Source organism: Streptomyces sp. NPDC093221 (genome assembly GCF_044753885.1).
In the GTDB taxonomy this organism is placed as follows: Bacteria; Actinomycetota; Actinomycetes; order Streptomycetales; family Streptomycetaceae; genus Actinacidiphila.
The window spans coordinates 1-56,980 of record NZ_JBIVOA010000014.1 but is presented as its reverse complement, the minus strand read 5'-3'; the positions used below and the strand labels follow the sequence as shown (position 1 = coordinate 56,980).

General features: G+C 70.9%; 54 protein-coding genes (1 of these 54 cut by a window edge). 38 read left to right on the top strand and 16 right to left on the bottom strand.

From position 1 onward, the window contains the following. A protein-coding gene (hrpB, locus tag ACIQCJ_RS34305; protein WP_402713780.1) for an ATP-dependent helicase HrpB crosses the window boundary here: on the bottom strand, nt 1–114 show its start. 2,463 nt of this gene lie to the left of the window's left edge; 114 of the gene's 2,577 nt are visible here — the first part of the coding sequence; it begins with the start codon at nt 112–114; its stop codon lies off the left edge, out of view. A 53-nt stretch (nt 115–167) separates the two neighbouring features. Beyond that, nucleotides 168–1,040, bottom strand: a complete 873-nt coding sequence (locus ACIQCJ_RS34300) for a class I SAM-dependent methyltransferase (RefSeq protein ID WP_355333945.1) — start codon at nt 1,038–1,040, stop codon at nt 168–170. Between the two features lie 283 nt (nt 1,041–1,323). Here ACIQCJ_RS34300 and rpsA point away from each other — a divergent pair, with 283 nt between their 5' ends. Continuing rightward, the gene (rpsA, locus tag ACIQCJ_RS34295) at nt 1,324–2,829 is read left to right on the top strand and encodes a 30S ribosomal protein S1 (RefSeq protein WP_188283396.1); all 1,506 of its coding nucleotides are present in this window, start codon (nt 1,324–1,326) and stop codon (nt 2,827–2,829) included. A 108-nt stretch (nt 2,830–2,937) separates the two neighbouring features. Here rpsA and ACIQCJ_RS34290 read toward each other — a convergent pair whose 3' ends face one another. Further along, nucleotides 2,938–3,918, bottom strand: a complete 981-nt coding sequence (locus ACIQCJ_RS34290; protein WP_391159708.1) for a right-handed parallel beta-helix repeat-containing protein — start codon at nt 3,916–3,918, stop codon at nt 2,938–2,940. Nucleotides 3,919–4,100: 182 nt separating this feature from the next. On the opposite strand from ACIQCJ_RS34290, the gene ACIQCJ_RS34285 reads away from it, so the two are divergent. The 4 genes from ACIQCJ_RS34285 (at nt 4,101) to ACIQCJ_RS34270 (ending at nt 7,390) form a co-directional block, all read left to right on the top strand. Next, the gene (locus ACIQCJ_RS34285; protein WP_401313385.1) at nt 4,101–5,030 is read left to right on the top strand and encodes a PAC2 family protein; all 930 of its coding nucleotides are present in this window, start codon (nt 4,101–4,103) and stop codon (nt 5,028–5,030) included. 326 nt (nt 5,031–5,356) lie between these two features. Beyond that, the gene (gene coaE, locus ACIQCJ_RS34280) at nt 5,357–5,965 is read left to right on the top strand and encodes a dephospho-CoA kinase (RefSeq protein WP_355333939.1); all 609 of its coding nucleotides are present in this window, start codon (nt 5,357–5,359) and stop codon (nt 5,963–5,965) included. A 91-nt stretch (nt 5,966–6,056) separates the two neighbouring features. Beyond that, on the top strand, nt 6,057–6,425 hold the full coding sequence (locus tag ACIQCJ_RS34275) for a tetratricopeptide repeat protein (RefSeq protein WP_188283400.1): 369 nt from the start codon (nt 6,057–6,059) through the stop codon (nt 6,423–6,425). A 5-nt stretch (nt 6,426–6,430) separates the two neighbouring features. After that, nucleotides 6,431–7,390 carry a slipin family protein gene (locus ACIQCJ_RS34270; protein ID WP_401856620.1) on the top strand — a complete coding sequence of 320 codons (960 nt, stop codon included), beginning with the start codon at nt 6,431–6,433 and terminating at the stop codon, nt 7,388–7,390. A 91-nt stretch (nt 7,391–7,481) separates the two neighbouring features. On the opposite strand, the gene ACIQCJ_RS34265 is transcribed toward ACIQCJ_RS34270, so the two are convergent. Beyond that, a complete protein-coding gene (locus tag ACIQCJ_RS34265; RefSeq protein WP_401856619.1) occupies nt 7,482–7,613 on the bottom strand; it encodes a hypothetical protein in 132 nt (43 codons plus the stop codon). Nucleotides 7,614–7,710: 97 nt separating this feature from the next. Continuing rightward, nucleotides 7,711–8,214 carry a methylated-DNA--[protein]-cysteine S-methyltransferase gene (locus ACIQCJ_RS34260; RefSeq protein ID WP_355334689.1) on the bottom strand — a complete coding sequence of 168 codons (504 nt, stop codon included), beginning with the start codon at nt 8,212–8,214 and terminating at the stop codon, nt 7,711–7,713. Nucleotides 8,215–8,425: 211 nt separating this feature from the next. Here ACIQCJ_RS34260 and uvrB point away from each other — a divergent pair, with 211 nt between their 5' ends. The 6 genes from uvrB (at nt 8,426) to ACIQCJ_RS34230 (ending at nt 16,416) form a co-directional block, all read left to right on the top strand. Then, nucleotides 8,426–10,522, top strand: coding sequence for an excinuclease ABC subunit UvrB (gene uvrB / locus ACIQCJ_RS34255; protein ID WP_401313377.1), 2,097 nt, complete (start codon nt 8,426–8,428; stop codon nt 10,520–10,522). Between the two features lie 121 nt (nt 10,523–10,643). Then, nucleotides 10,644–11,222: a TerD family protein gene (locus ACIQCJ_RS34250; protein WP_355333929.1), complete on the top strand. Its 579-nt coding sequence runs from the start codon at nt 10,644–10,646 to the stop codon at nt 11,220–11,222. An 81-nt stretch (nt 11,223–11,303) separates the two neighbouring features. Next, nucleotides 11,304–13,226: a TerD family protein gene (locus ACIQCJ_RS34245; protein WP_402713729.1), complete on the top strand. Its 1,923-nt coding sequence runs from the start codon at nt 11,304–11,306 to the stop codon at nt 13,224–13,226. A gap of 202 nt (nt 13,227–13,428) precedes the next feature. Beyond that, nucleotides 13,429–14,427 carry a TerC family protein gene (locus ACIQCJ_RS34240; RefSeq protein WP_355333925.1) on the top strand — a complete coding sequence of 333 codons (999 nt, stop codon included), beginning with the start codon at nt 13,429–13,431 and terminating at the stop codon, nt 14,425–14,427. A gap of 154 nt (nt 14,428–14,581) precedes the next feature. Then, entirely contained in the window at nt 14,582–15,628 is a 1,047-nt protein-coding gene (locus tag ACIQCJ_RS34235) for a cytochrome c oxidase assembly protein (RefSeq protein ID WP_402713727.1), read from the top strand. A 101-nt stretch (nt 15,629–15,729) separates the two neighbouring features. Continuing rightward, entirely contained in the window at nt 15,730–16,416 is a 687-nt protein-coding gene (locus ACIQCJ_RS34230; RefSeq protein WP_355333922.1) for a DUF3761 domain-containing protein, read from the top strand. A 111-nt stretch (nt 16,417–16,527) separates the two neighbouring features. Here ACIQCJ_RS34230 and ACIQCJ_RS34225 read toward each other — a convergent pair whose 3' ends face one another. Further along, nucleotides 16,528–17,184: an MBL fold metallo-hydrolase gene (locus tag ACIQCJ_RS34225; RefSeq protein WP_391044077.1), complete on the bottom strand. Its 657-nt coding sequence runs from the start codon at nt 17,182–17,184 to the stop codon at nt 16,528–16,530. A 26-nt stretch (nt 17,185–17,210) separates the two neighbouring features. Then, nucleotides 17,211–17,939, bottom strand: a complete 729-nt coding sequence (locus ACIQCJ_RS34220) for a maleylpyruvate isomerase family mycothiol-dependent enzyme (RefSeq protein ID WP_402713724.1) — start codon at nt 17,937–17,939, stop codon at nt 17,211–17,213. Between the two features lie 214 nt (nt 17,940–18,153). Between ACIQCJ_RS34220 and uvrA the strand changes: the two genes are divergently transcribed. From uvrA to ACIQCJ_RS34165, 11 genes are all read left to right on the top strand, one after another. Further along, the gene (uvrA, locus tag ACIQCJ_RS34215) at nt 18,154–21,144 is read left to right on the top strand and encodes an excinuclease ABC subunit UvrA (RefSeq protein ID WP_391044083.1); all 2,991 of its coding nucleotides are present in this window, start codon (nt 18,154–18,156) and stop codon (nt 21,142–21,144) included. Nucleotides 21,145–21,321: 177 nt separating this feature from the next. Then, entirely contained in the window at nt 21,322–21,744 is a 423-nt protein-coding gene (locus tag ACIQCJ_RS34210) for a Rieske (2Fe-2S) protein (RefSeq protein ID WP_402713722.1), read from the top strand. Between the two features lie 113 nt (nt 21,745–21,857). Then, entirely contained in the window at nt 21,858–23,948 is a 2,091-nt protein-coding gene (gene uvrC, locus ACIQCJ_RS34205; protein WP_391044085.1) for an excinuclease ABC subunit UvrC, read from the top strand. Further along, nucleotides 23,945–24,871, top strand: coding sequence for an RNase adapter RapZ (gene rapZ, locus ACIQCJ_RS34200; protein ID WP_355333906.1), 927 nt, complete (start codon nt 23,945–23,947; stop codon nt 24,869–24,871). The genes uvrC and rapZ overlap by 4 nt, the downstream gene beginning before the upstream one ends. Nucleotides 24,872–24,873: 2 nt before the next feature. Beyond that, nucleotides 24,874–25,878 carry a uridine diphosphate-N-acetylglucosamine-binding protein YvcK gene (gene yvcK / locus ACIQCJ_RS34195; RefSeq protein WP_355333903.1) on the top strand — a complete coding sequence of 335 codons (1,005 nt, stop codon included), beginning with the start codon at nt 24,874–24,876 and terminating at the stop codon, nt 25,876–25,878. Further along, entirely contained in the window at nt 25,869–26,846 is a 978-nt protein-coding gene (gene whiA / locus ACIQCJ_RS34190) for a DNA-binding protein WhiA (protein WP_188284204.1), read from the top strand. Before yvcK ends, whiA begins: the two co-directional genes overlap by 10 nt. Nucleotides 26,847–27,026: 180 nt before the next feature. After that, nucleotides 27,027–28,031: a type I glyceraldehyde-3-phosphate dehydrogenase gene (gene gap, locus ACIQCJ_RS34185; protein ID WP_355333900.1), complete on the top strand. Its 1,005-nt coding sequence runs from the start codon at nt 27,027–27,029 to the stop codon at nt 28,029–28,031. 143 nt (nt 28,032–28,174) lie between these two features. Beyond that, the gene (locus tag ACIQCJ_RS34180; RefSeq protein WP_402713718.1) at nt 28,175–29,398 is read left to right on the top strand and encodes a phosphoglycerate kinase; all 1,224 of its coding nucleotides are present in this window, start codon (nt 28,175–28,177) and stop codon (nt 29,396–29,398) included. 4 nt (nt 29,399–29,402) lie between these two features. Further along, the gene (gene tpiA, locus ACIQCJ_RS34175) at nt 29,403–30,188 is read left to right on the top strand and encodes a triose-phosphate isomerase (RefSeq protein WP_391044090.1); all 786 of its coding nucleotides are present in this window, start codon (nt 29,403–29,405) and stop codon (nt 30,186–30,188) included. A 153-nt stretch (nt 30,189–30,341) separates the two neighbouring features. Next, nucleotides 30,342–30,578: a preprotein translocase subunit SecG gene (gene secG / locus ACIQCJ_RS34170; RefSeq protein ID WP_355333892.1), complete on the top strand. Its 237-nt coding sequence runs from the start codon at nt 30,342–30,344 to the stop codon at nt 30,576–30,578. 170 nt (nt 30,579–30,748) lie between these two features. Continuing rightward, nucleotides 30,749–31,084, top strand: coding sequence for an RNA polymerase-binding protein RbpA (locus ACIQCJ_RS34165; RefSeq protein ID WP_073497103.1), 336 nt, complete (start codon nt 30,749–30,751; stop codon nt 31,082–31,084). Between the two features lie 108 nt (nt 31,085–31,192). On the opposite strand, the gene ACIQCJ_RS34160 is transcribed toward ACIQCJ_RS34165, so the two are convergent. Then, a complete protein-coding gene (locus tag ACIQCJ_RS34160) occupies nt 31,193–32,059 on the bottom strand; it encodes a MurR/RpiR family transcriptional regulator (protein WP_188284199.1) in 867 nt (288 codons plus the stop codon). A 70-nt stretch (nt 32,060–32,129) separates the two neighbouring features. On the opposite strand from ACIQCJ_RS34160, the gene ACIQCJ_RS34155 reads away from it, so the two are divergent. The 4 genes from ACIQCJ_RS34155 to pgi all read left to right on the top strand — a co-directional run bounded on the left by ACIQCJ_RS34155 (nt 32,130) and on the right by pgi (nt 36,113). After that, a complete protein-coding gene (locus ACIQCJ_RS34155) occupies nt 32,130–33,167 on the top strand; it encodes an N-acetylglucosamine kinase (protein ID WP_402713714.1) in 1,038 nt (345 codons plus the stop codon). Between the two features lie 230 nt (nt 33,168–33,397). Continuing rightward, nucleotides 33,398–34,162 carry a sugar isomerase domain-containing protein gene (locus tag ACIQCJ_RS34150; protein WP_401856613.1) on the top strand — a complete coding sequence of 255 codons (765 nt, stop codon included), beginning with the start codon at nt 33,398–33,400 and terminating at the stop codon, nt 34,160–34,162. Nucleotides 34,163–34,256: 94 nt separating this feature from the next. After that, nucleotides 34,257–34,379: a hypothetical protein gene (locus ACIQCJ_RS34145; RefSeq protein ID WP_402713712.1), complete on the top strand. Its 123-nt coding sequence runs from the start codon at nt 34,257–34,259 to the stop codon at nt 34,377–34,379. 75 nt (nt 34,380–34,454) lie between these two features. Next, nucleotides 34,455–36,113, top strand: a complete 1,659-nt coding sequence (gene pgi, locus ACIQCJ_RS34140; RefSeq protein WP_355333880.1) for a glucose-6-phosphate isomerase — start codon at nt 34,455–34,457, stop codon at nt 36,111–36,113. Between the two features lie 84 nt (nt 36,114–36,197). Here pgi and pgl read toward each other — a convergent pair whose 3' ends face one another. The 5 genes from pgl to tkt are packed head-to-tail and all read right to left on the bottom strand — an operon-like array spanning nt 36,198 to nt 42,803. Next, on the bottom strand, nt 36,198–36,977 hold the full coding sequence (gene pgl, locus ACIQCJ_RS34135) for a 6-phosphogluconolactonase (protein WP_402713709.1): 780 nt from the start codon (nt 36,975–36,977) through the stop codon (nt 36,198–36,200). Continuing rightward, the gene (opcA, locus tag ACIQCJ_RS34130; RefSeq protein ID WP_355333876.1) at nt 36,974–38,011 is read right to left on the bottom strand and encodes a glucose-6-phosphate dehydrogenase assembly protein OpcA; all 1,038 of its coding nucleotides are present in this window, start codon (nt 38,009–38,011) and stop codon (nt 36,974–36,976) included. Before opcA ends, pgl begins: the two co-directional genes overlap by 4 nt. Continuing rightward, complete coding sequence (gene zwf, locus ACIQCJ_RS34125; protein ID WP_355334683.1) at nt 38,008–39,537, bottom strand: glucose-6-phosphate dehydrogenase; 1,530 nt, start codon at nt 39,535–39,537, stop codon at nt 38,008–38,010. Before zwf ends, opcA begins: the two co-directional genes overlap by 4 nt. A gap of 10 nt (nt 39,538–39,547) precedes the next feature. Next, a complete protein-coding gene (gene tal / locus ACIQCJ_RS34120; protein WP_355333874.1) occupies nt 39,548–40,666 on the bottom strand; it encodes a transaldolase in 1,119 nt (372 codons plus the stop codon). 34 nt (nt 40,667–40,700) lie between these two features. After that, nucleotides 40,701–42,803 (bottom strand): transketolase, encoded by a 2,103-nt coding sequence (gene tkt / locus ACIQCJ_RS34115; RefSeq protein WP_355333871.1) that lies wholly within the window; start codon nt 42,801–42,803, stop codon nt 40,701–40,703. A gap of 312 nt (nt 42,804–43,115) precedes the next feature. On the opposite strand from tkt, the gene ACIQCJ_RS34110 reads away from it, so the two are divergent. The 3 genes from ACIQCJ_RS34110 (at nt 43,116) to ACIQCJ_RS34100 (ending at nt 45,668) form a co-directional block, all read left to right on the top strand. Further along, the gene (locus ACIQCJ_RS34110; RefSeq protein ID WP_355334680.1) at nt 43,116–44,063 is read left to right on the top strand and encodes a heme o synthase; all 948 of its coding nucleotides are present in this window, start codon (nt 43,116–43,118) and stop codon (nt 44,061–44,063) included. 52 nt (nt 44,064–44,115) lie between these two features. Beyond that, nucleotides 44,116–44,454 (top strand): hypothetical protein, encoded by a 339-nt coding sequence (locus ACIQCJ_RS34105; RefSeq protein WP_355333869.1) that lies wholly within the window; start codon nt 44,116–44,118, stop codon nt 44,452–44,454. A gap of 86 nt (nt 44,455–44,540) precedes the next feature. Next, nucleotides 44,541–45,668 carry an amidohydrolase gene (locus ACIQCJ_RS34100; RefSeq protein WP_402713706.1) on the top strand — a complete coding sequence of 376 codons (1,128 nt, stop codon included), beginning with the start codon at nt 44,541–44,543 and terminating at the stop codon, nt 45,666–45,668. On the opposite strand, the gene ACIQCJ_RS34095 is transcribed toward ACIQCJ_RS34100, so the two are convergent. After that, the gene (locus tag ACIQCJ_RS34095) at nt 45,645–46,640 is read right to left on the bottom strand and encodes a COX15/CtaA family protein (RefSeq protein WP_355333865.1); all 996 of its coding nucleotides are present in this window, start codon (nt 46,638–46,640) and stop codon (nt 45,645–45,647) included. The two genes, ACIQCJ_RS34100 and ACIQCJ_RS34095, sit on opposite strands and share 24 nt — an antisense overlap. A 145-nt stretch (nt 46,641–46,785) precedes the next feature. Between ACIQCJ_RS34095 and ACIQCJ_RS34090 the strand changes: the two genes are divergently transcribed. Continuing rightward, nucleotides 46,786–48,096 carry a glycosyl hydrolase family 28-related protein gene (locus ACIQCJ_RS34090; RefSeq protein ID WP_401313333.1) on the top strand — a complete coding sequence of 437 codons (1,311 nt, stop codon included), beginning with the start codon at nt 46,786–46,788 and terminating at the stop codon, nt 48,094–48,096. 6 nt (nt 48,097–48,102) lie between these two features. On the opposite strand, the gene ACIQCJ_RS34085 is transcribed toward ACIQCJ_RS34090, so the two are convergent. Together ACIQCJ_RS34085 and ACIQCJ_RS34080 are read right to left on the bottom strand one after the other, a co-directional pair. Further along, nucleotides 48,103–48,894 (bottom strand): ABC transporter permease, encoded by a 792-nt coding sequence (locus ACIQCJ_RS34085; RefSeq protein ID WP_355333860.1) that lies wholly within the window; start codon nt 48,892–48,894, stop codon nt 48,103–48,105. A 66-nt stretch (nt 48,895–48,960) separates the two neighbouring features. Further along, entirely contained in the window at nt 48,961–49,887 is a 927-nt protein-coding gene (locus tag ACIQCJ_RS34080; RefSeq protein ID WP_355333858.1) for an ABC transporter ATP-binding protein, read from the bottom strand. Nucleotides 49,888–50,087: 200 nt separating this feature from the next. Here ACIQCJ_RS34080 and ACIQCJ_RS34075 point away from each other — a divergent pair, with 200 nt between their 5' ends. From ACIQCJ_RS34075 to ACIQCJ_RS34040, 8 genes are all read left to right on the top strand, one after another. Then, the gene (locus ACIQCJ_RS34075) at nt 50,088–50,912 is read left to right on the top strand and encodes an ArsR family transcriptional regulator (RefSeq protein WP_391044106.1); all 825 of its coding nucleotides are present in this window, start codon (nt 50,088–50,090) and stop codon (nt 50,910–50,912) included. Then, the gene (sufB, locus tag ACIQCJ_RS34070; RefSeq protein WP_355333852.1) at nt 50,909–52,330 is read left to right on the top strand and encodes a Fe-S cluster assembly protein SufB; all 1,422 of its coding nucleotides are present in this window, start codon (nt 50,909–50,911) and stop codon (nt 52,328–52,330) included. Before ACIQCJ_RS34075 ends, sufB begins: the two co-directional genes overlap by 4 nt. A 71-nt stretch (nt 52,331–52,401) precedes the next feature. Next, nucleotides 52,402–53,568 carry a Fe-S cluster assembly protein SufD gene (sufD, locus tag ACIQCJ_RS34065; RefSeq protein WP_355333849.1) on the top strand — a complete coding sequence of 389 codons (1,167 nt, stop codon included), beginning with the start codon at nt 52,402–52,404 and terminating at the stop codon, nt 53,566–53,568. Next, nucleotides 53,568–53,906, top strand: a complete 339-nt coding sequence (locus ACIQCJ_RS34060; protein WP_355333847.1) for a non-heme iron oxygenase ferredoxin subunit — start codon at nt 53,568–53,570, stop codon at nt 53,904–53,906. The genes sufD and ACIQCJ_RS34060 overlap by 1 nt, the downstream gene beginning before the upstream one ends. Before the next feature lie 7 nt (nt 53,907–53,913). After that, nucleotides 53,914–54,708 carry a Fe-S cluster assembly ATPase SufC gene (sufC, locus tag ACIQCJ_RS34055; protein WP_355333844.1) on the top strand — a complete coding sequence of 265 codons (795 nt, stop codon included), beginning with the start codon at nt 53,914–53,916 and terminating at the stop codon, nt 54,706–54,708. Between the two features lie 26 nt (nt 54,709–54,734). Continuing rightward, nucleotides 54,735–55,982 carry a cysteine desulfurase gene (locus ACIQCJ_RS34050; RefSeq protein ID WP_355334677.1) on the top strand — a complete coding sequence of 416 codons (1,248 nt, stop codon included), beginning with the start codon at nt 54,735–54,737 and terminating at the stop codon, nt 55,980–55,982. Nucleotides 55,983–55,992: 10 nt separating this feature from the next. After that, nucleotides 55,993–56,475, top strand: coding sequence for a Fe-S cluster assembly sulfur transfer protein SufU (sufU, locus tag ACIQCJ_RS34045; RefSeq protein WP_188284431.1), 483 nt, complete (start codon nt 55,993–55,995; stop codon nt 56,473–56,475). Beyond that, nucleotides 56,472–56,813 carry a metal-sulfur cluster assembly factor gene (locus ACIQCJ_RS34040; protein ID WP_188284432.1) on the top strand — a complete coding sequence of 114 codons (342 nt, stop codon included), beginning with the start codon at nt 56,472–56,474 and terminating at the stop codon, nt 56,811–56,813. The genes sufU and ACIQCJ_RS34040 overlap by 4 nt, the downstream gene beginning before the upstream one ends. Nucleotides 56,814–56,980 lie beyond the last annotated feature (167 nt).

Here is a 56,980-nt window from a genome sequence, read left to right as displayed (position 1 = left end):
GGTCTTGCCGGTGCCGGGCGGCGCGGCCAGGACGGCGCAGCCCGGCGACCGCAGCGCGGCCAGCAGCTCCGGTACGACGGAGGCCACCGGCAGCGCGCGCCCCTCGGCCCGGATCGCGTACGTACCGGCGCTCCCGCCGGCCGCCCGACCGTCCTGTCCGCCGGCCTTCACTCCGCCGCGCACACGAAGATCGCCGTGCCCGGCAACAGCCGCCCGCGCAGCGGGGACCAGCCGCCCCACTCCTGGTCGTTCCACTCCGGCCACTCGGGCTCGACGAGGTCGACCAGCCGCAGGCCCGCCGCCGCGATCTCGCGGACGCGGTCGCCCAGGGTGCGGTGGTGCTCGACGTACACGGCGATGCCCCGGTCGTCCTCCTCCACGTACGGCGTGCGGTCGAAGTAGGAGGCGACGGCCGTCAGGCCCTCGGGCCCCGGCTCGTCGGGGAAGGCCCAGCGCACCGGGTGGGTGACCGAGAAGACCCAGCGCCCGCCGGGCCGCAGCACCCGCCGCACCTCCCGCTGGACGCGCGCGGTGTCGGCGATGAAGGGGAGCGCGCCGTACGCGGAGACCGCCAGGTCGAACGAGCCGTCGGCGAAGGGCAGGGCGCCCGCGTCGGCCTGGACCAGGGGCACCAGCGGCGCGCCGTCGGCCGAGGACTCGTCGTCGATCCGCCGCGCGTGCTGGAGCTGCCGGAAGGAGAGGTCGAGGGCGACCGGCCGGGCGCCCTGGGCGGCCAGCCAGCGCGAGCACTGGGCGGCGCCCGCGCCGATCTCCAGCACGTCCTTGTCCTTCAGGGCCGCCGTCGGGCCGAGCAGCCCCGCGTCCGCCTCGTCCAGACCCTCAGGGCCCCAGACGAAGCGGGCGTCGCCCAGGAAGTCGCCGTGCTCCACCTGGTAGTCGTCCGCGTTGCGGTCCCACCACCGGCGGTTGGCCCGGCTGCTCTCCGTGACCCCCGCGCTGCGGCGGGTGGCCTCCGGTTCCTCGTGTGCCTCTCGGGGCGCTTCCCGGCGTACGTCCCGGGGATCGGGTCCTTGGATCATCGCGGCAGTCGTCGTACTCTCTGAGAAGACCTGGCACTGGGTGACTTGTGCCGGTTCGGTCCGTTACGCGCCCGGTGGGCTCTTCGTGCGTTGACCGTGCCCGGCTGCCCCCGTATGCTACAAGTTGCGCTGCGAGCCTGCGCGCCTCAGACAGAGCAGGCTGCGCTCGGAATCTGTTGCATACCCCTCGGCCCCACGGCTGTCCGGAATTCGGCAGGAGCGAAAAGGGCTTACGGCGTAGCAGTACCTACGACTTACTGTCCGTACCGGAGTCCTTTCCCTAATGACGAGCAGCACCGAGGCCCCTCGCACCACCCCGCAGGTGGCGGTCAACGACATCGGCAACGAGGAAGCCTTCCTCGCCGCGATCGACGAGACGATCAAGTACTTCAACGACGGCGACATCGTCGACGGCGTCATCGTGAAGGTCGACCGGGACGAGGTCCTGCTCGACATCGGTTACAAGACCGAAGGTGTCATCCCCTCCCGCGAACTCTCCATCAAGCACGACGTCGACCCCAACGAGGTCGTCGCCGTGGGCGATGAGATCGAGGCCCTTGTTCTCCAGAAGGAGGACAAGGAAGGCCGCCTGATCCTCTCGAAGAAGCGCGCTCAGTACGAGCGTGCCTGGGGCACCATCGAGAAGATCAAGGAAGAGGACGGCATCGTCACCGGCACCGTCATCGAGGTCGTCAAGGGTGGTCTCATCCTCGACATCGGCCTCCGTGGCTTCCTGCCGGCGTCGCTCGTCGAGATGCGCCGCGTGCGCGACCTCCAGCCCTACGTGGGCAAGGAGCTCGAGGCCAAGATCATCGAGCTGGACAAGAACCGCAACAACGTGGTCCTGTCCCGCCGTGCCTGGCTTGAGCAGACGCAGAGCGAGGTCCGCCAGACCTTCCTCACCACCCTCCAGAAGGGTCAGGTGCGGTCCGGCGTCGTTTCCTCGATCGTCAACTTCGGTGCGTTCGTGGACCTCGGCGGCGTCGACGGTCTCGTGCACGTCTCCGAGTTGTCCTGGAAGCACATCGACCACCCGTCCGAGGTCGTCGAGGTCGGTCAGGAAGTCACCGTCGAGGTTCTCGACGTGGACATGGACCGCGAGCGTGTCTCCCTGTCGCTGAAGGCGACGCAGGAAGACCCGTGGCAGCAGTTCGCCCGGACCCACCAGATCGGGCAGGTCGTCCCCGGCAAGGTCACCAAGCTCGTCCCGTTCGGCGCGTTCGTCCGCGTCGACGAGGGCATCGAGGGCCTGGTGCACATCTCCGAGTTGGCCGAGCGCCACGTGGAGATCCCGGAGCAGGTCGTCCAGGTCAACGACGAGATCTTCGTCAAGGTCATCGACATCGACCTCGAGCGTCGCCGCATCTCGCTGTCGCTCAAGCAGGCCAACGAGTCCTTCGGCGCCGACCCGGCCTCGGTCGAGTTCGACCCGACGCTCTACGGCATGGCCGCGTCGTACGACGACCAGGGCAACTACATCTACCCCGAGGGCTTCGACCCCGAGACCAACGACTGGCTCGAGGGGTACGACAAGCAGCGCGAGGAGTGGGAGGGCCAGTACGCCACGGCCCAGACCCGCTTCGAGCAGCACCAGGCGCAGGTCATCAAGTCCCGCGAGGCCGACGAGCAGGCCGCGGCCGAGGCCGGTTCCGCCGCCCCCGCCGCGACCGGTGGCCCGGGCGTCTCCGGTGGCTCGTACTCCTCGGAGTCCGACGACACCTCCGGTGCCCTCGCCTCCGACGAGGCCCTCGCCGCCCTCCGCGAGAAGCTCGCGGGCGGCCAGAGCTGACGGCTCTCCGCTAGGCCCAGTCACAACACCGCGGTCCCGCACCCCTCAGGGGGTGCGGGACCGCGGTGCTTTCCCGGTGACCGTGGGGCCCTGGGCGGCCCGGGGGGGCTACGGGGTCACGGGGATGTTGGTCAGGGCCTTGCCGCCGGTGCGCTTGTTGGAGGCGTAGACGGTGGTGGGGCAGTCGGCGGAGTAGTTGGTGACGTAGATCGCCGTCTGCGTGGCGCCCGTGGCGCCGGTGAGGTCGGAGGTGTTGTCGCGGAAGACGGTGCCGCAGCCCCAGCCGGGCTGCTGGGTGTGGGTCTGGTAGCCGTCGTTGAGGGTGCGGGTGCCGGTGTTGCCGGTGATGGTGTAGCCGTTGCCTTTGACGTCGACCCAGGAGTCGTCGTAGTTGGTCATGCTGAGGCCGCTGCCGTCGAAGGTGTTGCCGGAGACCAGGCCGCCGGTGGTGCCTTCCTTGAGGTCGATGTTCTCGGCGCCGATGTTGGGGCCGATGACGTTGTTGAGGATCTGCACCCGGTCGCTCTTGTCGGTCAGGGTGTTGGCGGTGCCGACGTAGACGCCCTCGCCGTATCCCGGCCGCTGGAGCCCGGTGTCGTAGATCCGCGAGTTCTTGATCACGCCGTCCGTGCTGGAGGTGCGGAAGTGCACGCCCTCCATCTGGAGTCCGTGCACGGTCACCGAGTCGATGACGACATGCGCGGCGGCGTCGGTGACGATGCCCTTCTGGCCGCCGGTGACGCTGACCCCCTTGACGGTCCAGTAGCTCGCGCCGTTCAGATAGAGGCCGTAGCCGCCGGAGGAGGTGAGCACGGCGTTCGAGGAGCCGGTGAGCGTGATCCGGTCGGCGGCCGTGCCGGACACGGTGACCTTGAAGTTGCCGGTGTACGTGCCGTCGGCGAGATGGATCGTCTGGCCGGGGGCGGCGGCGGTCAGCGCCGCCTTCAGCTCCTTGGCCGTGGTCACCTCGACGGTGCTCGCCGCGGCGGCCGTCGCCGCACCGGCCGGCGTCGCGTACGAGAGCAGCCCGGCGAGCAGTGCCGCGACGGGCAGGGCCACCGGCAGGGTCAGAAGCGTGTGGGGTCGCATCCGCGTCCTTCCATCGTTCCAAGTATGTGAATCTTGGTCGTCCATGTGAACACATGGACGTAACGAGAGAAGGTAGGGCCCACCCGACGGACCGTCAAGACGTCCGGGTTCCGGGGGGACGCGTGGGAATGGCCGGGCGGGTACGTTCGTTAAGGGGGGAGAGAGCGAGGAGGACGATCATCGTGCTGGATCCGCAAGGGCTGTACGAATACGTGCCGGGCGGGGCCGAGGCCGTCGACGCAGCGGTCGGAGACGCAGGTCCCGTACTGCTGTACCACTTCGAGGGGTACATGGACGCCGGGGACACCGGCGAGCAGATCAGCGAGCAGTTGCTGGACCGCCTGGACAACCAGCTCGTCGCGCGCTTCGACGCCGACCGGCTGGTCGACTACCGCGCCCGCCGCCCGCTGATGACCTTCGAGCGCGACCACTGGACCTCCTACGAGGCACCGGAGATCGACCTCTATCTGGTGCGGGACACCACCGGCACCCCCTTCCTGCTGCTCACCGGCTCCGAGCCGGACGTGGAGTGGGAACGGTTCGCGACCGCCGTGCTCCAGGTCATCGAACGCCTGGGCGTACGCCTCGCCATCAACTTCCACGGCATCCCGATGGGCGTGCCGCACACCCGGCCCGTCGGCCTCACCCCGCACGGCAACCGGGTCGACCTCATGCCCGGCCACCGCGCCTGGTTCGAGGAGGCCCAGGTCCCCGGCAGCGCCGCCTCCCTCATCGAGCTGCGGCTCGCCGAGGCCGGCCGTGACGTGCTCGGCGTCGCCGCCCACGTCCCGCACTACCTGGCGCGTTCGCCCTACCCGGACGCCGCCCTCGCCGTCCTGGAGACGATCACCGCCGCCACCGGCCTCGTCCTCCCCGAGATCGCCCACGCCTTGCGCAATGAGGCGCACACCGTCCGCGTCGAGATCGACCGCCAGGTCGCCGAAGGCGACGGCGAACTCGTCTCCGTCGTCCGCGGCCTCGAGTCCCAGTACGACGCCGTCGCCGGGTCCCAGTCCCGCGAGAGTCTCATCGCCGAGGCCGTCGAGCTTCCTTCCGCCGAGGATCTCGCCGCCGAGTTCGAACGCTTCCTCGCCGACCGCGAGGACGACTAGCGCCTGCGGCGCGCTCACGAAAGAGGGTTCGCGTCCCCAGGGCGCGGGCCCTCTTCCGCTTCCCCTCCGCAAGGTGCGCCGCGCTCGCGCAGGGCCTGGTTTTTACGGGCGCGGCCCCTGGACGGTTCCTTGCGAAGGGCCTGGTTTTCAGGGGCGCGGGGAACTGCGCGGCCCGCCCCCACCGGGCTGCCAGCCCGAAAACTCACAGCATCTGCCCCGCTGGGGCCGGTTTTCGACGGCCGCGCCACCGTTGGTGGCTGAGCGCGCAGTACCCCGCGCCCCTGGGAGGCACCCGCGGAGGCCCGGAGGGCCCGTAAGCTGGCGGCATGCTGAACGTCGGGCTGACCGGTGGAATCGGGTCAGGAAAAAGCTCCGTGGCGAAACTGCTGGTGGCACACGGCGCGATCCTGGTGGACGCGGACCGCATCGCCCGCGAAGTGGTGGAACCCGGCACGGAGGGCCTGGCGGCGGTGACGGCCGAGTTCGGCCCGGACGTGCTGGCGGCGGACGGGACACTGGACCGCCCGAAACTCGGCGCGATCGTCTTCGCGGACGAGGCCCGGCGCCAGGCGCTGAACGCGATCGTGCACCCGCTGGTCGGCCGCAGGTCGCAGGAGCTGCGGGCGGCGGCGGCCCCGGACGACATCGTCGTCAACGACGTACCGCTGCTGGCGGAGAACGACCTGGCCCCGTTCTACGACTTCGTGATCGTCGTGGACGCGGCCCCGGCCACGCAGATCGAGCGCCTGGTGCGGACACGCGGGATGACCGAGGACGAGGCGCGGGCGCGGATGGCGGCGCAGGCCGGCCGCGAGGAGCGCATCGCCGTCGCGGATCTGGTGATCGATAACGACGGCCCGCTGGAGGAGCTGGAGCCCCAGGTCCGCGCGGCGTGGCAGCGGCTGCGGGAGCTGGCGGCGGCCGGGACGGCGTAGTCGCCCGGGGAATGCGGTTGCCGACGACGACGTTGGGTATGTCAGACCAGACGATCAGTCGTCACCCGTGCCCGAATTCAGGGAGGCGGCCTTGCACGAGCGGACCCCAGAGACGCACGTCATCGACTTCCGCGCCGCGGAGCAACTGCTGGAGGCGCGTGACCCGCGCGGCGCCGTACAACTCCTCGACCCGGTGATCTCGGCCCATCCGGAGAACACCGCGGCCCGCCTGCTGCGCGCCCGCGCGTTCTTCGCCGCGGCCCAACTGCGTCCGGCGGAGCTGGAGTTCCAGATAGTGCTGGAGCGCGAGCCGGACAACGCCTTCGCCCACTTCGCGCTAGCCCGTACGCTGCAACGCGCGAACCGCGCCGACGAGGCCCAGCGCCACTTCCGGCTCGCCGCCGCACTCGACCCCCGGCCGGACTATCTGGCCGCAGCCCGTTTCGACGACGCCGGCTGACGGCCGTGGAAGTCGTCGTGGTGCTGCTGATCATCATCGCGGTGGTCGCCCTGATCGGCGTGTCCAGCAGTCTGAGGGTGGTCAAGCAGTACGAGCGCGGGGTGATCTACCGCTTCGGCCGGGTCAACCGGCTCCCCAAGGAGCCGGGCCCGCGCATGCTGGTGCCGTTCGTGGACAAGATGACCAAGGTCAACATGCAGGTCGTCACCATGCCGGTGCCGTCCCAGGACGGCATCACCCGCGACAACGTGTCGGTACGGGTCGACGCGGTGCTCTACTTCCGGGTCATCGACCCGATCCGGGCCACCGTGGACGTGCAGAACTACCAGTTCGCGATGTTGCAGGTGGCACAGACCTCGCTGCGCTCCATCATCGGCAAGAGCGAACTCGACGATCTGCTGTCCGGCCGCGAACGCCTGCACGAGGGGCTGGAGTTGATGCTGTCCACGCCCGCCACCGGCTGGGGCGTCCACATCGACCGCGTCGAGATCAAGGACGTGGCGCTGCCGGAGTCCATGAAGCGGTCGATGGCCCGGCAGGCGGAGGCGGACCGGGAGCGGCGGGCCCGGATCATCACCGCCGACGGTGAGTTGCAGGCGTCCCAGAAGCTCTCCGAGGCGGCCAGGACCATGGACGCGAACCCGTCCGCCCTCCAACTGCGCCTCCTCCAGACGGTGGTGGAGGTCGCGGCGGAGAAGAACTCGACCCTGGTGATGCCCTTCCCCGTCGAGATGCTGCGCTTCTTCGACCGGGCCGCGAACTCCGGCGCGAATTCCGGTGCGAACACCGGCGGCAGCCAGGACACGAAGCCGGTCGAGAAGACGGCGGCGCCTGCGGCGACGGACGAACTGACGGACGCGGAACCGCGGTCCGCCGTCGAGGCCGCGGCCGAGGAGCCGCCCGCGATCGACCGGAAGCCGCCGGGCCCGATCCAGATCCCGGACCCGCGCACGTCCGAGGAGTGAGCGACGAAGCCGTAACGGCAGGGAAGGCCAGGGCAGGAACGGGACGGGAGCGGGCGGGTCACTCCGCCCGCTCCCGCGCGTCAGCCCCGCGTCAGCGCGTCCAGTCGATCTTGAACACCCACGCGTACCGCCCCTTCGCCCGCGCCGCCGCGGGCACCCGTACGGTCAGCGTGCCGCCGTCGAACTCCCAGTCCAGCGGCCGGTCGTGGCCGAGCATCGTCACCCGGTCGCCCTTGCGGACCGGCAGCGGAGCGGTCGTTGACCGTGACGTCCTCCCGCCGCGCGGCGCGGGGTCGGACGTGCGGAGCCTGCTCAGGTCATCAGAACAGCGGTGCGGGCAGCACGCCCTCCAGCGCCAGCAGCGTGCGCTTGATCTCCAGGCCGCCGCCGAAACCGCCTATGCCGCCGTCGCTCTCCACCACCCGGTGGCACGGCACCACCAGCGGTATCGGATTCGCGCCCATCGCCGTCCCGACCGCGCGGGCCGCCCCGCGCTCGCCCACCCGGTCGGCCAGGTCCTGGTACCCGACGACCGTGCCGTACGGCACCCCGGCCGCCAGCTCGCGCAGCACCCGACGGTTGAAGCCGGTGATCAGCGACCAGTCCAGAGCGAGCGAGAACTCCTTCAGCGCACCCGCGAAGTACGCCTCCATCTGCTCGGTGACCGGCGCCAGCCGGGCCGCGTCCTCGACCGGCTCGCCGCCCAGCCGCCGCCCCATCGACGCCACCGCGCGCCGTACCGCCGCCTCGTCCGCCCGGAATCCGACATTGACCAGCCCCTCGTCGGTCGCCGCCAGCAGCAGCGGCCCGATCGGGGTCTCCATGACCGTCCAGGCGGTGTCGTTCGTCACGCTGCCAGCCTAGATCGGGGGTCCGACAACGCCCCGCCGCCGCGATCCGCCCGGCAAACACGGCCGCCGCAAGGCCCGTCACCGGAAGTGACCGGGTGGTCACACGAGGGGAAGTGGCCGCCCCGGCGGCGGCCCGCCCGTCCGGGCCCGGACGATTGTCGGTGGTGGGTCGTACGGTGGTGACATGCGGCCCGTATCAGACATCGAACGCAGTGTGGCGCCCTTCAAGGTCGTCAGCCCCTACCAGCCCAGCGGCGACCAGCCCACCGCCATCGACGACCTCGAGAAGCGGATCCGCGGTGACGAGCAGGACGTCGTGCTGCTCGGCGCGACCGGTACGGGCAAGTCCGCGACCACCGCGTGGATGATCGAGCGGCTCCAGCGCCCCACCCTGGTCATGGCGCCGAACAAGACGCTCGCCGCCCAGCTCGCCAACGAATTCCGCGAGCTGCTGCCGAACAACGCGGTCGAGTACTTCGTCTCGTACTACGACTACTACCAGCCCGAGGCGTACGTCCCGCAGACGGACACGTACATCGAGAAGGACTCCTCGATCAACGAGGAGGTGGAGCGGCTGCGGCACTCCACCACCAATTCGCTGCTGACCCGGCGCGATGTCGTCGTGGTCGCCTCCGTGTCCTGCATCTACGGCCTCGGCACCCCGCAGGAGTACATCGACCGCATGGTGCGGCTCAATGTCGGCGACGTCATCGACCGCGACCAGCTCCTGCGGAAATTCGTCGACATCCAGTACGCGCGCAACGACGTGGCCTTCGCCCGCGGCACCTTCCGGGTACGCGGCGACACCATCGAGATCTTCCCGGTCTACGAGGAACTGGCCGTCCGCATCGAGATGTTCGGCGACGAGATCGAGGCGCTCTACACACTGCACCCGCTCACCGGCGAGGTGATCACCGAGGACCGGCAGATCTACGTCTTCCCCGCCACCCACTACGTCGCGGGCCCCGAGCGGATGGAACGCGCCATCGCGGGCATCGAGAAGGAGCTGGAGGGCCAGCTCGCCCTGATGGAGAAGCAGGGCAAGCTGCTGGAGGCCCAGCGGCTGCGGATGCGCACCACGTACGACATCGAGATGATGCGGCAGATCGGCACCTGCTCCGGCATCGAGAACTACTCGCGGCACATCGACGGCCGCGAGCAGGGCTCCGCGCCCGACACCCTCATCGACTACTTCCCCGAGGACTTCCTGCTGGTCATCGACGAGTCGCATGTCACCGTGCCGCAGATCGGCGCGATGTACGAGGGCGACGCGTCCCGCAAGCGCACCCTGGTCGACCACGGCTTCCGGCTGCCGTCCGCGCTCGACAACCGGCCGCTGAAGTGGGAGGAGTTCCTGACCCGCGTCGGCCAGACCGTCTACCTGTCCGCGACACCCGGAAAGTACGAGCTGTCCCGCGGCGACGGCGTGGTCGAGCAGATCATCCGCCCGACCGGCCTGGTCGACCCCGAGGTCATCGTCAAGCCCACCGAGGGCCAGATCGACGACCTGGTGCACGAGATCCGGCTGCGCACGGAGAAGGACGAGCGCGTCCTGGTCACCACCCTCACCAAGAAGATGTCCGAGGACCTCACCGACTACCTGCTCGAACTGGGCATCCAGGTGCGGTATCTGCACAGCGACATCGACACCCTGCGCCGCGTCGAGCTGCTGCGCGAACTGCGGGCCGGTGAGTACGACGTCCTGGTCGGCATCAACCTGCTGCGTGAGGGCCTCGACCTGCCCGAGGTGTCGCTGGTGGCGATCCTCGACGCCGACAAGGAGGGCTTCCTGCGCTCGGGCACCTCGCTGATCCAGACCATCGGCCGCGCCGCCCGTAACGTGTCGGGCCAGGTCCACATGTACGCGGACCGGATCACCCCGGCGATGGAGAAGGCCATCGAGGAGACCAACCGCCGCCGCGAGAAGCAGATCGCGTACAACAAGGAACGCGGCGTCGACCCGCAGCCGCTGCGGAAGAAGATCGCCGGAATCCTGGACTCCTTCGCCCGCGAGGACGCCGACACCGAGGAGCTGCTGGGCTCCGGGCGGCAGCGCTCGCGGGGCAAGGCGCCGGTGCCAGGACTGTCCGCCCGCGCGGGCGAGAAGCGCGGGGCGAAGACGCTGCCCGCCGAGGAGCTGGCCGACCTGATCGCTCAGCTCACCGACCAGATGCACGCGGCGGCCGGCGAGCTGCAATTCGAGGTGGCCGCCCGGCTCAGGGACGAACTGGGCGAGCTGAAGAAGGAGTTGCGCCAGATGAGAGAAGCGGGAATGGCGTGACGCGGGACCGGCGACCGGCCGGTGTTCGCCAGGAATCGCCACGCGGCGAACCGGGATACCGTTGCACGGCGTCTTGTTAGGGTGCGGGACAACCGCACACACGGGTGAGAGGGGACAGCGCGTGACGGTCAACATGACCAAGGGCCAGAAGATCAGCCTGAGCAAGTCCGACGGAGGGACGCTGACGGCGATCCGGATGGGGCTGGGCTGGCAGGCCGCGCCGCGCCGCGGACTGTTCGGGTCCCGCACCCGGGAGATCGACCTGGACGCCTCGGCCGTGCTCTTCGCGGACAAGCAGCCGGTCGACGTGGTGTTCTTCCAGCACCTGACCAGCGACGACGGCTCGGTCCGGCACACCGGTGACAATCTGGTCGGCGGCGCGGGCCAGGGCGGCGACGACGAGTCGATCATCGTCGACCTCCAGCGCGTACCGGTCCACGTCGACCAGATCGTCTTCACGGTGAACTCCTTCACCGGCCAGACCTTCGCCGAGGTGCAGAACGCGTTCTGCCGCCTGGTCGACGAGACCAACGGGCAGGAGCTGGCCCGCTACACGCTGACCGGCGGCGGCCAGTACACGGCGCAGATCATGGCCAAGGTGCAGCGCGGCGCGACCGGCTGGTCGATGACGGCCATCGGCACGGCGGCCAACGGCCGGACGTTCCAGGACCTCATCCCGGCCATTCTGCCCGCGCTCTGAGGCCGCACGGCCGCTGACGCGGCCCCCGGCCCGCGGGCCGGAACACGTACACACGCATAACGGGAACGGGGGGCGGCGGACATGACGGCCGAACTGGTCCGGGGACAGAACCATCCGCTGCCGGGCACCCGGATGGAGATCCGGGTGTCGGCGGGCACCCCGGTGGTGGCCGCGGTCACCCTCGGGGACGAGCGGGGGCGGGTCGTCGGCGACTCCTCGCAGTGGCTGGCGCACCCCGGCGCGCCGCAGCTCCCCGGCGTCGAGGTGCCCCGGCAGGCCGCCGCCGAGCACCGGCTCGCGGTGGACCTCGGCGCGATGCCGCCGCAGGTGCACCGGGTGCACGTACTGCTGGCTCTCCCGGGCGCCGCGGGCCGCCCCGGCGCGCCCGCCGCCTTCGGCGCCGCCCCCGCCCCGCATCTCGCCGTCACCACCACCGAGGGCGAGGCCGTCGCCGGATTCACCATGACCGGCCTCGGCCCCGAGACGGCCCTGCTGGCCATCGAGCTGTACCGGCGGCAGGGCGCCTGGAAGGTGCGCGCCGTCGGCCAGGGGTACGAGGGCGGTCTGCCCGCGCTGCTGCTCGACCAGGGTGTCCCGGAGCCCGCCGGGGTGGCCGCGGGCATTGACGAGGCGGTGGGGCGCGAGCTGTCCCGCTCGGTCGACCTGCCCGCCGCGCCGCGTACGGTCCCGCCGCCGCAGCCGGAAACCGCGGCCCCGGCCGCCGCTCCGGGCGACGGCCGGACCACCGCGTCCTCAGGACCGGTCGACTACCGGCACCCGCGGCGCAAGGCCGCCGCCACCGCGCCGCCCCCGCCCGCTCAGGGACCGGCCCAGGGCCGGCCGGGCTCGCCGTACGACGCCCCGCCCGCCGCGCCGCGGCCGTCCTCCGGCGGACAGCCCGGCACCCCGCCCGTCCCCGTCGCGGGCGACGCCTCCGGCTGGACGATGGAGGAGCGGCTGCACAATCAGGTGTGGGGCATGTTCGAGGACCTGGCCCGCACCATCGCCGCCTACCGCAGCGCGGTGGACTTCGCCGAGTCCCGCTTCGAGCAGGAGCTCGACCGGCTGCTCGCCGACCCCGCGACCCGCGGCGGACAGGCCGCGGACGCCGCCCGCGACCAGGCGCAGGCCCGGCAGTTCGCGCTGGTCGACCAGGCCCGCGCCGTGCTCGACCGGGACATCGCGCAGCTCGTCGCCGAGGCCGAGGTCGTCGAGCCCGCGCTGCCCGCCGCCTTCGCGGGCTGGGAGAATCCGGTGTGGCACGCCTACCGGGTGCCCGACCAGCCGCCGCTCGCCGTACGGCTCGGCGGCCTCTACCTGCCCGAGGCGCCCGAACTGCGCATCCCGCTGCTGGCCCGGCTGCCGCTGGACCGCGGTCTGTGGATCGACAGCGAGGAGGACCGCAGGGTCGCCATGGACACCGCCGTGGCGATCGCCGCCCGGCTGCTCGCCTCGTACCCGGTGGGCGGTTTCGCGGTGCACGCCCTCGACCCCGCGGGCTCCGGCTCCGCCGCGCTCGCCCCGCTCACCGGCAGCGGTGCCGTGCTGATGCCGTCGGCCGGGGGCGCGGCCGGGGTCGGCGAGGTGCTGAACCGGCTGACCGAACGCGTCGATCTGCTCCAGATGGCGCTGCGCGGCGGCGCCGCCGACTCGCTGCCGCCCGGCTTCGACACCGCCGAGCAGCTTCTGATCGTCAACGAGTTCCCGTACGGCTTCGACGACCGGGCGGTCACCCAACTGCGCTATCTCGCCGACGAGGGACCGCGCGCCGGGGTGCACCTGCTGCTGGTCGCCGACCGCGAGGACGCGTCCGCGTACGGGCCGGTGCTCGATCCGCTGTGGCGCTCGCTGCTGCGGCTCACCCCGCTGCCCAGCGACCACCTGGCCGACCCGTGGGTGGGGCACGCCTGGACGTTCGAGCCGTCGCTGGTGCCGCCGGGCAGCCAGGTGCTCGCACAGGTGCTCAGGGAGATCGCGGCGGCCCGCCCGGCCTACGGCCCCTGACCGGTCGTGCCGGGTCCTGCGCCGGTGCTTTACCGGCTTTACGGCTCTGACCTGCACGCTTGTGCGATTCTTTACTAACTCTTGGGCAATTCGTGTACTGTTCTTGGTGCGGAGTGAAACCTCCCCCTGAACGGATTCAAGTGGTGGGGACCTCCCGCAGCGACGACGCTGACAGTTGCCGTATCGAATTGCCGGAGGACCTGTGGATGTCTCCCTCGCCCTCTGGGCGCTCACCATCGCCGGACTGATCGCCCTGATCGCCGTTGACTTCGTCATCGGCCGCACCCCGCACGACGTCTCCGTCAAGGAGGCAGGGGCCTGGACGATCGTCTGGGTCGTACTCGCCGGGCTCTTCGGGCTCGGCCTGCTCGTCTTCTCCGGCGGCCAGCCGGCGGGCGAGTTCTTCGCCGGTTACATCACCGAGAAGTCGCTGAGCGTCGACAACCTCTTCGTCTTCGTCCTGATCATGTCCAAATTCGCGGTGCCGTCCCAGTACCAGCAGCGCGTACTGCTGGTGGGCGTGCTGATAGCGCTGGTGCTCCGCGCGGTGTTCATCGCGGGCGGCGCGGCGATCATCGCCAGCTTCTCGTGGGTCTTCTACATCTTCGGCGCCTTCCTCATCTGGACCGCCTGGAAGCTCATCCAGGACGCCCGTTCGGACGACGAGGACGAGGAATTCGAGGAGAACCGGCTGCTCAAGGCGGTCGAGAAGCGCGTGCCGTCCACCGACAAGTACCACGGCACCCGGCTGTTCATCACGGAGAACGGCAAGCGGCTGATGACGCCGATGCTCGTCGTGATGCTCGCCATCGGCACCACCGACGTGCTCTTCGCGCTCGACTCGATCCCCGCGATCTTCGGCCTCACCCAGGACCCGTACATCGTCTTCACCGCCAACGCGTTCGCCCTGATGGGCCTGCGCCAGCTCTATTTCCTGATCGGCGGCCTGCTCAAGAAGCTGGTCCACCTGTCGTACGGGCTGTCGGTGATCCTCGGCTTCATCGGCGTCAAGCTGGTGCTGCACGCGTTGCACGAGTCCGGTGTGCACGTGCCGGAGATCTCCATCCCCGTCTCGCTCGGCGTCATCGTCCTCGTCCTCGCGGTCACCACCGCCACCAGCCTGGTCGCCTCCAAGCGGCAGGCGGAGGCCGAGGCCGCCGCCTCCGAGGACGAGGAGCGCCCCGCGACGCCGGTCCGCTGACCGGTCCCTCCGCACTCCCTCCGTAACCCCCTCCATACCGACCCCTCCGTACCGACCCCTTCGCGCAGACCGCTCCGTCACGAGGGCTACCGTGGCCCTCGTAACGGAGCGGTTGTGCGTGGCGTGTGGGAAGGCGCGGATGGTGGCGAGCGGCATGGTGGTCCTTCCCGAACTGACCGGCGCGCGGTTCTTCGACGCCTGGCGGCTCGACGCGGTCGCGCTGACCGCCGTCGTCCTGCTCGGCGTCGCGTACGCGCTGGGCGTACGGCGCAAGCGGCGCGCGGGGGAGCGGTGGCCGCTGTGGCGCACCGCCGCGTTCTACGTCCTCGGCCTCGGCACCCTCGTCGTCGCGACGATGTCCTCGCTCGCCGTCTACGACCGGGTGCTGTTCTGGCCCGCCGCCGTGCAGAACATCCTGCTCGACCTCTTCGCCCCGCTCGGCCTGGCGCTCGGCGACCCGCTCGCGCTCGCCGCACCCGACAGCCGACTGCGCCGCGCCTTCACCGGCCGTACGGTACGACTGCTGATGTATCCGCTGGTCAGCTCGGTGCTGGTGCTCGCCTCCGAGCTGACGATCTACTTCACGCCGTACTTCTCCACCGCCCTCGGCAACGGGCTCGTGCTCCAGCTCATGCACCTGCAACTGCTGCTCACCGGCTGCCTGTTCGTGCTGCCGATGCTCAGCCGTCAGGACCTGCTGCCGTCCTGGTGCGGTCATCCGGTCAGGGCCGCGCTGGTCTTCTTCGACGGGCTCTTCGACTCGGTGCCCGGCATCGTCGTCATGACCAGCGGCACGCTGGTGGCCGGGCACTGGTACACCGCGCACCCGCGCTCCTGGGGGCCGAGCGTCCAGCACGACCAGATGCTCGGCGGCGGCCTGATGCTCACCCTCGCCGAACTCGTCGCGCTGCCCTTCCTGATCCTGGTCTTCTTCGAGTGGTGGCGGGCCGAGCGGGAGAAGACGGCGGAACTCGACGCGCGGCTGGACCGCGAGGCCGTCGTCGCGATGTCCGGTGCCGGTGCTGGTGCTGGTGCCGGTGCTGGTGCTGGTGCCGCCGCCGGTGCCTCTGCCGCGCCCGCCTCCACAAAGGCCCCCGCGTCCGCCGCCGCTCCCGCCGCCGCTCCCGTTCCGGAGATGACCCGCCCCTGGTGGGAGACCGATCAGGGCGAGGTCGGCGAGCGCATGCGGCGCGGTCGCTGAGCGGTCCGCGGCGGCTCGGGGTCACAACTGCGTTACGGGCACCACGTCACGAGTCGGCGCGTGTCACGCTCTCCCCCTCATACCTGTCCTGGGGGGACAAATTGCGTCAACGTGCCATCACCGCTGCCTGTTTACTGGCCGTCGCGGGGCTCGCGCTCGCGGGATGCGACGGCGACGGGGGGACCGACGACATATCGGGCGCCGCCGCCTCGGTCTCGGCCACACCCACGGCCGCGCCCACCACCACGCAGGCCGCGCTCACCGGCCAACTGCCCAACCTGACCGGGATGCCGCTGCTCGCCGCGCGCACCATGGCCGACGACGCCGGGTTCACCCGGATCGCCGCGCACGACGCGACGGGGGCCGAGCGCACCCAGGTCTCCGACGGCGACTGGAAGGTGTGCTTCCAGCAGCCCGGCCAGGGGCCCGCGGCTCTGTCCGACCCGGTCGACCTCGCCGTCGTCAAGATCGCCGAGATCTGCCCGCCCGCGGACGGCACCCCGGCGCCGTCACCCACACCCACGGTCACCCGCACCACGGCGCCGTCGCCGACCGCCACGCACAAGGCGACGCCCAAGCCCCGCCCCACCACCGTCACCCACAAGCCGACCCCGAAGCCCAAGCCGAAACCCAAGCCGAAGCCGAAGCCGACCGTCGGGTACACCGAGCCCCCGGTCAACGACCACGACGGCGCCACCGCCCTCTGCAACGACGGCACGCTGTCCTACTCGCAGCACCACCGGGGCACGTGCTCGCACCACCACGGCGTGGCCGTCTGGTACAAGTAGCCCGCCCGGCCGTACGGCGACCGTACGGACCTCCGGGGGAGCGCGGGGCGGGGGCGAGCCGGCGGCAATCCGCTGCTCGCCCCCCCCGGGCCGGGGTGTGCGCGCCGACCGCTACCAGCCGCGCTCGCGCCATTCCTTGAGGTGGGGGCGCTCGGCCCCGAGGGTCGTGTCGTTGCCGTGGCCGGGGTAGACCCAGGTCTCGTCCGGGAGCACGTCGAAGAGCTTGGCCGTGACGTCGTCGAGGAGCGAGGTGAAGGCGGCCGGGTCGTCGTGCGTGTTGCCGACGCCGCCCGGGAAGAGGCAGTCGCCGGTGAAGACGTGCGGGGCGCCGTGCGGGTCGTCGTAGACGAAGGCGATGCTGCCCGGGGTGTGGCCGACCAGGTGCCGCGCGGTGAGGCTGACGCGGCCGAAGGTCACGGTGTCGCCGTCGTCCAGCGCCACATCGGTGGGGACCGGGATGCCCACCGTGTCCTCGCGGCCCGCGTAGGTACGCGCGCCGGTCGCGTCGATCACCGCGCGCAGCGCCTGCCAGTGGTCGCCGTGCTGGTGGGTGGTCGCGACGGCGCCGAGCCCGGCGTCGCCGACGACCTCCAGCAGCGTCTGCGCGTCGTTGGCCGCGTCGATCAGAAGCTGCTCGTCGGTGGCCCGGCAGCGCAACACGTACGCGTTGTTGTTCATCGGCCCGACCGCGACCTTGGTGATGATCAGGTCTTCCAGTTCATGCACGTCGGGGGTCCCGCCCACCGTCACTTCTCCGCTGTACGCCATGCCGCCAGCCTAGAGGCTCGGGGTGCCTAGAGCGGAGGCAGTACGGGCAGCGGGCCGTCGGGGATCACGGTCAGGCCCTCGTACGGGCCGCGGCCGGAGACCCAGGCCAGCAGGGGGCGGGTGGCGGCGCTGACGGTGAGGTCGGGTTCCGCGGCGGCGCCGATCGTCCAGGACGCGCCGGACTCGGCGTCCTCCAGGCGGACCGCGGCGATGCCCTCGTGCCCGGTGAGGCCGTCGGCGAGGGAGGCCAGCTCACGGGCGGCGAAGTCGGCGGGCAGGTCGGCGGTGGTGGGGCCGATGCCGAGGTCGACCAGGTGCAGCCACACCTCGCCCAGCCGCCGCCAGGGGACCTCGGCGGCGGCGATCACCCGGCCGGAGCGCAGCGTGACCTGCGTCGCCCAGCCCGACGGCGGCACCTGCGCGGCGGCCCGCTCGAACCGCTCCGCCGAGGCCCGCAGATCGGCGAGGTGGTCGTCGAGGGGACGGCCCGCGCCCTCCTCGATGGCCCGGTCGCGGGACGTCGCGTCCGCGTACATCGGGGTCTCCACGCCGGTCCCCGCCCAGATCAGCAGATTGGCCAGGGCGTCGGCATTGCGGGCGACATGGGTCAGCAGATGCCCGCGGGTCCAGCCGGGCAGCAGCGAGGGTTCGGCGACGCCGTCGGCGGGGAGCGCGGACACCGCGGCGACGAATCGGTCGGTGGCTTCCCGGACGGCAACCGCATCGAGTACGGGATCCGGTCGTTGGACGGTCACGTACCGACGCTAGCGCGTCACCCCGCGCTCGCGCAGGACACACGATCGGGTGAAGTGGTCAGAGCGCGCCCGTAAATCGAATGCACGTGCTATATGGTCGGTGTGTCGCAACTTCTGAGAACGCGGCGAACCGGAAGAAAACCCGAGCGCACCCCGTTTAGGCTGACTGGGGGTGCCGACTCTCCCCCCGTCTCTATGAAAGGTGCGCACTGGCGTGGCCGATCGACTCACCGTCCGTGGCGCTCGCGAGCACAATCTGAAGAACGTGTCGCTCGACCTGCCGCGGGACTCCCTCATCGTGTTCACAGGGCTGTCCGGATCGGGCAAGTCCTCCCTCGCCTTCGACACGATCTTCGCCGAGGGGCAGCGCCGGTACGTCGAGTCGCTCTCCTCCTACGCCCGCCAGTTCCTCGGCCAGATGGACAAGCCCGATGTGGACTTCATCGAGGGCCTGTCCCCGGCGGTCTCCATCGACCAGAAGTCCACCTCGCGCAACCCGCGCTCGACGGTGGGCACCATCACCGAGGTCTACGACTACCTCCGGCTGCTCTTCGCCAGGATCGGCAAGCCGCACTGCCCCGAGTGCGGCCGCCCGATCTCCCGGCAGTCGCCGCAGGCCATCGTCGACCGGGTGCTGGAGCTGGAGGAGGGCAGCCGTTTCCAGGTGCTCTCCCCGCTGGTCCGTGAGCGCAAGGGCGAATTCGTCGACCTCTTCGGCGACCTCCAGACCAAGGGCTACAGCCGTGCCCGGGTCGACGGGGCCACGATCCAGCTCACCGACCCGCCCAAGCTGAAGAAGCAGGAGAAGCACACCATCGAGGTGGTCATCGACCGCCTCACGGTGAAGGACAGCGCCAAGCGCCGCCTCACGGACTCCGTCGAGACCGCGCTCGGCCTGTCCGGCGGCATGGTCATCCTGGACTTCGTCGACCTGCCCGAGGACGACCCGCAGCGCGAGCGGATGTTCTCCGAGCACCTGTACTGCCCGTACGACGACCTGTCCTTCGAGGAGCTGGAGCCGCGCTCCTTCTCCTTCAACTCGCCCTTCGGCGCCTGTCCCGACTGCACCGGCATCGGCTCCCGCATGGAGGTCGACCCGGAGCTGATCGTCCCCGACGAGGAGAAGTCCCTGGCCGAGGGCGCCATCGCGCCCTGGACCGGCGGCATGTCCAAGGGCTACTTCGAGCGGCTGGTCGAAGGTCTCGCGGGGGAGCTGGGCTTCAGGACCGACATCCCCTGGGCCGGGCTGCCCGCCCGCGCGAAGAAGGCGCTGCTCTACGGCCACAAGGCCGAGGTCAGGGTCGCGTACAAGAACAGGTACGGCCGCGAGCGCGCGTACAACGCGCATTTCGAGGGCGCCATCCCGTTCGTGAAGCGGCGGCACCAGGACTCCGAGAGCGACTCCAGCCGGGAGCGCTTCGAGGGGTACATGCGCGAGGTGCCCTGCCCCACCTGCCACGGCAGCAGGCTCAAGCCGATCGTGCTGGCCGTCACCGTCCAGGACCGCTCCATCGCGGACGTCTCCGCCATGTCGATCAGCGACTGCGCCGAGTTCCTCGGCGGGATGAAGCTGGACGCCCGCGACAAGAAGATCGCCGAGCGGGTGCTCAAGGAGGTCAACGAACGGCTGAAGTTCCTGGTCGACGTCGGCCTGGACTACCTCTCGCTCAACCGCGCCGCGGGCACCCTGTCCGGCGGCGAGGCCCAGCGCATCCGGCTCGCCACCCAGATCGGCTCGGGCCTGGTCGGCGTGCTGTACGTGCTGGACGAGCCGTCGATCGGCCTGCACCAGCGCGACAACCACCGGCTGATCGAGACCCTGGTGCGGCTGCGCGACCTGGGCAACACGCTGATCGTCGTCGAGCACGACGAGGACACCATCAAGACCGCCGACTGGGTGGTCGACATCGGCCCCGGCGCCGGTGAGCACGGCGGCAAGGTGGTGCACTCCGGCTCGCTGAAGGAGCTGCTGGTCAACGAGGAGTCGCTGACCGGGCAGTATCTCTCGGGCAAGCGCGTCATCGTCACCCCCGACGTACGCCGCCCGATCGACCGCAAGCGGCGGCTGACCGTGCACGGCGCCCGCGAGCACAATCTCCAGGACATCGACGTGTCCTTCCCGCTCGGAGTGCTCACCGCCGTCACCGGCGTCTCCGGCTCCGGCAAGTCGACGCTGGTCAACGACATCCTCTACACCCACCTGGCCCGCGAGCTGAACGGGGCGCGCAGCGTCCCCGGCCGGCACACCCGGGTGGACGGCGACGACCTGGTGGACAAGGTCGTGCACGTCGACCAGTCGCCGATCGGCCGCACCCCGCGCTCCAACCCGGCCACGTACACCGGTGTCTTCGACCATGTGCGGCGGCTCTTCGCGGAGACGATGGAGGCCAAGGTCCGCGGCTATCTGCCCGGCCGCTTCTCCTTCAACGTCAAGGGCGGTCGCTGCGAGAACTGCTCGGGCGACGGCACGATCAAGATCGAGATGAACTTCCTGCCGGACGTCTACGTCCCGTGCGAGGTCTGCCACGGCGCCCGCTACAACCGCGAGACGCTGGAAGTGCACTACAAGGGCAAGTCCATCGCCGAGGTGCTGGAGATGCCGATCGAGGAGGCGCTGGACTTCTTCGAGGCGGTGCCCGCCATCGCCCGGCACCTGCGCACGCTCTACGAGGTCGGCCTGGGATACGTACGCCTGGGGCAGTCCGCGCCGACGCTGTCCGGCGGCGAGGCGCAGCGCGTGAAGCTCGCCTCCGAGCTCCAGAAGCGCTCCACCGGCCGTACGGTCTACGTCCTGGACGAGCCGACCACCGGTCTGCACTTCGAGGACATCAGCAAGCTGATCAAGGTGCTCCAGGGCCTGGTCGACAAGGGCAACACCGTGATCGTCATCGAGCACAATCTCGATGTCATCAAGACCGCCGACTGGGTGGTCGACATGGGCCCCGAGGGCGGCAACGGCGGCGGACTGGTCGTCGCCGAGGGCACCCCCGAGCAGATCGCGGCCGTCCCGGCCAGCCACACCGGCAAGTTCCTGCGGGACGTCCTGGGCGCGGAGCGGATCAGCGACGCGTCGGTGCCCGCGCCCAAGAAGCGGGTGCCCGCCCCCAAGAAGGCCACGGGGACGGCCGCCGCGGCCAAGAAGGGCACGACGGCCGCCGCGAAGAAGACCCCGGCGCCGCGCAAGCGGACGGCGGGCAAGGCGTAGCACCGAGGAAGGTCAAGGACGGGTCGGCGCGGGCGCGGCGGCACGCCGTCGAGGCGCGGTCGTCAGGCGCGGTCGTCAGGCAGTGGCCGTCCGGGAGTGGCACAGAGGAAGCGGACAGGTGGGGGACGTAGGGTTACGGGTCGCGAGACCTCCCCACCTCCCCGACCTGGAGCGCACATGACCACCGAACTGCCCGCCTGCCGCCGTACCGTCCTGCGAGGCGCGGCCCTGGCCGGAGCCGCCGGGCTCGGCCTCACCGCGTGCGGCGGCTCCGGCGGCGGTTCGTCCGACGGGCCCGCCAAAGCCGTGGAGTTGGGCGCCGCCACCGAGGTACCGGTCGGCGGCGCCAAGCTCTACCGGAACGACAAGGTGGTCGTGGCGCAGCCGAAGGAGGGCACCTTCAAGGCGTTCAGCGCGGTCTGCACGCACGCGGGCTGCGTCGTCACCTCGGTGGACGGCACGACGATCACCTGCGCCTGCCACGGCAGCCAGTTCGACGCGGACACCGGCGCCGTGCTCCAGGGCCCGGCGACCAAGCCGCTGCCCGCCGTGCAGGTCACCGCCTCCGGCGGCAAGCTCACCGCCGGTCCGGCGAGCTGACCACCGGCAGTCCGGCACCCGCGAACCGGCGGTCCCGCCCGCCGGTATCCGCACCGGTCGGCACTGCCCGGCCTGGCCCGGGAATGTCGCATCCCGCCAGTAGGGTGGGAGACATGGCGGACCCCAGCAGCTACCGACCGAAGCCGGGCCAGATCCCCGACTCCCCGGGGGTCTACAAGTTCCGGGACGAGCACGGTCGGGTGATCTACGTCGGCAAGGCGAAGAGCCTGCGCCAGCGGCTTTCCTCGTACTTCCAGGACATCACCAACCTCCACCAGCGGACCGCCACGATGGTGACCACCGCGGCGGCCGTCGAGTGGACGGTGGTCTCCACCGAGGTGGAGGCGCTCCAGCTCGAATACTCCTGGATCAAGGAGTTCGACCCGCGGTTCAACGTCAAGTACCGCGACGACAAGAGCTATCCGTCCCTCGCGGTGACGATGAACGAGGAGTTCCCGCGCGTGCAGGTCATGCGCGGCCCCAAGCGCAAGGGCGTGCGCTACTTCGGTCCGTACGCGCACGCCTGGGCGATCCGCGAGACCGTCGACCTGCTGCTGCGGGTCTTCCCGGTCCGCACCTGCTCCGCCGGGGTCTTCAAGCGCTCCGCGCAGATCGGCCGCCCCTGTCTGCTCGGCTACATCGGCAAGTGCTCCGCGCCCTGCGTCGGCCGGATCAGCGCCGACGACCACCGCGAACTGGCCGAGGAATTCTGCGACTTCATGGCCGGACACACCGGCACCTACCTGCGCCGCCTGGAACAGCGCATGAAGGACGCGGCGAGCGAGATGGAGTACGAGCAGGCCGCCCGGCTGCGGGACGACCTGGAGGCGCTGCGCCGCGCCATGGAGAAGAACGCGGTGGTGCTCGCCGACGCCACCGACGCCGACCTGATCGCCGTCGCCGAGGACGAGCTGGAAGCCGCCGTGCAGATCTTCCACGTACGCGGCGGCCGGGTCCGCGGCCAGCGCGGCTGGGTCACCGACAAGGTCGAGGCGGTCGACACCGCGGGCCTGGTCGAGCACGCCCTCCAGCAGCTCTACGGCGACGAGCGCGGCGACGCCGAGCGCTCCGGCGGCAGCGGCGGTGTGCCCAAGGAGGTGCTGGTCCCGGCGCTGCCCGCACCGTCGGAGCCGGTCGCGCAGTGGCTGAGCGACCGCCGCGGCTCGCACGTCAGCCTGCGCGTACCGCAGCGCGGCGACAAGAAGGACCTGATGGCCACCGTGCAGCGCAACGCGCAGCACGCCCTCGCGCTGCACAAGACCAAGCGCGCCTCCGACCTCACCACCCGCTCCCGCGCGCTGGAGGAGATCGCCGCCGCGCTCGACCTCGACACCGCGCCGCTGCGGATCGAGTGCTACGACATCAGCCACCTCCAGGGCGACGACGTGGTCGCGTCCATGGTGGTCTTCGAGGACGGCCTGGCCCGCAAGAGCGAGTACCGCCGCTTCCAGATCAAGTCCTTCGCCGGGCAGGACGACGTCCGGTCGATGCACGAGGTGATCTCCCGCCGCTTCCGCCGCTATCTGCTGGAGAAGCAGAAGACCGGCGAGTGGGAGGGCGAGTCCGGCGAGGTCCCCGCGAACCACGGCGATGTTCCCCTGGACCACGAGGAACAGGCGTCCGGCCCCATCGACCCCGACACCGGACGGCCGCGCAAATTCGCGTACCCGCCGCAGCTCGTCGTGGTCGACGGCGGACAGCCGCAGGTGGCCGCCGCCCGGCGCGCGCTGGAGGAGCTGGGCATAGACGACGTCGCCGTGTGCGGCCTCGCCAAGCGCCTGGAAGAGGTCTGGCTGCCCGGCGACGACGACCCGGTGATCCTGCCGCGCTCCAGCGAGGGCCTGTACCTGCTCCAGCGGGTCCGCGACGAGGCGCACCGGTTCGCGATCTCGTACCAGCGCAGCAAGCGCTCCAAGTCGATGAAGGCCGGCGCGCTGGACTCCGTGCCGGGGCTCGGCGAGACCCGCAGGCAGGCGCTGCTGAAGCACTTCGGCTCGCTGAAACGGCTCCGGGCGGCGACGATCGAGGAGATCTGCGAGGTCCCGGGGATCGGCCGCCGTACGGCGGAGACGGTCGCGGCGACCCTGGCAGCCGCGGCTCCGGCCGCACCCGCGGTGAACACCGCGACAGGAGAGATCATCGAAGAGGCCGACGGGACCCCGCCCGGGGCGGACCCGTCCCACCATCGGGGGATCAGCACATGAGCGACCAGGACGAACAGGACGGAACGCACGTGACAACCGGCGGAGCGGGGGAGGCCGTGGAGGCCATCCCCGAACTGGTGATCATCTCCGGCATGTCCGGAGCGGGCCGCAGCACCGCGGCCAAGTGTCTGGAGGACCTCGGCTGGTTCGTGGTGGACAATCTGCCGCCCGCGCTGATCCCCACCATGGTGGATCTCGGCGCGCGCTCGCAGGGCAACGTCGCCCGGATCGCCGTGGTCGTGGACGTCCGCGGACGCCGCTTCTTCGACAATCTGCGCGAGTCCCTCGCCGACCTGGCGACCCGCAGCGTCAAGCGCCGGATCATCTATCTGGAAGCCTCAGACGAGGCCCTGGTCCGCCGCTTCGAGTCGGTCCGCCGGCCGCACCCGCTCCAGGGCTCGGGCCGGATCGTGGACGGCATCGCGGCCGAGCGCGACCTGCTGCGCGAGCTGCGCGGCGACGCCGACCTGGTGATCGACACCTCCAGTCTCAACGTGCACGAGCTGCGCGCCAAGCTGGACGCCCAGTTCGCGGGCGAGGAGGAGCCGGAACTCCGGGCCACGGTCATGTCGTTCGGATTCAAGTACGGCCTGCCCGTCGACGCCGACCTGGTGGTGGACTGCCGCTTCCTGCCCAACCCGCACTGGGTGCCGGAGCTGCGGCCCTTCACCGGGCTCAACGACGAGGTGGCGCAGTATGTGTTCAACCAGCCGGGCGCGAAGGAATTCCTCGACCGCTACGCCGAGTTGCTGCACATCATCGCCGCCGGATACCGGCGCGAGGGCAAGCGGTACGTGACGATCGCGGTCGGCTGCACGGGCGGCAAGCACCGCAGCGTGGCGATGTCGGAACGGCTGGCCGCACGGCTGGCCGCGGATGGGGTGGAGACCGTGACAGTGCACAGGGACATGGGGCGCGAGTGATCATGACGGGTCGGCGGCGGCGCCGGGGTACGGGCCGCCGCGCCGGGGTGCCGCCCAAGGTGGTCGCCCTCGGCGGGGGGCACGGCCTGGCCGCCTCCCTCGCCGCACTGCGCCGGATCACCGGCGATCTGACCGCGGTGGTCACCGTCGCGGACGACGGCGGCTCCAGCGGCAGACTCCGCCAGGAGATGGGCGTACTGCCGCCGGGAGACCTCCGCAAGGCGCTCGCCGCGCTCTGCGGGGACGACGAATGGGGGCGCACATGGGCCCGAGTGGTCCAGCACCGCTTCACCAGCGAGGGTGATCTGCACGGGCACGCGGTGGGCAATCTGCTGATCGTCGCGCTGTGGGAACAGCTCAACGACGAGGTCGCCGCGCTGGAGTGGGTCGGGCGGCTGCTGGGCGCCCACGGCAGGGTGCTGCCGATGTCCGCGGTCCCGCTCGACCTGCACGCCATCGTCCGCGGCCACGACCCCGACAGGCCCGACGAGATCAGCACCGTCCGCGGCCAGGCCACGGTCGCCCTCACCCCCGGTGAGGTGCAGGAAGTGCAGGTCGTCCCGGCCGATCCGCCCGCCGTTCCCGAGGCCGTGCAGGCGGTCCTCGACGCGGACTGGGTGGTGCTCGGCCCCGGCTCCTGGTTCTCCTCGGTGATCCCGCATCTGCTCGTCCCCGAGCTGGTCGACGCCCTCATGACGACCAGGGCGCGCCGGGTCCTCACGCTGAACCTCGCGCCGCAACCAGGTGAGACCGACGGATTTTCTCCGCAGCGTCACTTGGAGGTTTTGGCCCGACACGCCCCTAAACTCACCATCGACGTGGTTCTCGCCGACGAGGCCGCCGTACCCGACCGTGACAGCCTCTCCGAGGCCGCACAGCGGTTGGGCGGCACGGTCGAGCTGGCACCGGTCGCCGCCCCCGACGGGCCGCGGCACGACCCGGAGCTGTTGGCCGCCGCGTATGACAGGATTTTTCGTATGCGTGGAAGGATCGGCCCATGGCGATGACGGCAGCGGTGAAGGATGAGATCTCCCGGCTTCCCGTCACCCGGACCTGCTGCCGGAAGGCGGAGGTCTCGTCGATCCTGCGGTTCGCCGGCGGCCTCCACCTGGTGAGCGGCCGGATCGTGATCGAGGCGGAGCTGGACACCGGGATCGCGGCCAGGCGGCTGCGCAAGGACATCCTGGAGATCTTCGGGCACTCCTCCGACCTGGTGGTGATGGCGCCCGGCGGGCTGCGCAGGGGCAGCAGGTACGTGGTGCGCGTGGTGGCGGGCGGCGACCAGCTCGCCCGGCAGACCGGCCTGGTGGACGGCCGCGGCCGGCCGATCCGCGGCCTGCCCCCGCAGGTCGTCTCCGGCGCCACCTGCGACGCGGAGGCCGCCTGGCGCGGTGCCTTCCTCGCGCACGGCTCGCTCACCGAGCCCGGCCGCTCCTCGTCGCTGGAGGTCACCTGCCCGGGACCCGAGGCCGCCCTGGCCCTGGTCGGCGCCGCCCGCCGGCTCCAGATCCCCGCCAAGGCCCGCGAGGTCCGCAATGTGGACCGCGTGGTGGTACGGGACGGCGACGCGATCGGCGCGCTGCTGACCCGGCTCGGCGCCCACGACTCGGTGCTCGCCTGGGAAGAGCGCCGCATGCGCCGCGAGGTCCGGGCCACCGCCAACCGGCTCGCCAACTTCGACGACGCCAACCTGCGCAGGTCGGCCCGCGCCGCCGTCGCCGCCGGAGCCCGTGTGCAGCGCGCGCTGGAGATCCTCGGCGACGACGTACCGGAACACCTCGCCGCGGCCGGGCGCCTGCGCATGGACCACAAGCAGGCCTCCCTGGAGGAGCTGGGCTCCCTCGCCGAGCCGCCGCTGACCAAGGACGCGGTCGCCGGCCGGATCCGCCGCCTGCTGGCCATGGCCGACAAGCGCGCCTCGGACCTCGGCCTGCCCGGCACCGACGCCAACCTCACCGACGAGATGGTCGGCTAGGACGTATCCGCCGGACAGGCCCCGGCCGGCACGCGCGCGGCGGCGGACGGGGCGGAGGCGGAGGGGCCTCGGCCCGATGTCACCTCCGCGCCCCTGGCCGGGTAGGCTCGTCCCTGGTCGGGGACATCCCATATTTCGCAGCCGGAGAGGGCTCCGGCGAATGAGCGAGGAGATCGGTTCGTGACGATCCGGGTAGGCATCAACGGCTTTGGCCGCATCGGTCGTAACTTCTTCCGCGCCGCCTTGGAGCAGGGTGCGGACATCGAGATCGTGGCTGTCAACGACCTGGGTGACACCGCGACGACGGCGCACCTGCTGAAGTACGACACCATCCTCGGCCGCCTCAAGGCCGAGGTCACCCACACCGCGGACTCCATCACCGTCGACGGCAAGACCATCAAGGTGCTCGCCGAGCGCGACCCCGCCGCCATCGCGTGGGGCGAGCTGGGCGTCGACGTCGTCATCGAGTCGACCGGCATCTTCACCAAGGCCGCCGACGCGGGCAAGCACATCGCGGGCGGTGCCAAGAAGGTCATCATCTCGGCGCCCGCCACCGGCGAGGACATCACGATCGTGATGGGCGTCAACCAGGACAAGTACGACGCCGCGAACCACCACATCATCTCCAACGCCTCGTGCACCACGAACTGTGTGGCGCCGATGGCGAAGGTGCTGCTGGAGAACTTCGGCATCGTCAAGGGCCTGATGACGACGGTCCACGCGTACACCAACGACCAGCGCATCCTGGACTTCCCGCACAAGGACCTGCGCCGCGCCCGCGCCGCCGCGGAGAACATCATCCCGACCACCACGGGTGCCGCGAAGGCCACCGCGCTGGTCATCCCCGAGCTGGCGGGCAAGCTGGACGGCATCGCGATGCGCGTCCCGGTCCCCACCGGCTCGGTCACCGACCTGGTCGTCGACCTCGAGCGCGAGGTCACCAAGGACGAGGTCAACGCCGCCTTCCAGAAGGCGTCCGAGGGTCAGCTCAAGGGCCTGCTGGAGTACACCGAGGACCCGATCGTCTCCTCGGACATCGTCAACTGGCCGGCCTCCTGCACCTTCGACTCCTCCCTGACCATGGTCCAGGGCAAGACGGTCAAGGTCATCGGCTGGTACGACAACGAGTGGGGCTACTCCAACCGCCTCGTGGACCTCACGGTCTTCGTCGGCGGCCAGCTCTGACGCCGTAGCGGCCGACGCACAGCGATGTGAGCGACAGGGTCCGGACGGGTGCGACGAAGCGCCGGTCCGGGCCCTGTCCCTTGCCCACTCCGCAGTCCCGTACCCGTCAGTACCCGCAGCCGTACCCGTAGGAGACCGTACAGATGAAGACGATCGACGACCTGATCAGCGAGGGGCGGATCGCCGGCAAGCGGGTGTTCGTCCGCGCCGACCTCAACGTCCCGCTCGACGGGGAGCGCATCACCGACGACGGCCGGATCCGCGCCGCCGTCCCCACCATCACCAAGCTCGCCGAGGCGGGCGCCAAGGTGATCGTGGCCTCGCACCTCGGCCGCCCCAAGGGCGAGCCCGCCCCGAAGTTCTCGCTCGCGCCGGTCGCCGCGCGCCTGGGCGAGCTGCTCGGCGAAGGCCGTCACGAGGTGGTGTTCGCCGCCGACACCGTCGGCGAGAGCGCCGCGGCCACCGTGGCGGGCCTGGCCGACGGCCAGGTCGCGCTGCTGGAGAACCTGCGCTTCAACGCGGGCGAGACCAGCAAGGACGACGCCGAGCGCGGCGCCTTCGCCGACCGGCTCGCGGAGCTGGCCGACACCTACGTCGGCGACGGCTTCGGAGCGGTGCACCGCAAGCACGCCTCGGTGTACGACCTCCCGGCCCGCCTCCCGCACGCCGCGGGCGGACTGATCGCCACCGAGGTCGGCGTCCTGAAGAAGCTCACCGAGGACGTCTCCCGCCCCTACGCGGTGGTGCTCGGCGGCTCCAAGGTCTCCGACAAGCTCGGCGTCATCGACCACCTGCTGGACAAGGCCGACCGCATCCTGGTCGGCGGCGGCATGGTCTTCACCTTCCTCAAGGCCCAGGGCCACGAGGTCGGCAAGAGCCTGCTCCAGGAGGACCAGATCCCCGTGGTCAAGGAGTACCTGGAGCGCGCCAAGGCCAAGGGCGTGGAATTCGTCCTGCCGGTCGACGTCGTCGGCGCCACCGAGTTCCCCGACCTGAAGACCAAGGCGCCGTCCTCGCCGGTCAACGCGCCGGTGGACGCGATCCCCGCCGACGTGATCGGCCTGGACATCGGCCCCGAGTCCCGCAAGCTCTTCGCCGCCAAGCTCGCCGACGCCGCCACCATCTTCTGGAACGGCCCGATGGGCGTCTTCGAGCACCCGGACTACGCCGACGGCACCCGCGCGGTCGCCCAGGCGCTGATCGACTCCGACGCGTTCACCGTGGTCGGCGGCGGCGACTCGGCCGCGGCCGTCCGCATCCTCGGCTTCGACGAGAACGCTTTCGGCCATATTTCCACCGGCGGCGGCGCGAGCCTGGAATACCTCGAGGGCAAGACGCTCCCCGGCCTTGCCGCACTGGAGAAGTGAGCAGATGACCGAGCAGAGCACCCGCACCCCGCTGATGGCGGGCAACTGGAAGATGAACCTCAACCACCTCGAGGCCATCGCGCACGTCCAGAAGCTCGCCTTCGCGCTCACCGACAAGGACTACGACGCGGTCGAGGTCGCCGTCCTGGTGCCGTACACCGACCTGCGCTCCGTACAGACGCTGGTCGACGGCGACAAGCTGAAGATCAAGTACGGCGCCCAGGACCTGTCCGCGCACGACTCCGGCGCGTACACCGGCGAGATCTCCGGATCGATGCTGGCCAAGCTGAAGTGCGCGTACGTGGCGATCGGGCACTCCGAGCGCCGCCAGTACCACGGCGAGGACGAGGCCGTCGTCAACGCCAAGGTGAAGGCCGCCTACAGGAACGGCCTCACCCCGATCCTGTGCGTCGGCGAGGGCCTGGACGTCCGCAAGGCCGGCCAGCAGGTCCCGCACACCCTCGCGCAGCTCGACGGCGCCCTGAAGGACATCCCCGCCGAGCAGGCCGCCACGATCGTGGTCGCGTACGAGCCGGTCTGGGCGATCGGCACCGGCGAGGTGGCCACCCCCGAGGACGCGCAGGAGGTCTGCGGGGCGATCCGCGGGCGGCTGGCCGAGCTGTACGACCAGGAGCTGGCGGACGCTGTGCGCATCCAGTACGGCGGCTCCGTGAAGTCCGGCAACGTCGCCGCGATCATGGCGCAGCCGGACGTGGACGGCGCCCTGGTGGGCGGCGCGGCACTGGACGCCGAGGAGTTCGTCAAGATCGTCCGGTTCCGCGACCAGTGACGGAACCGGGGCCCGCGGCGACGGACAGTGAGCCGGGGCACCGGGCAGTGGGCTGACACGCCCCTCAGGAAGTACCCTGTCGGGGCCGGACCGGCGTGACCGCGCCGTCCGGCCCCGCGCCGTTGTCATGTAGTCGAGAGAGTTGGTCCAGCCGTGGTCATCGGGTTCTCCATCGCCCTCATCATTTTCAGCCTGCTGCTTCTGCTGCTCGTGCTGATGCACAAGGGGAAGGGCGGCGGCCTCTCGGACATGTTCGGCGGCGGCATGCAGTCCTCCGTCGGCGGCTCCTCGGTGGCCGAGCGCAACCTCGACCGGATCACCGTCGTGGTCGGTCTGCTGTGGTTCGCCTGCATTGTCACCCTTGGCCTGGTGATGAAGTTCCAGAAGTAGGGCCGACGTTCGACTCCCGCGCATCCAGGGAGAACTGACGCCTCGTCGCCACCCCGGCTTACTATGGGGAGACGTCCTCGGGGGACAGGTCGAGCGCCTGCCACTGGACGGCACGTAAGGTCTCCGTAAACTGGCGACCTCGCAGCACCATCACGCAGGGAGTTACGACCGTGGCAAGTGGCAACGCGATCCGTGGAAGTCGGGTCGGAGCGGGGCCGATGGGAGAGGCCGAGCGCGGCGAGTCCGCGCCGCGCCTCCGCATCTCCTTCTGGTGCTCGAACGGGCACGAGACCCAGCCGAGTTTCGCCAGCGACGCGCAGATCCCGGAGACCTGGGACTGCCCACGCTGCGGCTTCCCGGCGGGGCAGGACGAGGAGAATCCGCCGGCGCCGCCGCGTACCGAGCCGTACAAGACCCACCTCGCCTACGTGCGGGAGCGGCGCAGCGCCGCCGACGGCGAGGCGATCCTCGCCGAGGCGCTGGCGAAGCTCCGCGGCGAGATCTAGCGAGATCAGGGAAGTCCCGGACCTCGGTTGCCGGGCGGGCTCAGACCTCTGAGCCCGCCCGGCGACCGAGGGCTTTCTGTTTTCACGGCACGCTCCGCGGCGGGCGTCTCAGCGGCGGCGCGGCCGGGCCGCGTGCGCGTCCGCGATATGGCCCGTCAACGCGATGGAGGCCGTAGCCCGTTCGTAGGTGAGTTGCGCGACGCGGGCGTACAGGCAGTCCACGATGAGCAGTACGGAGTGGCGGGTGCCGAAGTTGCCGCGCCTGAAGCTGGTTTCGCCCGAGGTGGACGTGAGGCGTACGTCGGCGGCCTGGGCGATCGGCGAGCGCGGGTCGCCGGTGACGGCCACGGTGACGGCGCCGCGCTCCGCGGCCAGCCGCAGCGGCTCCAGCACCTCCCGGGTGGCGCCCGAGTGCGAGATGGCCACCACCGCGTCGGAGGGCGTCAGCAGGGCCGCGGAGGTCTCCGCCGCGTGCACCTCGGTCCAGGCGTGCGCGGCGCAGCCGATGCCGTACAGCCGCGCCTCGGTCTCCCTGGCCACGATCCCCGAGCCGCCGACGCCGTAGACGTCGATCCTGCGGGCCTTCGCGAGCGTCTGCGCCGCCCGTTCCAGTGCCTCGCGGTCGAGCCGGTCGGCGGTCTGCCGCAGCGCCCGCAGATCGGCCTCCGCGACCACCCCGATCACCTGCTCCAGGTCGTCCTCGGGCCCGATCTGCGGCCCGAGCGCCGCCGTACGGGGCTCCGCCTCGCTGCGGCCCTGCTCCTGCGCCAGCTCGATCAGGAGCTGCTGGTACGAGTCCAGGCCGAGCGCCCGGCAGAAGCGGGTGACGGTGGCCTGCGAGGTGCCCGTACGCCGTCCCAGCTCGGCCGCGGAGCCGTGCGTCGCCGCGACCGGGTCGGCCAGCACCAGCTCGCCCACCTTGCGCAGGGAACCGGACATCCGGGGCAGTTCGGAGCGGATCAACGCGGTGATCATGGTGACTCGTCTCGGCTGGACGGCTTGAGGACTTGCCTGCGGGTGAATCTATCAACCACCATTCGTGGCGATGAGTGAAATCTACAGCCGACCGCTTGTGATCGGCATCGACGCGGGCGGTACCAGCAGCCGCGCGTATCTGGCGGAGGCGGCGCCGGGGACGGCCGGGGGCCCGGCGGAGGTCGTCGTGCTCGGCCGCGGCACCGGGGGGCCGGGCAACGCGCTGAGCGTCGGCCGGGCCGAACTGACCCGGCACCTGACGGACGCGGTCGCCCAGGCGGTCCCGGCCGACCTGCGGGGGCGGGTCGCCGCGGTCTACGGCGGCTTCGCGGGCGCCGCGGAAGGGCTCGGCGCCGAGCGCGGCCACGGCCTCGCGCTGTCCTGTCTGGCCGACGCGCTGGCCGCCAACGGCATCACGGGCGCCGCGATCGGCGTCGGCGGCGACACCGAGGTCGCGCTGGCCTCCGCGCCCGGCGCGCCCGGCGACGGCCTGGTGCTGATCGCGGGCACCGGCGCCATCGCCACCCGGCTCACCGGCAGACGCCGCTCCGCGGTCGTGGACGGCCACGGCTGGCTGCTCGGCGACGAGGGCAGCGGCTTCTGGCTCGGCGGCCGGGCGGTGCGGGCGGCGCTGGAGGCGCTGGACGGCCGCGGCCCCTGGACCTCGCTGGTCGCCAGGGTTGCCGCGCACTATCTGCCGCCGGGCGCGTACGAGCGGCTGGGCGGCACCGGGCGCCTGGACGGCGCGGAACGGCCACTGCCCGACGGCGAGGCGCGCGCCGATCTCAGCGAGGCCATCGTGACCAGCGCGTACGAGCAGACGCCCGCCCGGCTCGCGCAGCTCAGCAGGCAGGCGGTGGAGGCGGCGGACGAGGGCGACGCGGTGGCGCTGCGGCTGCTGGACGGCGCGGCCGACCTGCTGGTGGCGACCGTACGGGCGCTGGAGCCGCGGCCGGGGGAGCCGCTGGTGCTCACCGGCGGACTGCTCGGGCCCGGCGGCCCGCTGCTCGACCGGGTCGTCGCCCGGCTCGACGGGCTCGCGCTGCGGGTCTTCCCGGTGGCGAACGGGGGAGTGGGGGCGGCGGCGCTGGCACGGCTGTTGCTGTGAGGGCGGGCTGTTGCTGTGAGGCCGGGGGCCGCTGGTGTGAGGGCGGGGCCCTCTGGGGCGAGGGGTCTCCTGTGGTGAGGCCGGGTTCCTCGCGGGGTCGCGGCGGCGCCGGGGTGTCTTGACGGCGGCGCGAAGGGTGGTTCATTGTTTCATCGGACCATCTCAAAGATGGTTGATCGAGCCGAACCGGCCACCGATCTCACCACCCGACCCACCAAGGGGGCTCGGCCATGGCCGACGCACAGCTCAGCGCCGCCCGGTTCGCCGACGAGGGGCGCGCCGCCGTCGAGCGCGCCATCGCGGCCAACAAGGACTCCGTCGCCGCCGCGGGACGGCTCTTCGCCGACTGCGTGGCCGCCGACGGTGTGATCCACGGCTTCGGCACCGGCCACTCCCAGGCCACCGTCCTGGAGATCGTCGGCCGCGCGGGCGGCCTGATCCCCACCAACCGGATCGGCCTCGCCGACCTCGTGCTGCGCGGCGGCGAGGACCGCTCGGTGCTCGACGACCCGCTGCTGGAACGTTCCCCCGGCCTGGCCAGGCGGCTGTACGACCTGTCGACGCCGCACCCGCGGGACCTGTTCGTGATCGTCTCCAACTCCGGTGTGAACAACTCCGTGGTGGACATGGCCCTCCAGGTCAAGGAGGCGGGGCACCCGCTGGTCGCCCTCACCTCGCTGACCCACACCCGCGCCGTGCCCGCCCTGCACCCCAGCGGCAAGCGGCTCGCGGACATCGCCGACGCCGTCCTCGACAACTGCGCGCCCGCCGGTGACGCCCTGCTCCCGCTGCCCGACGGCGGCGCGCTGTGCGGTGTCTCCACCATCACCTCGGCCCTGCTGGTCCAGATGGTCGTCGCCGAGTGCGTGGGCCTGCTCACCGCCGAGGGGCACCAGGCCCCGGTCTACATCTCCGCGAATCTGCCCGGCGGCTTCGAGCGCAACGCCGTCCTGGAGGAGCGCTACGCGGGCCGCCTGCACCGCGGCGGTTTCTGACCCGTCGCCACTTCTCCCCCGCCACCGAGCCGCCCGCGCTCGCCGAGTCCGCCGCGCTGCCCCGGCGCGGCGGACCCGGCCCGCCGCGGTCACCGTGACGGCCGTATCCGGCGCTCTCGGCACGGTGCGGAACGTCAGTGAGGTGACGCTCCTCCAGGAACGCACCCCGGCGGACCTGCTCGGCCGGGTCAGCGCCGCCAACCGCACGCCTTCCTGATGCCCGCCCTCGTCTCGTTCCGGCGTGTCATCAATTAGCGTGGGGCGTGCAGCGAGGACGAGGAGAAGTGGACTGATGTCCGAAACGAACGCGCAGGGCCCGAAGGCTCTCGACCAGCGTGCCGAATGGCACGCGCTCGGCAAGCACCGCGAGGAACTGGCGGACGCGCACCTGCGGGATCTGTTCGCGGCCGACCCCGAGCGGGGCAGCCGTTACACCCTCCAAGTGGGTGACCTCCACCTGGACTACTCCAAGCAGCTCGTGACGGACGAGACGCTCCGGCTGCTGCGCGAACTGGCCGCCGCGACCGGGGTGTTCGAGCTTCGTGACGCGATGTTCCGCGGCGAGCGGATCAATGTCACCGAGGACCGGGCGGTCCTGCACACCGCTCTGCGCGCCCCGCGCTCCGCGGTGATCGAGCTGGACGGCCAGGACGTCGTGCCCGCCGTGCACTCCGTGCTCAACAAGATGCAGGTCTTCTGCGACCGGGTGCGCTCGGGGGAGTGGACCGGCCACACCGGCAAGCGGATCAGGAATGTCGTCAACATCGGCATCGGCGGCTCCGACCTCGGCCCCGCGATGGCCTACGAGGTGCTGCGCGCCTACACCGACCGCGGCCTGACGGTCCGTTTCGTGTCCAACGTGGACGGCGCCGACCTGCACGAGGCGGTCCGCGACCTGGACGCGGCCGAGACGCTGTTCATCATCGCGTCCAAGACCTTCACCACCATCGAGACCATCACCAACGCCACCTCCGCCCGCGACTGGCTGCTCACCGAGCTGCGCGCCGACGAGTCCGCGGTCGCCAAGCACTTCGTGGCGCTGTCCACCAACGCGGAGAAGGTCGCCGACTTCGGCATCGACACCCAGAACATGTTCGAGTTCTGGGACTGGGTCGGCGGCCGGTACTCCTACGACTCGGCCATCGGCCTCTCCTTGATGCTGGCCATCGGCCCCGACCGCTTCCGCGAGATGCTGGCCGGATTCCACCTGGTCGACGAGCACTTCAGGACCGCGCCGCCGGAGGAGAACGTCCCGCTGCTGCTCGGCCTGCTCGGCGTCTGGTACGGCGGTTTCCACGACGCGCAGTCGCACGCGGTGCTGCCGTACAGCCACTACCTGAGCAAGTTCACCGCCTACCTCCAGCAGCTCGACATGGAGTCCAACGGCAAGTCCGTGGACCGGCAGGGCAACCCGGTGACCTGGCAGACGGGTCCGGTCGTCTGGGGCACCCCGGGCACCAACGGGCAGCACGCGTACTACCAGTTGCTGCACCAGGGCACCAAGCTCGTCCCCGCGGACTTCATCGGCTTCGCGCGCCCGGTCGACGAACTCGGGCCGCTCGCCTCCCAGCACGACCTGCTGATGGCGAACTTCTTCGCGCAGACCCAGGCGCTGGCCTTCGGCAAGACGCCGGACGAGGTCAGGGCCGAGGGCGTGCCCGAGGAACTGGTCCCGCACAAGACCTTCCGCGGGAACCACCCCACGACCACCATCCTGGCCACCGAGCTGACGCCGTCCGTCCTCGGCCAGCTCATCGCCCTCTACGAGCACAAGGTGTTCGTCCAGGGCGCGGTCTGGAACATCGACTCCTTCGACCAGTGGGGCGTCGAGCTGGGCAAGGTCCTCGCCAAGCGCGTCGAGCCCGCCCTCGCCGAGGGCACCGCCGTCCCCGGCCTGGACGCCTCCACCACGGCCCTGGTCGCCAAGTACCGCGAGCTGCGCGGTCGCTGAGCCACCACGCACCGCGGCGGTTCACCGGAGATCCGGTGAACCGCCGCGGTGGCGAGCGACCAGGCCGAGGGCCGCTCGGACGGCCTACGACGAGGCCGGCGGATACAGCTGCGGCGGGAGCTTGGCCGCCGCGGTCCGGTCCAGCAGCCACAGGGTCCTGGACCGCCCGTAGGCACCCGAGGCGGGCGCCTGCAACTCACCCGGGGACGACAGCGCCAGGGCCACCGCCGAAGCCTTGTCCTCGCCCGCCGCCAGCAGCCACACCTCGCGGGCTGCGCGGATCGCGGGCAGCGTCAGCGAGATCCGGGTCGGCGGCGGCTTCGGAGCGCCGTGCACACCGACGACCGACCGCTCGCTCTCCCGCACCGCGGGGTGCTCGGGGAAGAGCGACGCCACATGCGTGTCGGGCCCCACCCCCAGCATCAGCACGTCGAAGGCCGGCACCCGCAGCCGGTCCTCGGGACCCGCCGCCGCGGCCAGCTCCGCCGCGTACGCCTCGGCCGCCTCGTCGGCGCCGGCGTACGGCCCGTCCGAGGCGGGCATGGCGTGCACCCGCGACGGATCGACCGGGACCGCGTCCAGCAGCTCCGCGCGGGCCTGCGTGACATTGCGCTCCGGGTCGCCGTCCGGCTCGAACCGCTCGTCGCCCCACCACAGGTCCAGATGCGCCCAGTCCACCGCGTCACGCGCGGGGGACGCGGCGAGGGCGGCGAGCAGCGCGTTGCCGTTGCGCCCGCCCGTGAGCACCACCGAAGCGGTGCCACGGGCGGCCTGGGCGTCCACGACCTTGGTGATCAGCCGGGCCGCCGCGGCCTGCGCCATCAGCTCCTTGTCCCGGTGGACGACCACCTGTGGCGTGCTCACTTCGCGCTCTCCGCCTTCTTGGCCACGGCGGCCCGCTTGGCGGCGCTGGGCGTCTTGTCCTTCGCCGTGACGGTGCCGTCCGGGCTCACCGTCTCCGCGCCGCCGGGGTTGTTGACCAGGTGCTTGACCCCGAACTGCACGGTGGAGCGGTATATGTCGTCCGGGTCCAGACGGCGCAGCTCCTCCGCGATCAGCTCGGAGGTCTCACGCCGCTTGAGCGCCACATGCCGGTCCGGCTGACCCGGCATCGCCAGCTCCGCCAGCGCGCCGTCCGCCCGGTCGAGGCAGATGTCGCCGTCGGCCGTCGCCAGCCGCACCGCGGTGATGCCGGGGCCGTCGGAGACCCTGCGCTCCACCGGCACACCCAGCCGGTCCGCGAGCCACAGCGCGAGCAGTTCCGTACTCGGGTTGTACGCCTCGCCGTCGACGATCGCGTCAGTGATCTTCGAGTGCTTCTGGTCCAGGGCCGCCGCGAGCATCGAACGCCACGGGGTGATCCGGGTCCAGGCCAGGTCGGTGTCGCCGGGCGAGTAACTGGCCGCGCGGACGCCGAGCGACGCCACCGGGTCCTCGGCCGCCGCGGCGTCCGTGATCCGGCGCTGCGCGAGGCGACCCAGCGGGTCCTCCGCCGCGTTGTCCGGCGCGTTGTCCGGCCACCAGACGACCACGGGGGCGTCGGGCAGCAGCAGCGGCAGCACCACCGACTCGGCGTGGTTGGCCAGCTCGCCGTGCAGCCGCAGCATCACGGTCTCGCCGGTGCCCGCCTCGGAGCCGACCAGCACCTCCGCGTCGAGCCGGGCGCTCGCCCGGTCCCGCGGCGAACGGCCCGGCCGCTTGACGACGACCAGAATCCGCGACGGGTGCTCCTTGGACGCCTCGGTGGCGGCCTTGAGCGAGTCGTAGGCACTGCCCTCGTCGGTGACGATGACCAGGGTCAGCACCATCCCGACCGCGGGAGTGCCGATCGCCCGCCGGGCCTGGATCAGACCCGAGTTGATTTTCGCGGACGTGGTGTCCGTCAGATCGATCTTCATGGCCGACGCCAGCTCCTGCCGTCTCGTGCGAGCATCTCGTCCGCCTCGACCGGTCCCCAGGTGCCGGACGCGTACTGGGCGGGCTTGCCGTGCTTGTCCCAGTACTCCTCGATCGGGTCGAGGATCGTCCAGGAGATCTCGACCTCCTGGTGGCGCGGGAAGAGGTTGGCGTCACCGAGCAGCACATCGAGGATGAGCCGCTCGTACGCCTCCGGGCTGGACTCGGTGAAGGACTCGCCGTACGCGAAGTCCATCGTCACGTCCCTGACCTCGGTCGAGGTGCCGGGCACCTTCGAACCGAACCGCACCGTCACGCCCTCGTCCGGCTGCACCCGGATGACCAGGGCGTTCTGCCCCAGCTCCTCGGTGGCCCCGGACTCGAACGGCAGATACGGCGCCCGCTTGAAGACCACCGCGATCTCGGTGACGCGGCGGCCCAGCCGCTTGCCGGTCCGCAGGTAGAACGGCACACCCGCCCAGCGCCGGTTGTTGATCTCCAGCTTCACGGCCGCGTAGGTGTCGGTCTTGGACTTGGGGTCGATGCCGTCCTCCTCCAGGTACCCGAGCACCTCCTCGCCGCCCTGCCAGGCGTGCGCGTACTGGCCGCGCACGGTGTTCTTGCCGAGGTCGTCGGGGAGGACGACCGCGCTGAGCACCTTCAGCTTCTCCGCGGTGAGCGCCTTCGGGTGGAAGGAGCCGGGCTCCTCCATCGCGGTCAGCGCCAGCAGTTGCAGCAGGTGGTTCTGGATCACGTCGCGCGCGGCGCCGATGCCGTCGTAGTACCCGGCCCGGCCGCCGATGCCGATGTCCTCGGCCATGGTGATCTGGACGTGGTCGACGTACGACCGGTTCCAGATCGGCTCGTACATCGTGTTGGCGAAGCGCAGCGCCAGGATGTTCTGGACGGTCTCCTTGCCCAGGTAGTGGTCGATCCTGAAGACCTCGTTGGGCGGGAAGACCTCGTGCACCACCTGGTTGAGGTCCATCGCGCTCGCCAGGTCGTGGCCGAACGGCTTCTCGATGACCGCGCGCCGCCAGGAGTCCCCGGTGCCGTCCGACAGCCCGTGCTTCTTGAGCTGCTGCACCACGTTGGGGAAGAACTTCGGCGGTACGGACAGGTAGAAGGCGAAGTTGCCGCCCGTGCCCCGCGCCTTGTCCAGCTCCTCGATGGTCGCCTTCAGCGTCTCGAAGGCGGTGTCGTCGTCGAAGTCGCCCTGCACGAAACGGCAGCCCTCGGCGAGCTGCTGCCACACCTCCTCACGGAAGGGCGTGCGCGCGTGCTCCTTGACCGCGTCGTGGACCTCCTGGGCGAAGTCCTCGTTCTCCCACTGGCGGCGGGCGAAGCCGACCAGCGCGAAGCCCGGCGGCAGCAGACCGCGGTTGGCCAGGTCGTACACGGCCGGCATCAGCTTCTTGCGCGACAGGTCGCCCGTCACGCCGAAGATGACCAGGCCGGACGGGCCCGCGATCCGCGGCAGCCGCCGGTCCAGCGGATCCCGCAGCGGGTTGCCTTCCGAAGATGTCAGCGTGGACAACTCAGGCCTCCGAAGGAGCGAGCCGATCGAGTTCCGCCTGGGTGGAGGCCAGCAGTTCGTTCCAGGCCGTCGCGAACTTCTCGACGCCCTCGTCCTCCAGGAGCTGCACGACGTCGTCGTAGGAGATGCCGAGCGCCGCCACGGCGGCCAGCTCGGCCTTCGCCTGCGCGTACGTGCCGGTCACGGTGTCGCCGGTGATCTCGCCGTGGTCGGCGGTGGCGTCCAGCGTGGCCTCCGGCATGGTGTTCACCGTGTTCGGCGCGACCAGCTCGGTGACGTACAGCGTGTCGGAGTAGGCCGGGTCCTTGACGCCGGTCGAGGCCCACAGCGGGCGCTGCCTGTTGGCGCCGGACTTCTCCAGGGCCAGCCAGCGGTCGGAGGAGAAGACCTCCTCGTACGCCTCGTAGGCCAGCCGCGCGTTGGCGACGGCCGCCTTGCCCTTGAGCGCCTTCGCCTCGTCGGTGCCCAGCTTCTCCAGCCGCTTGTCGATCTCGGTGTCCACGCGGGACACGAAGAACGAGGCGACCGAGTGGATCAGCGACAGGTCGAGCCCGGCGGACTTGGCCTTCTCCAGACCGGAGAGGTACGCGTCCATCACACCGCGGTAGCGCTCCAGCGAGAAGATCAGCGTGACGTTGACGCTGATGCCCTTGCCGATCACCTCGGTGATCGCGGGCAGCCCCGCGGGCGTCGCCGGGATCTTGATCAGCGTGTTCGGCCGGTCGACCAGCCACGCGAGCTGCTTGGCCTCCGCGACGGTGGCCTTCGTGTTGTTCGCCAGCCGCGGGTCGACCTCGATCGAGACCCGGCCGTCCTGGCCGTCGGTCCGGTCGAAGACCGGCCGCAGGATGTCGGCCGCGTCCCGGACGTCCGCGGTGGTGATCATGCGGATCGCCTCGTCGACCGTCAGCCGCCGGGCGGCGAGGTCGGCGAGCTGCTGGTCGTAGCCGTCGCCCTGGGAGATCGCCTTCTGGAAGATCGACGGGTTGGTGGTGACACCCACCACATGCTGCTCGTCGATGAGTTCGGCCAGATTGCCGGACGTGATGCGCTTGCGCGACAGGTCGTCCAGCCAGATCGCGACGCCTTCGTCGGAGAGGCGCTTGAGTGCGTCTGTCATGGGATTTGCATCTCCTACTTGTCGTTTACCTGCGTCAGCGATCAACGGCGTCGAGTGATTCCCGGGCCGCGGCGGCCACCGCGTCCGCGGTGAACCCGAACTCACGGAAGAGCACCTTGCCGTCGGCCGAGGCACCGAAGTGCTCAAGGCTGACGATGCGTCCCGCGTCACCCACGAAGCGGTGCCAGGTCAGACCGATACCGGCCTCGACCGCCACCCGCGCCTTCACGTCCTTGGGCAGCACGCTGTCGCGGTACTCCTGGTCCTGCTCGTCGAACCACTCCACGCACGGCATCGACACCACGCGGGTCGGCACCCCGGCCGCCTGGAGCTGCTCACGCGCGCCCACCGCGAGCTGCACCTCGGAACCGGTGCCGATGATGACGACCTGCGGCGCGGTCGCCGCGCCGTCGGCGTCCGTCGCGTCGAACATCACATAACCGCCGCGCGCCGCGTCCTCGTTGCGCTCGTACGTGGGCACGCCCTGCCGGGTCAGCGCCAAGCCGTGCGGCGCGCCCTTGCCGAACACCTTCGTCCAGCGCTTGAGCACCTCGCGCCACACGACGGCCGTCTCGTTGGCGTCGGCGGGCCGCACCACGTTGAGACCGGGGATCGCGCGCAGCGACGCCAGGTGCTCCACCGGCTGGTGCGTCGGACCGTCCTCGCCGACACCGACCGAGTCGTGCGTCCACACGTACGTCACCGGCAGGTGCATCAGCGCGGACAGCCGGACCGCGTTGCGCATGTAGTCCGAGAAGACCAGGAAGGTGCCGCCGTAGACCCGGGTGTTGCCGTGCAGCGTGATGCCGTTCATCTCGGCGGCCATCGAGTGCTCACGGATACCGAAGTGCACGGTACGGCCGTACGGGTCGGCGCCCGGCAGCGGGTTGCCCGTCGGCAGGAACGACGAATTCTTGTCGATCGTCGTGTTGTTCGACCCGGCGAGGTCGGCGGAGCCGCCCCACAGCTCGGGGATGACCGGGCCCAGCGCCTCCAGGACCTTGCCGGACGCGGCGCGGGTGGCGAGCGAGGAGCCGGTCTCGAAGGCGGGGATGTGCTGCTCCCAGCCCTCGGGCAGCTCGGCGGCCTCGATCCGGTCGTACGTCGCCGCGTGCTCGGGGTTGGCGGTCCGCCAGGCGGCGAAGGACTTCTCCCACTCCGCCTTGGCCTCGCGGCCGCGGTCGCCGACCGCACGCGTGTGCGTGATGACGTCCTCGGCCACGTCGAAGTGCTTGTCCGGGTCGAAGCCCAGGATCTCCTTGGTGGCGCGCACCTCGTCCTCGCCGAGCGCCGAGCCGTGCGCGGCGCCGGTGTTCTGCTTGTTCGGCGCGGGCCAGCCGATGATCGAGCGGACCGCGATGAACGACGGGCGCTCGGTCTCGGCCTTCGCGGCGAGCATCGCGGCGTGCAAGGCGTGCACGTCGAGGTCGCCGTTCTCCAGCGGAGTGACGCGCTGGACGTGCCAGCCGTACGCCTCGTACCGCTTGACGGTGTCCTCGGAGACGGCGGTCTCGGTGTCGCCCTCGATGGAGATGTGATTGTCGTCCCAGAGCAGGACGAGATTGCCGAGCTTCTGGTGACCGGCCATGGAGGACGCCTCGGCGGAGATGCCCTCCTGGAGGCAGCCGTCACCGGCGACGGCCCAGATGGTGTGGTCGAACGGCGAGGTGCCGGCCGCCGCGTCCGGGTCGAACAGGCCGCGCTCGTAACGGGACGCCATCGCCATGCCGACCGCGTTCGCGACACCCTGGCCGAGCGGCCCCGTCGTCGTCTCGACGCCCCTGGTGTGGCCGTACTCCGGGTGGCCGGGGGTCTGCGAACCCCAGGTCCGCAGCGCCTCCAGATCGGCCAGCTCCAGGCCGTAACCGGCGAAGTAGAGCTGCGTGTAGAGGGTCATGCTGGAGTGCCCCGCGGAGAGCACGAAGCGGTCCCGGCCGACCCAGTCGGCGTCCGCCGGGTCGTGCCGCATGACCTTCTGGAACAGCAGATAGGCCGCCGGGGCCAGGCTCATCGCCGTGCCGGGATGGCCGTTGCCGACCTTCTGCACGGAATCCATGGCCAGGACGCGGGCGGTGTCAACGGCCCGCCGGTCCAGATCGGTCCACTCGAGGTCTGTGGTGGTCGGCTGCTTGCTCACCCTGGGTCAGGGCTCCTCTCCACATGCTTGTCCACATGTTGAAAACGCCGGTGACGTGGTGCCTACCCGGCGTTGTCGAGCCTACCGCCGTACAGGCGCTCACCTTTTCGATCCTGCCCCGGTACGCCGGTCTTCGCCTCCTGAACGCGGTGAACGCCTGGTGAACCGGGTCGAGCGACACTCTCCACCCCCCAAAAGCGGACGGAGTATTCCCTGCGTCTAGAGTGGCGTGGTACGCGCAAGTCTCACCGGGTCCCGCGCCTCCGCAGGTGACCGGACTTGCTGGACTTCATCTCTTCTCTTGGGGTGTTCGTGACGGCCGTCGAATCCCGACCCGCTGGGGTCATCGGGACGGGCTCCTCCGGTCACCGCCCGTTCGGAGCCCGTGTGATGGGCTTCGTGGCGCTGACCAAGCCGCGGATCATCGAACTTCTGCTCATCACGACGGTTCCGGTGATGTTCCTCGCCGCCGGCGGGGTGCCCGATCTGTGGCTCGTGATCGCCACGGTGGTCGGCGGCTATCTGTCGGCCGGCGGTGCGAACGCGCTGAACATGTACATCGACCGCGACATCGACGCGCTGATGCACCGTACGGAGCAGCGTCCGCTGGTGACCGGTCTGGTGTCGCCGCGCGAAGGACTCGTCTTCGGCATCACGCTCTCCGTCGTCTCGACGGTCTGGTTCTGGACGCTGGTCAATCCGCTGTCCGCCGGGCTGTCGCTGACGGCCATCCTCTATTACGTCTTCGTCTACACCCTCGGTCTCAAACGGCGTACCGCGCAGAACATCGTCTGGGGCGGGGTCGCGGGCTGTCTCCAGGTCTTCATCGGCTGGTCCGCCGTGCGCGACGAGCTGGCCTGGGCGCCCTTCGTCCTCTTCCTCGTCCTCTTCTTCTGGACGCCGCCGCACTACTGGCCGCTGTCGATGAAGGTCAAGGACGACTACGAGCGGGTCGGCGTCCCGATGCTGCCGGTCGTCGCGGGCAACCAGGTCGTGGCCCGGCAGATCGTCCTCTACAGCTGGGTGATGGTGATCACCTCCCTGGCACTGTGGTGGCCGCTGGGCGAGACCTCCTGGTTCTACCCGGTGGTCGCGGCCGTACTCGGCGCGTTCTGGCTCAAGGAGGCGCACGGCCTGCACGCCCGCGCCAAGGCGGGCGTCACCGGCGCGAAGCTCAAGGAGATGCGGCTCTTCCACTGGTCCATCACCTACGCGACCCTGCTGTTCGTCGCGGTGGCGGTCGACCCCTTCCTGCACTGAGTCCCCTCTGGCGGGGTGCCCTCGGCGGTTACCGGGAAGTAGCATCAGCGGTATGGCTGATGACACGGTTCAGGAGAACCCGCGCGAGGCGCGACGCACCGCCCGGCTCGTCCGGCAGATCGACGCCTTCGGTAAGAAGCACGGCGGCGCCGCCGAGGCGAACATCGCGTACATCGGTGAGCGCGGCGCGCGCATCGTGCTCGTCGCGCCGGACGGCGCCTGGGGCGACCTCGTCGCACCGACGTACGCCATGGCGCGGGCGGCCGTCGCCGACGCGGGCGTCACCGTCCACGAGGACTTCGACGGGGAGTTCGCGGGCCGGGTCCGCACCGGCCCGTACGAGTGGACCCGGATGGCCGGGATGCAGATCGGCGGCCCGGCCAACACCTGACCGCCGCCGCGCCCACACCTGACGGCGCCCTCGTCCGTTAAGCCAGGAGGCCGGGAGACCGGGAACGACGGCGAGGGAGCGGGCGGATGACCGGGGACCTGACACACCTCGTGGACGCGTACTGCCACGGCGTGCTCCCCGGCGACCTCGGCCTCGGCGCGTTCGAGGCGCGGCTGCCCGGCGTCGCCGCGCCGCACACCACCCTCTTCGACAGCCCCACCGGCTTCGCGGTGCGCCGCTGGTGCGCGCCGCTGCTCGGCCTCGAACCGCACTGCTCCCCGGCCCGCTACCTGGCCCGCCGCCGCGAGCTGGGCGCGTACGAGGCGACCCGGCTGCTGCTGCGCGCCACCGGCATCGAGGCGTATCTCGTCGACACCGGGGAGCCCGGCGACCTCACGCCGCCCAAGGAGCTGGGCGCGGCGGGCGGCGCGGCGGCCCACGAGATCGTCCGCCTCGAACCGCTGGCCCAGCAGGTCGCCGACACCTCGGGCACGGTCGACGGCTTCCTGGCCAACCTCGCCGAGGCCGTGCACACCGCCGCGCTCGACACGGTCGGCTTCTCCTGCGCCGACCGCCCGCACGGCGGACCCTTCCGCGCGGGCGCCGACCAGGCGCTGGGCACCGGACCGCCGGACACCGCGCACGTGCGGTACGCCGCCGCTGACTGGCTCGCCCGGCGGCCGGTCGGCGAGCGCCCCGCCGACCCCGTACTCCTGCGCCATCTGCTGTGGAACGCGGTGGCGACCGGCGTGCCGCTGACGCTGCGGCACGGCGCGGGCGGGGCGGGACCCTCGGCGGCCGGGGGATTCCTGCGGGCCACCGCGGGCCTGGGCACCGAGGTGGTGCTGCTGCCGGGGCCCGGACACGAGGGCGCGGCGGCCGACCTGGCGGCCGTACTCCCGCATGTGCATGTGGCGCTCGGCGCCGGACCGGCCGCGGTGCTCGACCGGGTGCCCTTCGCGAAGGTGCTGTACGCCAGCGGCGCCGTGGCGCTGCCCGAGCTGTACGTGACCGGGGTGCGGACCTTCGGCGCGGCGCTCGGCCGGTTCGTCGGCGAGCGGGTGGCCGACGGCGACTGGTCGGCCGCGGACGGCCGCAGGGTCAGCGCGCTGGTCGGCGGCGGGAACGCCCGCCGGGTCTTCCGCCCCGACCCGGCCGCCGACGCGGACCGGTGGACGGGTCCTGAGGGGTCAGACGCCGACGCTCAGCGTTGACCCGGCCTGCGCGGGCCCCGGCACGGTGGCGTCGGGCACGTCGACGGCCCGCTCGCGCATCGACAGCAGCACCCGCAGCACCGCGATCCACACGATGGCCGCGCCGAACATGTGCAGGCCGACGACGGCCTCCGGCAGATCGGTGAAGTACTGGACGTAGCCGATCACGCCCTGGGACATCAGCACCAGGAAGAGGTCGCGGGCGCTGTTGCGCGGCCCGACCGGCGCGTCCACCGCGCGCAGCACGAACCACAGCGCGACGGTCAGCGCGACCACCACCCACGCGAGATCCGCGTGCAGTTGCGCCACCGACTTCCAGTCCACCGGGACGCGGTGCACATCGCTGGAGTCGCCCGCGTGCGGCCCCGCGCCGGTCACGACGGTGCCCACCGCGACCAGCAGCCCGGTCGCGCAGGTCAGAATCCAGCCGAGCTGCTGCACCGGCTTGCCGACCAGCGGACTCGGCGCGCTGTCGCCCTCCGCGGTCCGCCGCCACATCACCACGGCGATGGTGATCAGCACGAACGCCAGCAGGAAGTGCACGCACACGGTGTACGGGTTGAGCCCGGTGAGCACGGTGAAGGCGCCCAGCACCGCGTTCGCCACGACCATCCAGAACTGCGCCCAGCCGAGCCGGGTCAGACTGCGCCGGTACGGCTTCTGCGACCGCACCGCGATGATGGCCCAGCCGACGGCGGCGCAGAGAACGTACGTCAGCATGCGGTTGGTGAACTCAATCGCCCCGTGTACGCCCATCGCCGAGGTGGGCACCCAACTGTCGCCCACGCAGCGGGGCGCGGTGGGGCAGCCGAGGCCGGAACCGGTCAGCCGTACCGCACCGCCGGTGACCACGATGACGACCGACATGACCAGCGCGGACAGGGTCGCCCTGCGGACCGTGGCGGGGGACGGGGTCCACCGCTCTGCGATGGCGGCGAGGGGGTTTCGCACGAGTTCGAGAAGCTTCGGCACGCGCCCATGGTAGGCGGCACGCTTGTGCACGCTTTCACGAGGGGTGTGTACGCGCCGGATCCGATCGCCGCGAAACCACCCGAACCCGGTGGTACGGCCCTACCATCGGGGCTCACGCACGGGGACCGACGACGGGAGGCGCCGTATGACCGGCGAACACCGTGAGACCGTCAACCGCAGGCACCTGCTCTACGGAGGCGCGGCAGCCGCCCTCGCGGGGACGGGCCTCGCCGCCTACGCGGGCGGCGCCTGGGACTCCTCGGCGGCCGACACCGCGGACCCCGCGCACCCGGGGCCCGCGAACCACCCCGGATACGTCGACGTCGTGGCCGACTTCGGCGCCAAGGGCGACGGCCACACCGACGACAGCGCCGCCTTCGCCGCCGCGTACGCCTACGCCGAGTCGCGCGCGGACGGCGGCACCGGCCGTACCGTCATCGACGTGCCGCCCGGTGTGTTCCGGATCACCAAGCCGTACGCCTTCATCGACGCCAACAAGCCCACCCGGCAGGTCAACGGGCTGCGGTTCCGGGGCGCGGGGCTGCGGATCAGCGACATCGTCTTCGACCCGCCGAACGCGTCGGACGCCTATCTGTGCCGCAACATCGACACCTGGCAGAACATCTCCTTCGAGGGCCTGCGCTTCACCTCCGCCACGCCCGGCGCGTCCTTCTTCTACTCGTACTCGACCGGCGGCGCCGCGAACTACCGCTTCTCGGACTGCGAGTGGATGGGGGAGTGGGAGTACGGGCTCGCGCTCGACGGCAGCAACACCAACTCCGAGATGCGCTGGGAGGCGTGCCGGGTCGGCGGCGCCTACCGCAAGGCGTTCCTCTACTCGGGGCTGTCGCTGAACTCCAAGAACCTGGAGCAGCAGGACCAGTTCCTCAACTACTGGTTCACCGACATGAACGTCACCTACGAGTGGGGCAACTTCCTGGAGTTCCCCTACGGCGGGTCCGTCACCTGCCGCGCGGGCAGCTACATCGTCACCGGGCGCCGCCCCACCCCGCACCCCGACTACGGCTTCGAGAGCGCCTTCTTCCGCTTCCCGCGCGCCTCGCACTTCGACGGCGCCCAGCGCTTCCACGCCGAGGACATCCGCTTCGAACTGCGCGACCCCTCGGTCGTCGTCATCGACTGCGCGTGGAACCGCGGCACCGTCCACTTCAACGACTGCGACGACACCGCGCACGCCTTCAAGGACTTCTCCGACGACCTGCGCGCCCACCGCTACACGATCGGCGCCAACGGCCCGCTGGTCCGCTACGACTCCTGCCAGCTCGTCGGCGCGCACCAGTTCCGTACGGCGGCGAACGCCAATCCGCCGGTGTGCGTGCGCTACGACATGTGCCGCTTCGGCTCGCACCCGCCGGCCGCGTTCCTGGCGCTGGACGAGGGTCAGGGCCGGGACTTCGTACGGTTCACCGACTGCATCCCGGCCGCGGGCGGGTGAGGGCGGCTACTCCCAGCGGAAGAAGCGGGCCGCCAGGGCCAGCCCGACGACCGCCCAGACGGCGAGGATGCCCAGGTCGCCCCAGGGCATCGAGGCGCCGTGCTGGAGCACGTCCCGCAGCCCGTCGGACAGCGCCGAGATCGGCAGCAGCCTCAGGACCGACTGGACGCCGCCGGAGAACTTGCTCAGCGGCACGATCACGCCGCCCGCGACCAGCAGCAGGATGAAGACCAGATTCGCGGCGGCCAGCGTCGCCTCGGCCTTCAGCGTGCCCGCCATCAGCAGCCCGAGCCCGGAGAAGGCGGCGGTGCCGAGCAGGAGCAGCAGCACGACGGCGAAGGGGTTGCCGTGCGGCGACCAGCCCAGCGCGAAGGCGATCACCACCAGCAGCGCGATCTGCAACGCCTCGGTGACCAGCACCGAGCAGGTCTTCGCCGTCATCAGCGCCCAGCGCGGCAGCGGCGAGGCGCCGAGGCGCTTGAGCACGCCGTAACGCCGTTCGAAGCCGGTGGCGATGGCCTGGCCGGTGAACGCGGTGGACAGCACCGCGAGCGCGAGGATGCCGGGGGCCAGGAAGTCCACCGACTTGCCCGCCCCGGTGTCCACGATGTCGACGGCGCTGAACAGCACCAGCAGCAGCGCCGGGATGATCACGGTGAGCAGCAGCTGCTCGCCGTTGCGCAGCAGCATCCTGGTCTCCAGCGCCGCCTGGGCCCGGATCATCCGGGGGAGCGGCGCGGCTCCGGGGGCGGGGGCGAAGACGCCGGTCCCGGTCGGGGCGCTCACTTCGGCGCTCATCCGCGCAGCTCCTTCATGCCCGCGAGGTTCCTCATCCGCGCAGCTCCTTCATGCCCGCCAGGTTCCTCATCCGCGCAGCTCCTTGCCGGTCAGCTCCAAGAAGACGTCCTCCAAGGTGCGGCGCTCGACCGAGAGGCGGTCGGGGAGGACGCCGTGCTGGGCGCACCAGGAGGTGACGGTGGCCAGCAGTTGGGGGTCGACCTTGCCCTCGATGCGGTAGTTGCCCGGGGTCAGTTCCGCCGCGGCGGTGTCGGCGGGCAGCGCGTTGAGCAGCGAGACCAGGTCGAGCCCCGGGCGTCCCGAGAAGCGCAGCGTGTTCTCCGCGCCGCCGCGGCACAGCTCGTCCGGAGTGCCGCGGGCGATGGCCCGGCCGCCGTCGATGATCACCACCTGGTCGGCCAACTGCTCGGCCTCGTCCATGAAATGGGTGGTGAGCACGATCGTGACGCCGTCCGCGCGCAGCTCCCGTACGAGATCCCAGGTCGCGTGCCTGGCCTGCGGGTCGAGACCGGCGGTGGGCTCGTCGAGGAAGACCAGTTCGGGGCGGCCGACGACGGCCATGGCGAGCGCCAGGCGCTGCTGCTGGCCGCCGGACAGCCGGCGGTAGGTGGTGCGACCGCAGGACTCCAGACCGAGCCGTTCGATCAGCAGCGCCGGGTCGACGGGGTCGGCGTGCAGGGTCGCGGTGTGCCGCAGCATCTCCTCGGCGCGCGCGCCGGGGTACACACCGCCGGACTGGAGCATCACGCCGATCCGGGGCCGCAGTTGCGCGCCGCGCGCGGCCGGGTCGAGACCGAGGACCCGTACGGTGCCGCCGTCCGGCCGCCGGTAGCCCTCGCAGACCTCGACGGTGGTGGTCTTGCCCGCGCCGTTGGGGCCGAGCACCGCTGTGACGCCGCCGCGGGCCACGGTCAGGTCGAGGCCGTCCACCGCGGTCCTTGTCCCGTACCGTTTGACCAGACCGGTCACCTCGACCGCGGGCTCGTTTCGCATGCTGTGAGTCTAGGGACGGCGCAGGACCGGCCGTGCCCGGGTCCCGGGAAGCCGCTCCCCGCTCTCCTCCGCGGCGGCCTCGTACCGCCCGTACGCGGCCTCGTACCGTCCCTGGTTAGGTAACCCTAAGTGACGCAGCCCACCGTGATCGCGACCGGCGCGGCTTGCCTGCTCCTGAGGAATTACGCAACAATGGTGTTGTGGAATACGGGACCAGTGCTGCCCGGAGGGCGGCGGAGGAGCAGACGACCGGGGAGCGGCGCACCCGCAACCGGGTCGCCCGGTCCATCCTGGACCACGGACCTTCCACCGCGGCCGACCTGGCGGAACGGCTCGGCCTCACGCAGGCCGCCGTCCGCCGCCATCTGGACGCACTGCACGCGGACAATGTCGTGGAGCCGCGTGACCAGCGGGTCTACGGCCACCGTGGCCGCGGCAGGCCCGCCAAGGTCTTCGCGCTCACCGACTGTGGTCGTGACGCGTTCGACCAGGCGTACGACCAGCTCGCCGCCGACGCCCTGCACTGGATCGCCAGGTCCGCGGGCGGCGGCGAGAGCGGCGAGGCCGCGGTGTCGGCCTTCGCCCGCGCCCGGGTGGCCGACCAGGCCGAGCGGTACCGCCCCATCGTCGAGGCGGCGGCGCCCGAGGACCGCGCACGCGCGCTGGCCCAGGCGCTGTCCGCGGACGGGTACGCTGCTACGGCTCGAAGCGCCCCCGGCCCCGCCGGGGAGCAGCTTTGCCAGCACCACTGCCCGGTGGCCCACACCGCCGAGCAGTTCCCGCAGCTCTGCGAGGCGGAGGCCGAGGTCTTCTCCCGCCTGCTCGGGACGCATGTCCAGCGGCTGGCCACCATCGCCCACGGCGACGGGGTGTGCACCACGTTCATCCCGCAGGTCAACCACGCGAGCACCATCCCGTCGGGAGCCCCACCTGACACACCACCGGGGACCCCGTCGGACCCACCCCAGAACGCACCCGAAGATCCCACAGCATCTGCCAGCACGTCCGGGAGGAACCCCGCATGACTGCTCCCACGGAGACCACTCACCCGGAGCTCGAGGGCATCGGTACGTACGAGTACGGCTGGGCCGACTCGGACGTGGCCGGCGCCGCGGCCAAGCGCGGCCTGTCCGAGGCCGTCGTCCGTGACATCTCGCAGAAGAAGTCCGAGCCCGAGTGGATGCTGAAGATGCGGCTGAAGGGCCTCAAGCTCTTCGGCAAGAAGCCCATGCCCACCTGGGGCTCGGATCTGTCGGGCATCGACTTCGACAACATCAAGTACTTCGTGCGGTCCACGGAGAAGCAGGCGGAGTCCTGGGAGGACCTGCCCGAGGACATCAAGAACACCTACGACAAGCTCGGCATCCCCGAGGCCGAGAAGCAGCGGCTGGTCGCCGGTGTCGCCGCGCAGTACGAGTCCGAGGTCGTCTACCACCAGATCCGTGAGGACCTGGAGGAGCAGGGCGTCATCTTCCTCGACACCGACACCGCGCTCAAGCAGCACCCGGAGCTGTTCCAGGAGTACTACGGCACGGTCATCCCGGCGGGCGACAACAAGTTCGCCTCGCTGAACACCGCGGTGTGGTCCGGCGGCTCCTTCATCTACGTGCCGAAGGGCGTGCACGTCGACATCCCGCTCCAGGCCTACTTCCGGATCAACACCGAGAACATGGGCCAGTTCGAGCGGACGCTGATCATCGTCGACGAGGACGCGTACGTCCACTACGTCGAGGGCTGCACCGCGCCGATCTACAAGTCGGACTCGCTGCACTCCGCGGTCGTCGAGATCATCGTGAAGAAGGGTGGCCGCTGCCGTTACACGACCATCCAGAACTGGTCGAACAACGTGTACAACCTGGTCACCAAGCGCGCGGTCGCCTACGAGGGCGCCACGATGGAGTGGGTCGACGGCAACATCGGCTCCAAGGTGACCATGAAGTACCCGGCCGTCTACCTGATGGGCGAGCACGCCAAGGGCGAGACGCTGTCCATCGCCTTCGCGGGCGAGGGCCAGCACCAGGACGCGGGCGCGAAGATGGTGCACATGGCGCCGAACACGTCGTCCAACATCGTCTCCAAGTCGGTGGCCCGCGGCGGCGGCCGGACGTCCTACCGCGGTCTGATCGAGATCGGCGAGGGCTCGTCGGGCGCCAAGTCCAACGTGCTGTGCGACGCGCTGCTGATCGACACCATCTCGCGCTCGGACACGTACCCCTACGTCGACGTCCGCGAGGACGACGTGTCGATGGGTCACGAGGCGACCGTCTCCAAGGTCTCCGACGACCAGCTCTTCTACCTGATGAGCCGCGGCATGACCGAGTTCGAGGCCATGGCGATGATCGTGCGCGGCTTCGTCGAGCCGATCGCCAAGGAACTCCCCATGGAGTACGCCCTGGAGCTGAACCGGCTGATCGAGCTCCAGATGGAAGGCTCGGTCGGCTGACCGCGCCGGCTTCCTCGTCCACCATCCCCCGGCCGGACCCAATAAGGCAGAAAGCGAGCACCAGCACAGCCATGGCTGACAACACCCCTGCGGGCAGCACCACGGACGGTGCCATCACGGTGGGCCATCCCGCCGACGCCCGGGTCAGCGCGGCCCCGTCGTACGACGTGGCCGACTTCCCGGTGCCGCACGGCCGCGAGGAGGAGTGGCGCTTCACTCCGCTGGAGCGGCTGCGCGGCCTGCACGACGGCACCGCCGAGGCCACCGGCGCCCTCCGGGTCGAGGTGACCGCGCCCGAGGGCGTCACCGTGGAGACCGTGGACCGCACCGACGCCCGCGTCGGCAAGGCGGGCAAGCCCGCCGACCGCGTCACCGCCCAGGCGTTCAGCGCCTTCGAGAAGGCCTCGGTCGTCTCGATCCCCAAGGACACCGTCCTCACCGAGCCGGTCCGGATCGCCGTCCACGGCGAGGGCGGCACGGTCTACGGCCACCAGGTGATCGAGGTCGGCGCCTTCGCCGAGGCCGTGGTCGTCATCGACCACACCGGTGACGGCACCTTCGCCGCCAACGTGGAGGTCCTGGTCGGCGACGGCGCCAAGGTCACCGTCGTCTCGATCCAGGACTGGGACGACACCGCCGTGCACGTCGCCCAGCACACCGCGCTGGTCGGCCGTGACGCCACCTTCAAGTCGGTGGTCGTCACCTTCGGCGGCGACCTGGTCCGGCTGCACCCGCGGGTGATCTACGGCGCCCCCGGCGGCGAGGCCGAGCTGTTCGGCCTGTACTTCACCGACGAGGGCCAGCACCAGGAGCACCGGCTCTTCATCGACCACGACACCCCGCACTGCCGCAGCAACGTCACGTACAAGGGCGCGCTCCAGGGGCAGGACGCGCACGCGGTGTGGATCGGCGACGTGCTCATCAGGGCGGAGGCCGAGGGCACCGACACCTACGAGCTCAACCGCAACCTGGTGCTCACCGACGGCGCGCGGGTCGACTCGGTCCCCAACCTGGAGATCGAGACCGGCGAGATCGTCGGCGCCGGCCACGCCTCGGCGACCGGCCGCTTCGACGACGAGCAGCTCTTCTACCTCCAGTCCCGCGGCATCCGCTCCGACGAGGCCCGCCGCCTGGTCGTCCGCGGCTTCTTCGGCGAACTGGTCCAGCAGATCGGACTCGCCGACCTCGAAGAGCGGCTGATGACCAAGATCGACGCCGAGCTGGAGGCGTCCGTCTGATGAGCGTCGACAACGGCACGGTCGGATTCGTCCGCGCCTGCGCCGCCAGCGACCTGGAGGAGGACACCCCCCGCCGGGTCGAGCTGGACGGCGTTCCGGTGTCCGTGGTCCGCACCGCGGGCGAGGTGTTCGCCATCAACGACATCTGCTCGCACGCGAACGTCTCGCTCTCCGAGGGCGAGGTCGAGGACTGCCAGATCGAGTGCTGGCTGCACGGTTCCAGTTTCGACCTGCGCACCGGCAAGCCGTCCGGGCTGCCGGCCACGCGGCCGGTCCCCGTATACCCCGTAAAGATCGTTGGGGACGACGTGCTCGTCTCCGTCACCCAGGAGTCCTGAGGCACCCATGGCAACGCTTGAAATCACCGACCTGCACGTCACCGTCGAAGCCGAGAACGGCCCCCGCGAGATCCTGCGCGGCGTCGACCTGACCGTGAAGCAGGGTGAGACCCACGCCATCATGGGCCCCAACGGCTCCGGCAAGTCCACCCTGGCGTACTCGCTCGCGGGCCACCCCAAGTACACGATCACCGGCGGCACCGTCACCCTCGACGGTGAGGACGTGCTGGCGATGACCGTGGACGAGCGGGCCCGCGCCGGTCTCTTCCTCGCCATGCAGTACCCGGTCGAGGTCCCCGGCGTCTCCGTCTCCAACTTCCTGCGCACCTCGGCCACCGCGATCCGCGGCGAGGCGCCCAAGCTGCGCACCTGGGTGAAGGAGGTCCGCGAGACGATGGAACGCCTTCAGATGGACCCCGCCTTCGCCGAGCGCAATGTCAACGAGGGCTTCTCCGGCGGCGAGAAGAAGCGCCACGAGATCCTTCAGCTCGAACTGCTCAAGCCGAAGATCGCGATCCTCGACGAGACCGACTCCGGCCTCGACGTCGACGCGCTGCGGGTCGTCTCCGAGGGCGTCAACCGGGTCCGCGAGAGCGGCGAGGTCGGCACCCTGCTGATCACCCACTACACGCGCATCCTGCGCTACATCAAGCCCGACTTCGTGCATGTCTTCGCGCAGGGCCGGATCGCCGAGTCCGGCGGCGCCGAGCTGGCGGACAAGCTGGAGGAAGAGGGCTACGAGTCCTACGTGAAGGGCGGCCCCGTGAGCAGCGGAGCGAACTCCGAGGGGGACGCCGCGTGACAGTCCCCTCGTCCGTCGGCCGGGTGCTGCCGGGCCTCCTGGACACCGAAGCGATCCGCAAGGACTTCCCCGTCCTGGACCGCCTGGTCCACGACGGCAAGAAGCTCGTGTACCTGGACAACGCGGCGACCTCGCAGAAACCGCGCCAGGTGCTCGACGCGCTGAACGAGTACTACGAGCGGCACAACGCCAATGTGCACCGCGGCGTCCACGTGCTCGCCGAGGAGGCCACCGCGCTGTACGAGGGCGCGCGCGACAAGATCGCCGCCTTCATCAACGCGCCCAGCCGTGACGAGGTGATCTTCACCAAGAACGCCTCCGAGTCGCTGAACCTCGTGGCCAACATGCTCGGCTGGGCCGACGAGCCGTACCGCGTCGACAGCGACACCGAGATCGTCATCACGGAGATGGAGCACCACTCCAACATCGTGCCGTGGCAGCTGCTCTCGCAGCGCACCGGCGCGAAGCTGAAGTGGTTCGGGCTGACCGACGACGGCAGGCTCGACCTGTCGGACATCGAGCAGATCATCACCGAGAAGACGAAGATCGTCTCCTTCGTGCTGGTCTCCAACATCCTGGGCACCGTCAACCCGGTCGAGGCCATCGTGCGCCGCGCCCAGGACGTCGGCGCCCTGGTGCTGATCGACGCCTCGCAGGCCGCGCCGCACATGGTGCTCGACGTGCAGGCGCTCGGCGCGGACTTCGTGGCCTTCACCGGCCACAAGATGCTCGGCCCGACCGGCATCGGCGTCCTGTGGGGCCGTCAGGAGCTGCTCGAGGACCTGCCGCCGTTCCTCGGCGGCGGCGAGATGATCGAGACCGTCTCCATGCACTCCTCGACGTACGCGCCCGCGCCGCACAAGTTCGAGGCCGGTACGCCCCCGATCGCCCAGGCCGTCGGCCTCGGCGCGGCCGTGGACTATCTGACCGCGATCGGCATGGACAAGATCGCCGCGCATGAGCACGCGCTGACCGACTACGCGGTGGGCCGTCTGCTGGAGGTTCCCGACCTGCGGATCATCGGCCCCACCACGGCCGAGGACCGCGGCGCCGCGATCTCCTTCACGCTCGGCGACATCCACCCGCACGACGTCGGCCAGGTGCTCGACGAACAGGGCATCGCCGTACGCGTCGGCCACCACTGCGCGCGGCCGGTCTGCCTGCGGTACGGAATTCCTGCGACCACGCGGGCGTCGTTCTATCTGTACTCCACCCCGGCCGAGGTCGACACCCTGGTCGAGGGGCTGGAGCAGGTACGGAACTTCTTCGGGTGATGGTGGTGTTGTGAAGCTCGACTCGATGTACCAGGAAGTGATCCTGGACCACTACAAGCACCCCCACGGGCGCGGCCTGCGGGACGGCCAGGCGGAGGTGCACCACGTCAATCCCACCTGCGGGGACGAGATCACCCTGCGGGTGCGGATGGACGGCGCCGTCATCGGCGACATCTCGTACGAGGGCCAGGGCTGCTCGATCAGCCAGGCCAGCGCGTCGGTGCTGAACGAGTTGCTGGTCGGCAAGGACGTGGCCCAGGCGCGGAAGATCCAGGAGACCTTCCTGGAGCTGATGCAGTCCAAGGGCCAGGTCGAGCCGGACGACGCGATGGAGGAAGTGCTGGAGGACGCGGTCGCGTTCGCCGGTGTCTCGAAGTACCCGGCGCGTGTGAAGTGCGCGCTGCTGAGCTGGATGGCGTGGAAGGACGCGACGGCGCAAGCGCTGGCCGACGGTCCCGAAGCCTCGGAAGCTTCCGAAGGGAAGACCTCATGAGCCCCGTACCGAACGGCCTGAGCACCACTCCGGCCTCAGAAGAAGAGATCCGCGAGGCCCTCTACGACGTCGTCGACCCCGAACTCGGCATCGACGTCGTCAACCTCGGCCTCATCTACGGCATCCACGTCGACGACTCCAACGTCGCCACCCTCGACATGACCCTCACCTCCGCGGCCTGCCCCCTCACCGACGTCATCGAGGAACAGGCCGTCTCCGCCACCGAGGGCATCGTCAACGACCTCAAGATCAACTGGGTCTGGATGCCCCCGTGGGGCCCCGACAAGATCACCGACGACGGCCGCGACCAGCTCCGCGCCCTGGGCTTCAACGTCTGATCTTTCTCCGGGCTCTCCGCCTCGGCATCGCAGGGCTCCGCGCCACGGCATCGGGGGGGGGCCCCCGGGGGCCCGGGGGGGGGGCCCCGGCGGGGGGGGGGGGGGGGGGGGGGGGGGGGGGGGGTGTGGGTAATTATTAAACAAATTGGTGGGGGGGGGGGTGGGTG

Coding starts and splice junctions, on each gene's coding strand:
- ACIQCJ_RS34300 (WP_355333945.1), bottom strand. CDS start 1,040: ATGATCCAAGGACCCGATCCCCGGGACGTACGCCGGGAAGCGCCCCGA.
- rpsA (WP_188283396.1), top strand. CDS start 1,324: ATGACGAGCAGCACCGAGGCCCCTCGCACCACCCCGCAGGTGGCGGTC.
- ACIQCJ_RS34290 (WP_391159708.1), bottom strand. CDS start 3,918: ATGCGACCCCACACGCTTCTGACCCTGCCGGTGGCCCTGCCCGTCGCG.
- coaE (WP_355333939.1), top strand. CDS start 5,357: ATGCTGAACGTCGGGCTGACCGGTGGAATCGGGTCAGGAAAAAGCTCC.
- ACIQCJ_RS34260 (WP_355334689.1), bottom strand. CDS start 8,214: ATGGAGACCCCGATCGGGCCGCTGCTGCTGGCGGCGACCGACGAGGGG.
- uvrB (WP_401313377.1), top strand. CDS start 8,426: ATGCGGCCCGTATCAGACATCGAACGCAGTGTGGCGCCCTTCAAGGTC.
- ACIQCJ_RS34245 (WP_402713729.1), top strand. CDS start 11,304: ATGACGGCCGAACTGGTCCGGGGACAGAACCATCCGCTGCCGGGCACC.
- ACIQCJ_RS34235 (WP_402713727.1), top strand. CDS start 14,582: ATGGTGGTCCTTCCCGAACTGACCGGCGCGCGGTTCTTCGACGCCTGG.
- ACIQCJ_RS34225 (WP_391044077.1), bottom strand. CDS start 17,184: ATGGCGTACAGCGGAGAAGTGACGGTGGGCGGGACCCCCGACGTGCAT.
- ACIQCJ_RS34210 (WP_402713722.1), top strand. CDS start 21,322: ATGACCACCGAACTGCCCGCCTGCCGCCGTACCGTCCTGCGAGGCGCG.
- uvrC (WP_391044085.1), top strand. CDS start 21,858: ATGGCGGACCCCAGCAGCTACCGACCGAAGCCGGGCCAGATCCCCGAC.
- rapZ (WP_355333906.1), top strand. CDS start 23,945: ATGAGCGACCAGGACGAACAGGACGGAACGCACGTGACAACCGGCGGA.
- yvcK (WP_355333903.1), top strand. CDS start 24,874: ATGACGGGTCGGCGGCGGCGCCGGGGTACGGGCCGCCGCGCCGGGGTG.
- whiA (WP_188284204.1), top strand. CDS start 25,869: ATGGCGATGACGGCAGCGGTGAAGGATGAGATCTCCCGGCTTCCCGTC.
- ACIQCJ_RS34180 (WP_402713718.1), top strand. CDS start 28,175: ATGAAGACGATCGACGACCTGATCAGCGAGGGGCGGATCGCCGGCAAG.
- tpiA (WP_391044090.1), top strand. CDS start 29,403: ATGACCGAGCAGAGCACCCGCACCCCGCTGATGGCGGGCAACTGGAAG.
- ACIQCJ_RS34160 (WP_188284199.1), bottom strand. CDS start 32,059: ATGATCACCGCGTTGATCCGCTCCGAACTGCCCCGGATGTCCGGTTCC.
- ACIQCJ_RS34155 (WP_402713714.1), top strand. CDS start 32,130: ATGAGTGAAATCTACAGCCGACCGCTTGTGATCGGCATCGACGCGGGC.
- ACIQCJ_RS34150 (WP_401856613.1), top strand. CDS start 33,398: ATGGCCGACGCACAGCTCAGCGCCGCCCGGTTCGCCGACGAGGGGCGC.
- pgi (WP_355333880.1), top strand. CDS start 34,455: ATGTCCGAAACGAACGCGCAGGGCCCGAAGGCTCTCGACCAGCGTGCC.
- opcA (WP_355333876.1), bottom strand. CDS start 38,011: ATGAAGATCGATCTGACGGACACCACGTCCGCGAAAATCAACTCGGGT.
- tal (WP_355333874.1), bottom strand. CDS start 40,666: ATGACAGACGCACTCAAGCGCCTCTCCGACGAAGGCGTCGCGATCTGG.
- ACIQCJ_RS34105 (WP_355333869.1), top strand. CDS start 44,116: ATGGCTGATGACACGGTTCAGGAGAACCCGCGCGAGGCGCGACGCACC.
- ACIQCJ_RS34100 (WP_402713706.1), top strand. CDS start 44,541: ATGACCGGGGACCTGACACACCTCGTGGACGCGTACTGCCACGGCGTG.
- ACIQCJ_RS34090 (WP_401313333.1), top strand. CDS start 46,786: ATGACCGGCGAACACCGTGAGACCGTCAACCGCAGGCACCTGCTCTAC.
- ACIQCJ_RS34085 (WP_355333860.1), bottom strand. CDS start 48,894: ATGAGCGCCGAAGTGAGCGCCCCGACCGGGACCGGCGTCTTCGCCCCC.
- ACIQCJ_RS34080 (WP_355333858.1), bottom strand. CDS start 49,887: ATGCGAAACGAGCCCGCGGTCGAGGTGACCGGTCTGGTCAAACGGTAC.
- sufB (WP_355333852.1), top strand. CDS start 50,909: ATGACTGCTCCCACGGAGACCACTCACCCGGAGCTCGAGGGCATCGGT.
- sufD (WP_355333849.1), top strand. CDS start 52,402: ATGGCTGACAACACCCCTGCGGGCAGCACCACGGACGGTGCCATCACG.
- ACIQCJ_RS34060 (WP_355333847.1), top strand. CDS start 53,568: ATGAGCGTCGACAACGGCACGGTCGGATTCGTCCGCGCCTGCGCCGCC.
- sufC (WP_355333844.1), top strand. CDS start 53,914: ATGGCAACGCTTGAAATCACCGACCTGCACGTCACCGTCGAAGCCGAG.
- ACIQCJ_RS34040 (WP_188284432.1), top strand. CDS start 56,472: ATGAGCCCCGTACCGAACGGCCTGAGCACCACTCCGGCCTCAGAAGAA.